We start from the raw sequence: 55,125 nt of genomic DNA on the forward strand, positions 1-55,125 counted from the left end.
GCTTTGGGGGGCATGCCGAACTGTTGGGTCTGACCCTCGGGAGGTGTCGAGAAGACCTCGGTGGCGGGCTCCGGGGTGGTGGCGATCACCGTGGTCTCTTTGGCGTCGAAACCGGGCGCGGTGAAGCGGCGTTCGCGCTGCTGGGCGTCCGCGTCGTCGCCGGAACCTTCCGGGCCGCCGCCCGAATCGGGCCGGATCACCACGGTCTCGGTCTCGGAGTCGCTCGGTACCAGCGGGACGCCCTCGGTCGCGTCTTCGCCTGATTGTGCGGCCCATTCGTGCCCAGGCGCGTTCGGCGTGCCGCCGCGGTCGGGCTCGGGTGGCTGGGGCATGAGTACGGCTGTCCTCCGCTATCGGGTGGGCTAGTTGGAGAGCTTAGCGACCCGCCCCCGTCGATGGGGTGATGGTCGAGGTCCGCCGCCCCGGCGAAATGCGGCAGCTGCAGAATGGGACCCATGACGCCGCCACGAGACCTCCTCGGACCCGACCCGACCCTGTTGCCGGGCGATCCCGACGCCGAGGCGGAACTGCTCGCCGGCGAGAAGCCCGCGATAGTCGCCGCCGCGCACCCGTCGGCGTCGGTGGCCTGGGCGGCGCTGGCCGAGCAGGCGCTGGCCGACGAGCAGGCCATCACGGCGTACGCGTATGCCCGCACCGGCTATCACCGGGGGCTGGACCAGCTGCGCCGGAACGGTTGGAAGGGCTTCGGCCCGGTGCCGTATGCGCACGAGCCCAACCGCGGGTTCCTGCGCTGCGTGGCGGCTCTGGCCCGGGCCGCCGACACGATCGGCGAAGCCGAGGAGTACCTGCGCTGCCTGGACCTGCTCGACGACTGCGACCCCGAGGCGCGGCCCGCGCTGGGGCTCTAGAAGCTTTCCGAACACTCCGCTTCGCCGGGCCCGTCGATCTGCACGGTCGCGTGCTCCAGCCCGCGCGCCGACAACACGGTCCGGGCGTCCTGCAGGACCCGCGCGGAGTCGCCAGTGCTGCGCAGATGCGCGGTGCACATATCCTTGCCGGGCGACAACGTCCACACGTGCAGGTCGTGCACCTCGGTCACGCCGTCGACGGCGCCCAGCGCCGAGCGCAACTCCTCCACGTCGATGTGGGTCGGCGACGATTCGGAGAGGATCCGCAGCGCGTCACGGGCCAGTGAGATCGCCCGCGGCAGTACCCACAGCGCGACCAGCACGGCCACCACCACGTCGGCGTAGGGCCACCGCGTCGTGACGGTGACGATGCCGGCGATCAGCACGCCCAGGCTGCCGACGCTGTCCGCGACCACCTCCATGTAGGCGCCCTTGACCGCCAGGCTCTGCCCGGAGTGCGACCGCAGCAGCAGCGCGACCACCAGGTTGGCGAGCAGCCCGGCCAGCGCGACCACGATCATCGGCACCCCGGGGATCGACGGCGTTTCCTGGAGCCGCTGGATCGCCTCCCACAGAATGAACAGGGCGACCCCCATCAGCAGCCCCGCGTTGGCGACCGCCGTGAACACCTCGGCGCGGTGCCAGCCGTAGGTCCGCGACGGGGACGAGCTGCCCCGGCGGGCCAGGGTGACGGCGGCCAGGCCCATGAAGACGGCGACGACGTCGGTCAGCATGTGGCCCGCGTCGGCGAGCAGCGCGATCGAGTTGATCAGCAACGAGGTGGTCAGCTCGACCACGAAGAACGCCGCCAGGATGGCGGCGGCGGCGATCATCCGCGGGATCAGCCGGGACCCATCGGCCTCGGCGGGACTGTGGTTGTGGCCGGCGCCCATGGCGAGCAATATATGCGGACCCACGCATATATAGCAAGGGTCAGAACCAGCGGCTCCAGAACCGCGTCAGCAGGTTGCCCGCCGACACCAGCCATGTCGGCACCCCGGAGAACTCGAACAGCCAGAGCACGGCCCCGAAGAACCAGTGGCCCGCCGGCAGCAGCAGGAACAGCAGGATGAACAGGCCCCACTGCTTGGCCGGCGCCACCGCGCGCTGGGTCTCGGGGCTCAGGTGCGGTTCGAGCGCGTCGTAGCCGTCCAGGCCCGGGATGGGCAGCACGTTCAGCACGACCGCGGTGAGCTGCAGGAAGCCCAGGAAGGCCACCCCGGCCCAGAGCACCTGGTGGAAGGGGTCGTAGAACAACCGAGTCAGCGTGAGCAGCAGCACCGCCAGCACCAGGTTGGCCGCCGGGCCCGCCAGGCTGACCATGGTGCGCCGCCTCGGCGTCATGAACCACGTCCGCAGGTATACGGCGGCGCCCGGCAGCCCGATGCCGCCTAAGGCGATCACCACCATCGGCAACAGCAGCGACAGCGCCGGATGGCTGTAGCGCCGCGGATCCAGCGTCAGGTAGCCGCGCATCGCGGCGTCGTGGTCGCCGAATCGCCAGGCGGTCACCGCGTGCCCGAATTCATGCAGGCACAGCGACACCAGCCAGCCGGCGATGACGAAGATGAACACCCCGACGTACGCCAGCGGCCGCACGGTGCTGCCGGCAAGCCAGGCCAGCGCACCACCGGCCGCCGTCACGGCTACCAGGGCCAGGAAGAAGGGGCTGGGTCGCACCGATTCGCGCCGGGCGGGCAGGTTCACCGGTCGAAACTATCGGACGGCCCGCCACCCTTCCGTCGACGGGGTTTGGCGCGCTACCGTGCGGCCGGCCGCGCGATGACCTGACTCGCGCGGTTCGCGGCGATCAACGCGCCGGCCGCCGCGGCGATCCGGACCAGATTGAGCCGGTACCAGGTTCGGATTCGAGCGTCCCGTTCCTCCGGTGGCGGCGGGGTGGCGGCAAACATCACCTCGAGGTTCACCGTCCGCACCAGGTAGCCGGTGATGGCCATGCCGGCGATCGAGCAGCACGCCGCCGCGGCTAACCAACGCCTGGCATCGTCGATTTCCCAGCCTTTGCCCACGGCGGCGGCGGTCGTTGCCAGCGTGATCGGCGCGCCTGGCGCGTAGTGGCGCAGCGGACTGCCCGGCCCCAGGAGTGGCGACCGAGGGCTGCTTGCCAGCCGGTCCGGGATCTTCACAACCGCTTCGTAGATGTTGCCGAACAACCAGTGGGCGTGGCCGAGCTGGGCCACGCCCAGCAGGCAGGCAAGTCGGTTGCGGCGCCGGATTGTTGCTGCCATTGGTGCTCCCTCCACGAGGAGTGGGTCTATAGATAACGACGCGTCGCACGCCCAGAATGTGACCGGGCTGCCGAGCGTCATCGGACCGCCAGCCACCCTTCGACGTTGCGGTAGAACGTCGACCGGCGCGCCGGGCGCGCCGCGGGCACGCCGTCGCGCACCACCGTGACGCCGGTGCTGCCCAGCTGGACCGCGCGGCCGGCCACCCAGCGGCGCCAGCCCGTCAGCGCGCGGGCGCGCAGGCCCGGCACGGACAGCGTCGGCTCGACGTCGACGGCGGGGGCGGCCCCGTCGAACAACACCGCGTCGTCGACGACCGCCTCGCCCCGGATGGCCGGCTCGCCATCGGGGGGCCTCCACCCGGCCCGGCCGACGACCACCACCCCGGTCTCGTCGCGAACCAGGATCACCCGCCGCGCGGAACCCCGCACGGCTCGTCGCGCCGCGCGCCGCCCGGCCGGCAGGCGGTAAATCCGGGTCGCGCGGGTGCGCCGGCGCGGCACGTAGGCCACCTCGATGTCGAGTCGGTCCGCACGCAGCAGCCGGGTCAGGACGGCGGCCAGGTCGGCGTCGGCGCCGACGACCACCAGCCGCCGGTACGGGCCGATCGCGGTGTCGAAATCGGCCGGGTAAACCGGGAGGCCGATCAGCGGGCGGGGAACGCGGCGATCGCCGAACGGCAACACCGCAACGTCGCGATCCTCTTGCCTCACCAATACCCTTGTCTTTCAACATCTTCCGTTTGCTCTGCGGCAGCAGCCACTGGGAGCCCGAAGATCTCGTCATCACGACACAGTCACAACATCATCTCGGACTGCGAAACTTGTTGCGCCACCGCGTGCTAACGGCCGGATACTTTACTCCTGCCACGGGGTCAACGGATGGGTGGCCAAGGGAACGGAGAACTGCCATTCGCCGACTCACCGCCTTCTCAACCGCGCGAACCGCGTCGCCCGCTTCCGGTGCCGGCCCCACGCGCCTCCAGTGCTGACGAGTCAGCTCCGCCGTGTTGGCGCCGTAACGGTTTCGGCTGTCCTGCTGTGCGTTGCGCAGGCGACGGCCTCGGCCGACGAATCGATCGTGATCGACTTGGTGCGGCACGGCCAGTCGGAGGGCAATGCCGCGCGCGTGATCGATACCGCCGTGCCCGGAACGGTGCTCACTGCGCTCGGCCAGCAACAGGCGCAGACCATCGCCAACGCGCTGGCCGCGCAGGGTCCGTTCGCCGGGATCTTCGCGTCGCAGCTGACCAGGACACAGCAGACCGCGGTGCCGTTGGCGGCCGCGTTGGGGACGAACGTGCAGGTGCTGCCCGGGCTCAACGAGATCGACGCCGGCGTCTTCAACGGGCAACCGCAGTTCAGTCTTGCGGGGCTGGCATACCTGCTAGGCCCGGTGGCGTGGTTGTTGGGACTGCGCATCGTGCCGATGCTGGCTCCGGGCTCCACCGACACCAACGGATTCGAATTCCACAAACGCTTCAACGGCGCGCTGCAGACGATGTACGGCAACGCGGCGACCGACGCGGGTCGGTTCAACGACTCCCTGCAAACGATCTACGGCGCCGCCATGGCCAACCCGGTCCGGGACGCGGGCGGCAAGATCACCGAAGTGGCGTTCTCCAGCGAGTTCGCCATCGGCGTCGGGACGATGATGAGCGTCAGAAACCCCGATCCGCTGCTCCTGCTTTTCGACCCGCTGCCCAACGCCGGCGTCGTGGTGATCCGTGGCAACCCGCACGATGGCTGGATGCTGGTCAGTTGGAACGGGAAACCGGTGTGGCCGGGCTGGGCGGCCAAGCGGCCCGATCGCGACCCCAAGCAGCCCCTCTGCCTGATGTTGGACGCACCGACCGCCGGCGGTGTATGCGCTGCCAAACCGCACGTGACGCCGTGAGCCGCGGCCGTGCGGGACACGAGTCGCGATCAAACGGCCCTTGGCGGGGGTGCGCCGCTCCCCGACGTTTAGGATCGCCACGTGAGCGCGTCAAGCAAAGATGCCTCCAGCTACGCCCACGGTCCCGGGGCGCTCAACCGAGACCCTGGTGCGGGCCGGCAGCTCGAGCCACCGGGTGATGCCGCAAGCCGTTGCAGCGCAGCAGGATACGGTGCGTTGCCAGTCGAACCACAGTAAGCAGGCGGGAGCGAGTCATGCCGGCAATCGTCCTCATCGGCGCCCAATGGGGCGACGAGGGCAAAGGTAAGGCCACTGACCTGCTCGGTGGGCGCGTGCAGTGGGTGGTGCGCTATCAGGGGGGCAACAACGCCGGGCACACCGTCGTTTTGCCCAGCGGCGAGAATTTCGCGCTGCACCTGATCCCCTCGGGGGTGCTGACCCCCGGCGTCACCAACGTCATCGGCAACGGTGTGGTGGTCGACCCCGGCGTGCTGCTCGACGAGCTCAAGGGCCTCGAGGACCGCGGCGTGGACACCACCAAGCTGTTGATCTCCGCCGATGCCCACCTGCTGTTGCCCTACCACGTCGCCATCGACAAGGTCACCGAGCGCTACATGGGCAACAAGAAGATCGGCACCACCGGCCGCGGCATCGGGCCGTGCTACCAGGACAAGATCGCGCGCCAGGGCATCCGCGTCGCCGACGTGCTCGACCCCGACCAGCTGACGCACAAGATCGAGGCCGCGCTGGAACTGAAGAACCAGATCCTGGTCAAGATCTACAACCGCAAGGCGCTGGACCCCCACCAGGTCGTCGACGCCCTGCTGCACCAGGCGGAGGGCTTCCGGCACCGCATCCGCGACACCCGGCGGCTGCTCAACACCGCGCTGGAGACGGGCGAGACGGTGCTGCTGGAGGGCTCCCAGGGCACCCTGCTCGACGTCGACCACGGCACGTATCCCTATGTGACGTCGTCGAATCCGACGGCCGGCGGCGCGGCCGTCGGGTCCGGTATCGGGCCCACCCGCATCACCACCGTGCTGGGGATCCTCAAGGCCTACACCACCCGCGTGGGCTCCGGGCCGTTCCCCACCGAGCTGTTCGACGAGAACGGCGAGTACCTGTCCAAGACGGGCGGCGAGTTCGGCGTCACCACCGGGCGGCGCCGACGCTGCGGCTGGTTCGACGCAGTCATCGCGCGCTACGCCACGCGGGTCAACGGCATCACCGACTTCTTCCTGACCAAGCTCGACGTGCTCTCCAGCCTGGAGACGGTGCCGATCTGCGTCGGTTACCGCATCGACGGCGACCGCACCAACGACATGCCGATGACGCAAAGCGACCTGGCTCGCGCCGAACCGATCTACGAGGAGCTGCCCGGCTGGTGGGAGGACATCTCCGCCGCACGCGAATTCGACGACCTGCCCGCCAAGGCGCGCGACTACGTGCTGCGGCTGGAAGAGCTTGCCGGGGCCCATGTTTCGTGCATCGGAGTCGGCCCGGGACGGGAACAGACGATCGTGCGCCGCGACGTCCTGGCGGCGCGCGCGTGACCGAACTCGACCCGAAAGAACTCGACCCCGACTACGAACACCACGGCGGCTTTCCCGAATACGGCCCGGCCAGTCCGGGCCCGGGGTTCGGCCGGTTCGTCGCGGCCATGCGCGCGCTGCTGGACCTGGCCGTGTCCGCCGACCCCGGCGACGACGTCTGGGACGACGCGGCCGACCGCGCGGCGGCCCTGGTGCAGTTGCTGGGCCCGTTCCAGGCCGACGAGGGCAAGCCGCCGGCCGGGCGCACGCCCGACCTGCCCGGCATGGGCAGCCTGTTGCTGCCGCCCTGGACGTTGACCAGGTACGCGCCGGACGGTGTCGAGATGACCGGCTACTTCAGCCGCTTCCACGTCGGCGGGAACCACGCCGTGCACGGCGGTGTGCTTCCGCTGCTGTTCGACCACATGTTCGGGATGGTGTCGCACGCTGCGGGCCGGCCGATCAGCCGCACCGCCTTCCTGCACGTCGACTACCGCAAGGTCACCCCGATCGATGCGCCGCTGGTGGTGCGCGGCCGCGTCACGAGTACTGAGGGCCGCAAGGCCTTCGTCGCTGCCGAACTCCTCGACGGTGACGACGCGGTGCTGGCCGAGGCCAACGGGCTGATGGTGCGGCTGCTTCCCGGTCAACCTTGAGTTTTCCGCCGCGCACCTATCCTTGAGCCGTGACCGACGGACCAGACGACAAGACGAGCGTGCTCGCCGTGCCCTCGCGACCGCCGACGGGGATGGCCGACGTCCGGCCGCGCGTGGCGTTGCTGGGTTCCGGTGAACTGGCGCGGGAACTGGCGGTCGCGCTGCGGCGTCTGGGCGCGCGGGTGATCGCCCTCGACGACCGCGCGGACGCGCCCGCCCACTCGGTCGCCGAGCAGGCGCTGGTGGTCCCGATGACCGACGCCGGCGAGCTGGCCAAGGCCATCCGCGGGGTGCAGCCGGACTTCGTGGTGACCACCACCGACGCGGTCGCGACCCGGGCCCTCGAGGGACTCGAGGGCCCGCAGCTGGTCCCCAGCGCACGCGCCGTCCGGCTCGCCGCCGACCGGGAGGGCCTGCGCCGGCTGGCCGCCGACGAGTTGGGCCTGCCCACCGCGCCGTTCTGGTTCGTCGGCACCGCCGCCGAACTCGAGGCGGTGGGCGCCTACGCCGGCTACCCGCTGCTGGTGAAGCCCGTGCTGGCGGGCGCCGGGCGGGGGCAGTCGGTGGCGTCGGGGCCCGACGACATCGGGCCGGCCTGGCAGCGCGCGACGGGGGGTCACGGCGACCAGCACCGGGTGCTGGCCGAGACCGTGGTGGAGGTCGAGTTCTACGTCACCCTGCTTGCGGTGCGTTCCGACGGTCCGCAGGGGCCACGGGTCGACTTCTGCTCGCCCGTCGGCCATAGCGAGCCCAGCCCCGACGTGCTGGAGTCCTGGCAACCCCAGCAGCTGAGCACCGCGGCGCTCGACGCCGCCAGATCGATCGCCGCGCGGATCGTCAAGGCGCTCGGCGGGCGCGGCGTCTTCGGCGTCGAGCTGATGATCAACGGCGACGAGGTCTACTTCGTCGACGTCACGCCGCTCCCCGCCGACAGCGCCTGGGCCACCGTGCGCAGCCAGCGGCTGTCGGCCTTCGAACTGCAGGCCCGCACCATCCTCGGCCTGCCGGTGGACACCATGATGATCTCGCCGGGGGCGGCCCACCGGGTGGAGCGCGCCGACGCGCCGCCTGCCGCGATCGCCGGGGCGCTGAGCGTGCCGGAGAGCGACCTTCGCGCCGTCGGACGGGGATTCCAGGCGCTGGCCACCGCGCCGGAGGTGTCGGCGGCGCGCGACCGCGCCCGCGAGGTCGCGGACCGACTGGCGGTACGCCACCTGGGCCCACACAGCTCGGTCACGCGAGAGGCGCGGCTATAACCTCGCTACCATCCGAGGTCACGTACCAGTGTGGGGGCGACTTCACAATGCTCACGGAGAACGAGGTCAGACAAGCATGAGCACAGAGCGCGGCTCATACGCCGGAGACATCACGCCGCTGGAGGCATGGAAGCTGCTCAGCGACAACCCCGACGCCGTACTGGTCGACGTGCGTACCGACGCCGAATGGCGGTTCGTCGGTGTGCCCGACCTGTCCAGCCTGGGCCGCGAGGTGGTTTTCATCGAGTGGAACACGTCCGACGGCACCTTCAACGCCAACTTCGCCGACGAACTGCGCGACCGGGTGCCCGAGACCGAGGCCGAACGGCCGGTGGTTTTCCTGTGTCGCTCGGGCAACCGCTCCATCGGTGCCGCCGAGGTCGCCACCCGGGCCGGCATCACCCCGGCCTACAACGTGCTGGACGGGTTCGAGGGCCAGCTGAACGCGCAGGGCCATCGCGGTGAGTCGGGTTGGCGCGCAATCGGATTGCCCTGGAAGCAGCTATGAGTTCCCCGCCGGGGGACTCCGTCCGGGTGCCCAAGGCGTTGCCCGACGGCGTCAGCCAGGCCACCATCGGCGTGCGCGGCGGCCTGCTGCGCTCCGGCTTCGACGAGACCGCCGAGGCGATGTTCTTGACGTCCGGCTACGTCTACGATTCCGCGGCCGTCGCCGAGAAGTCGTTCACCGGCGAGCTCGACCACTTCGTGTACTCGCGGTATGGCAACCCGACCGTGACGATGTTCGAGGAGCGGTTGCGCCTGATCGAGGGCGCGCCGGCGGCGTTCGCCACCGCGAGCGGCATGGCGGCGGTGTTCACCTCGCTGGGCGCGCTGCTGGCCGCCGGGGACCGGCTGGTCGCGTCGCGCAGCCTGTTCGGGTCGTGCTTCGTGGTGTGCAACGAGATCCTGCCGCGCTGGGGGGTGGAGACCGTCTTCGTCGACGGCGACGACCTGGCGCAGTGGGAGGAGGCGCTGTCGAAGCCGACGCAGGCGGTCTTCTTCGAGACACCGTCGAACCCGATGCAGTCGCTGGTGGACATCGCCGCGGTGGTCGAGCTCGCGCACGCCGCGGGCGCAAAAGTGGTGTTGGACAACGTCTTCGCCACCCCGCTGCTGCAGCAGGGCATTCCGCTGGGTGTCGACGTGGTGGTGTACTCGGGCACCAAACACATCGACGGTCAGGGCCGGGTGCTGGGCGGCGCGATCCTGGGCGACAAGGAATACATCGACGGCCCCGTGCAGAAGCTGATGCGGCACACCGGGCCGGCGCTGAGCGCGTTCAATGCCTGGGTGCTGGTGAAAGGCCTTGAGACACTGGCGGTCCGGGTGGAGCACAGCAATTCCTCGGCGCACCGGATCGCGGAGTTCCTCGAGACCCATCCGGCGGTGAGCTGGGTCCGCTACCCGTTCCTGCCGTCGCACCCGCAGCACGACCTGGCCAAGCGGCAGATGTCGGGCGGGGGGACGGTGATCACCTTCGCGCTGGACTGCCCCGACGAGAAGGCCAAGCAGCGGGCGTTCGAGGTGCTGGACAAGCTGCGGCTGATCGACATCTCCAACAACCTGGGCGACGCGAAATCCCTTGTCACACACCCGGCCACCACCACTCACCGGGCGATGGGCCCGGAGGGCCGCGCGGCGATCGGCCTCGGCGACGGCGTGGTGCGGATCTCCGTCGGGCTCGAGGGCACCGAGGACCTGATCGCCGATATCGACCAGGCTCTGAGCTAGTCGAAGAGCTAACCCGCCTGCTTCTCGGCCGCCTCGACGCGTTCGACCGCGGCCAGCGAGCCCTCCTGCGCCTGGCGCTCCACCCAGTCGACCACCGGCCGCGCGTACATCATCTGGCTGGTGATCGCCATCTGTCCGCGGGTGCGGCCCAGGAAGGAAATCCCCCAGGAGAACATGGCGGCTAGGCGGTTGCGGAACCCGACCAGGTACAACAGGTGCAGCAGCAGCCACGCCAACCAGGCGACGAAGCCGCCGAACTCCAGCTTGCCGACCTTCGCGACGGCGCTGTACCGCGAGATCAGCGCCATGCTGCCCTTGTCGAAGTACTTGAACGGCTTGCGGGTGGCCGGGTCGTCGTGGCCCTTCACCGCGTGCTTGATCAGCGTGGTGACGTAGTGCGCGCCCTGGATCGCGCCCTGGGCCATCCCGGGGACGCCGGGCACCGACATCAGGTCGCCGACGACGAACACGTACGGGTGGCCCTTGACGGTGAGGTCGGGCTCGACGATCACCCGCCCGGCGCGGTCGGTCTCGGTGCCGTCGGACTGCTCGGCGATCATCTTGCCCAGCTCGCTGGCTTGCACGCCGGCGGCCCACACCTTGCACGCGCACTCGATGCGGCGCTCGCCGCCGTCCTTTTCCTTGATGGTGATGCCCAGGTAGTCCACCGAGGTCACCATGGCGTTCAGCTGCACCTCGACGTCCATCTTCTGCAGCCGGCGCTGCGCCTTGAGGCCCAGCTTGGTGCCCATCGGCGGCAACACCGCGGGCGCGGCGTCGAGCAGGATGACCCGGCATTCGCTGGGTGTGATCGTCCGGAACGCCCCGGCCAGGGTCCGCTCGGCGAGCTGAACGATCTCCCCGGCCAGCTCCACGCCGGTCGGGCCCGCGCCCACCACCACGAACGTCAGGCGCCGCTGCCGCTCCGCCGGGTCGGTGGCGACTTCGGCCGCCTCGAACGCGCCGAGGATGCGGGCCCGCAGCTCGAGGGCGTCGTCGATGCTCTTCATGCCCGGCGCGAAGGCCGCGTACTCGTCGTGGCCGAAATAGGACTGCTGCGCTCCGGCGGCGACGATGAGGCTGTCGAAGGGCGTCACCGTCTCCATGCCCATCAGGTGGGACGTCACGGTCTTCGCCGTCAGGTCGATGGCGCCGACGTCGCCCCACAGCACCCGGACGTTCTTCTGCCGGCGCAGGATCAGCCGGGTGGTCGGGGCGATGTCGCCCTCGGACAGGATGCCGGTGGCCACCTGGTACAGCAACGGCTGGAACAGGTGGGTCGTGGTCTTCGAGATCAGGGTGACGTCGACGTCGGCCCGCTTGAGTGCCCTGGCCGCGTTCAGACCACCGAATCCGCTCCCGATGATGACGACGCGATGGCGCGACATGCTCACCCCCTTACCGTACGACGCCGCCGGGCCGCGCTAGAACGGCCACCCGTTGGAGTTGTCCTTGAATTTGCCGTTGACCGCGGTGCAGAAGTCGTCGGCGGTGCCGGCCAGCAGCACGTAGTAGGTCTCGCCGGCCCGGCGGCTCTCGTAGGTGTTGGGGGTGCTCCAGCCGCTGTTGCACAGCGTTGTCTGGGTGCCGGCCGTGGCCCGGCGCCAGTTCGTCTTGGCGCAGCCGGCCAGGCCGTCGACGTTGGGCGTGGCGCTCTTGGCGGCGACCACCATCGCGCCTCCCCATTGACCGTCGTTGCGCCGGAAGGCGCGCGCCCCGAATCCTGCGTTGTTCGTCTGGCACGCCAGCGCCCGTCGCATCAGCGAGAATGGCGCCGCCAGTTGGGAATTGGGGCTCGCGGCGGCGGCCGTGATGAACTGCGCCGCGTCCGAGCCGTCGACCTCCTGCACGTTGGGCGTGCCGAAGCTGAACAGCTGCTGGGCGATCCCGGCGTTGCTGCCGCCGCCGATGATCGGCCCGCCGCCGCTCGACGTCATCGGGGGCAGCGCGGCCGGGTCGGCGCCGGCCGGCGGGAGGCCGGCAGCGCCGGCCAGCGCCAGCGTCACGGCCAGGCTGCGGAGCGCGATGCCTTTCATGCCCTTCATTCCAGCACGTGTGCGTAGCCGGCGCGACGGCCATATCGCGGTCATTTACCGGAATGCGTCGCTGCCGGTGAACGCCTGGCCGAGCACCAGCTGGTGCATCTCGGGTGTGCCCTCGTAGGTCAGCACCGACTCCAGGTTGACCATGTGCCGGATCACCGGATACTCCAGCGATATGCCGTTGCCGCCCAGGATGGTTCGGGCGGTCCGGCAGATCTCGATGGCCTCCCGGGTGTTGTTCAGCTTGCCGAAGCTGACCTGCTCGGGACGCAACCCGACGCTGTCCTTGAGGCGGCCCAGGTGCAGCGACAGCAGCTGGCCCTTGTGCAGCTCGACCGCCATGTCGACGAGTTTCGCCTGGGTCAACTGGAATCCGGCGATCGGGCGGCCGAATTGGGTGCGCTGCGTGGCGTAGTCGAGCGCGGCCTGCCACGCCGAGCGCGCGGCGCCCATCGAACCCCAGATGATGCCGTAGCGCGCCTCGGACAAACACGACAGCGGCCCGCGCAGGCCGGTGGCCCCGGGCAGCATCGCGTCGGCGGGCAGCCGCACGTCGTCGAGCACCAGCTCGCTGGTGATCGAGGCCCGCAGCGACAGTTTGTGGTGGATGGTGTTGGCCGAAAAGCCCGGCGTCTTGGTGGGCACGACGAACCCCCGGACGCCTTCGTCGGTGGCGGCCCAGACCACCGCGACGTCGGCGACCGAACCGTTGGTGATCCACAGTTTGCGGCCGGTCAGCACCCAATCCGAGCCGTCGCGCCGGGCGCGGGTCTTCATCGCGGCGGGATCGGACCCCACGTCGGGCTCGGTCAGCCCGAAGCACCCCAGCAGTTCGCCCGAGGCCATCGCGGGCAGCCACTCCCGCTTCTGCTCCTCGGAGCCGAAGTTCCAGATCGCGAACATCGCCAGCGACCCCTGCACCGAGACCATCGACCGGATTCCGGAGTCGGCGGCCTCGAGTTCGGTACAGGCCAGCCCGTAGTGCACGGCCGAGGCCCCGCCACACCCGTAGCCCTCCAGGTGCATGCCGAGCAGGCCGAGCTGGCCGAACCCCTTGGCGAGTTCGCGCACCGGCAGGTCGCCGATCTCGAACCACTCCGCGATGTGGGGTAGGACGTGCTCGGCGCAGAACTCTCTGACGGTGTCGCGCACCGCGAGCTCGTCGCTGGACAGGGAGGCGTCCAGGCCCAGCGGGTCGTACCGGTCGAACGCGGGAGGTTTGTGCGTGCTCATGGTCTCAGCCTGCCATCGTTAGGCCGCCGCTGACGCTGATCACCTGTCCGGTGATGAACGACGCGGCGGGCGACGCGAAGAACAGCACCGGCGCGGCGACCTCCTCGGGGCGGGCCAGGCGGCGAAACGGGATGGCTTTGACCAGCGCCTCTTTCAGCTTCTCCGGCTGGGCGTGAAACAGCGGCGTGTCGGTCGGCCCTGGGCACACGCAGTTGACCGTGATCCGGTGGCGGGCCATCTCCCGGGCCAGCGACTTGGTCAGCGCGATCACCCCGCCCTTGGCGCCGGCGTAGATGGATTCCCCGGCGCTGCCGACGCGGCCGGCGTCGCTGGCCAGGTTGACGACACGGCCGCCGGGGTGCGTCTCGATCATGGCGGGCAGGAACGCGGCGCACACGTGCACCGGCCCGAGGTAGTTGATCGCCACCACCTTGGCCGCGAATTGCGGTGTGGCGTTGAGGAATTGGTCGGTGCGATCCCAGCCGGCGGCGTTCACCACGATGTCGGGCACCCCGGCCTCGGCGTGGGTCGCGTCCCGCAGCGCGTCGACCTGGTCCGGGTCGGCGACATCCACCGGCAGCGCGGTGATCAGCTCGGGGCGCTCCTTGGCGGTGGCGGCCGCTGCCGCCTCGTCGAGGTCGGCGGCGATCACGCGGTCGCCCTGCGCGGCGAACGCCAGCGCTATCGCTTTGCCGATGCCCGAGCCGGCGCCGGTCACCACCGCGAGGCGGCTCGCTGAATCCGCGTTCATTTGCGACGAACGTAGGTTCGCCGCGGCGGCACGGTCAAGGGCGACCGGCCCGCCCGGTAGTCTCGCGGCATGCGGCGGCTGGTGTGGCTGGGCCTGGACGTCATCGGTGTGCTGGTCTTCTGCGCCGTCGGGCGCCGCAGCCACGACGAGGGGCTCAACCTCACCGGCGTGGCCACCACCGCGTGGCCGTTCCTCACCGGAACCGTCTTCGGCTGGTTGGCGTCCCGCGCCTGGCGGCGCCCCACCGCGGTGGCGCCGACCGGCGTGGTGGTCTGGCTGTCCACCGTCGTCGTCGGGATGCTGTTGCGGAAGGCCAGTTCCGCCGGCGTGGCGGCCAGTTTCGTCGTGGTGGCGGCGTCGGTCACGGCGGTGTTGTTGCTCGGCTGGCGGGCGGTCGTCGCGCTGATGCTGCGGCGCCGGGCCCGCGCGTAGCACCATGGCGACGACGGCGGGCGTGGCGGTGACCGCGGCCATCGGCGCCGCCGCCCGGGCGGTCGGCACCGACGCGGGGCTGCTGAACGATCCGTTCGCCGCGCCGTTGGTGCGCGCCGCCGGGGTCGACCACCTCGCCCGCGTCGTCGACGACGCCCGGTTCGCCGCGGACGGCGCCGGTCACCCCCGGTTCTTGGAGCTCTGCGCGGCGAACACCCGATTCGTCGACGAGTTTCTCGCCGCGGCCGGACGGGCGGGCCTGCGCCAGGTGGTGATCCTGGCGTCCGGACTGGACACCCGGCCGTACCGGCTGTGGTGGCCGCCCGGCACAACGGTTTTCGAGATCGATCGGCCCGAGGTGCTCGACCTCAAGGCCGACGTGCTGCGCGAACTGGGCGCCGACCTGCGGGCCAGCCGGCGCGCCGTCGGCGCCGACCTGCAGCAGGATTGGCCGGCCGCGCTGCGGCGGGTCGGTTTCGACGCCGCCGCCCCCACGGTGTGGATCGCCGAGCAGTTGCTGATCGGGTACCTGACGCCCGCGGCGCAGGACCGCTTGCTGCGCGCGGTGACCGCGATGAGCGCGGTCGACAGCCGGCTCGCCGCCGATCACCTGCCTACCTGGACCCCGTTGCAGCTGGAGGCGGAGCGGTCGTTCGTCGACGGCTGGCGCCGGCACGGCCTGGACGTGGACCTGGCCAGCCTGACCCATGCGGGCCAATACCACTACGTCCCCGAGTACCTGGCCGGCGCCGGCTGGGAAACGGTGCAGCGGAACGTCACCGACCTGCTGGGTGCGGTGGGGCTGCCCGATCGGCCACGGGGCGAGAGCGAGTTCGTCCCGGAATACCTGACCGCGACGCGGGTTTGAAGTCGTCATGTCCCAGCCGGTCCCAGACGAGCAGCTGACATTCGTGTCGGCCACGCACGACGACCCGCTGGCGCGGCCGCTGCTGGCCGAGCTCGCCGAGGAGTACGCGCAGCGCTACGGCGGCACGCCCAGCACGCACCTGTCCTGGTTGCCGGTGCCGCGGGACGAGTTGGCGCCGCCGGACGGCGGCCTGCTGATCGGCGTGCTGGACGGGGTGCCCGTCACCGGCGGCGCGTTCCGGCGTTACGACGCCGAGACGGCCGAGCTCAAGCGGATCTGGACCGACCGCGCCCACCGGCGTCGCGGGTACGCCCGGATCCTGCTCGCGGCCCTGGAGGCCGAGACCGCCGCGCGCGGGTACCGGCGGCTCTACCTGATCACCGGCAACCGGCAACCCGAGGCCGAGGCGCTCTATGACGCGACCGGGTATATCCGGGTGCCCGCCGACCCGCTGCCGTCGTGGGGTCCGTTCGTGCCGATCGCGTTCGAGAAGTGGCTGGTGCCCGACCGCCCGTGAACTGACCAAGGCCGCAACGGTTCCCGCGCGCCGGACGACGACTGTGGGGCCTACGGACGAATTCCGGGCGGTTTGCGTGCCTAGGGCCCACACTCGGCGCTCGAAGACCGGCCTAGCTTTCGGCGAGCGCGAGGGCCGCCTCGGTCGCCTCCCGAATCGGTCCGCGCCACACGTCGCCGTGCCCCGGCAGCAGCACCTCGGTGTCGAGCAGGGCGAGCGCGGACAGGGTGCGGATGCAGTCCTGTTGGCTGTAGCTGAAGATCGCGGGCAGCAGCTGCGGCCCGCTCCGGCGCAGCAGCGGATGCCCGGTGATCAGCGCGTCGCCGCTGACCAGCACGCCGTCCACCAGATACGAGCAGTGCCCGTTGGTGTGGCCGGGACTGAAAACCGGCACCGGTTGGCCGGGCAGGCTCGCGGCCAGCTCGGCGGTCAGCGGCTGGGCCGTCGGGATGCCGTCGCGGATCAGGCCGCCGCTGCGGACCACGTGGGCCGTCCACTTGGCCCACCCGGGCCGCCAAATCCGCAGCGCGACATCGACGATGGACACCTGCTCGAGGTATTCGCGCTTCGCGTGCCCCACCTCGTCGGCATGGCAGTACACCGGGATGCCGTGGGCGTCGGCGAACCAGATCGCGGTGCCGAGGTGGTCGATGTGCGCGTGCGTCAACAGGATGGCGCGCACGTCGTCGGGGCCGTACCCCAGCGCGGACAGCGAGGCCAGCACATGCTGGCGGTCCCCGGGATAGCCGGCGTCGATCAACATCACGCCGGTGTCGTCGGTGACCAGAGTCCAGTTGACCGCGTCGCCCTGGGCGAGGTGCACCCTGTCGGTGACCTGAACTAGCTCCGCCATGCCCGCGAGTGTATGCGGGGAGTAGAAATGACCCGTGGCTGAACTGAAACTTGGATACAAGGCATCCGCCGAACAATTCGCACCGCGCGAGCTCGTCGAACTCGCTGTCGCCGCAGAAGGTCACGGCATGGACAGCGCAACCGTCAGTGACCATTTCCAGCCGTGGCGGCACGAGGGCGGGCATGCCCCCTTCTCGCTGGCCTGGATGACCGCCGTCGGCGAACGCACCAAGCGGATCGTGCTGGGCACCTCGGTGCTCACCCCGACCTTCCGCTACAACCCCGCGGTCATCGCCCAGGCCTTCGCCACCATGGCCTGCCTGTACCCGGACCGCATCTTCCTCGGTGTGGGCACCGGCGAGGCGCTGAACGAGATCGCCACCGGATACGAGGGCGAATGGCCGGAGTTCAAGGAGCGGTTCGCCCGGCTGCGCGAATCGGTGCGCCTGATGCGCGAGCTGTGGCGCGGCGACCGCGTCGATTTCGACGGCGAGTACTACCGGCTCAAGGGCGCCTCGATCTACGACGTGCCCGAGGGCGGCGTCCCGATCTACGTCGCCGCCGGCGGTCCGGCGGTGGCGAAATACGCCGGGCGGGCCGGGGACGGCTTCATCTGCACCTCCGGCAAGGGCGAGGAGCTCTACAAGGACAAGCTGATCCCGGCCGTCAAGGAGGGCGCGGCGGCCGCCGACCGCAACGTCGACGAGATCGACAAGATGATCGAGATCAAGATCTCCTACGACCCGGACCCCGACCTGGCGCTGGAAAACACCCGGTTCTGGGCGCCGCTGTCGCTGACCGCCGAGCAGAAGCACAGCATCGACGACCCGATCGAGATGGAGAAGGCCGCCGACGCGCTGCCGATCGAGCAGGTCGCCAAGCGCTGGATCGTCGCGTCCGACCCCGACGAGGCCGTCGCGAAGGTCAAGGACTACGTCGACTGGGGGCTCAACCACTTGGTGTTCCACGCCCCGGGCCACGACCAGCGCCGGTTCCTCGAGCTCTTCGAGAAGGACCTGGCTCCCAGGCTGCGGCGACTTGGCTGAACCCGCCGTTCCTGCTTCGGGGATTTACATCGCCGCTCCGGAACCGGAGACGGGCAAGTCGACGCTCGCCCTCGGGCTGCTGCACCGGCTGACCGCGACCGTCGCCAAGGTCGGCGTGTTCCGGCCCATCACCCGGGTTCCCGACGGCAAGGACCGCGACTACATCCTCGACCTGTTGTTGCGGCACACCACCGCGGGCGTGCCCTACGAGCAGTGCGTCGGCGTCACGTACCAGCAGCTGCACGCCGACACCGACGCCGCGATCGCCACCATCGTCGACGCCTATCACGCGATGGCCGACGACTGCGACGCGGTGGTGATCGTGGGCAGCGACTACACCGACGTCGCGCGGCCGGCCGAGCTCTCGGTCAACGCCCGGATCGCCGTCAACCTCGGCGCGCCGGTGCTGCTCACGGTCAGCGGCCGCGGCCGCACTCCCGACGAGGTGGCCCGCGTCGTCGAGGTGTGCCTGGCCGAGCTGGCCACCCAGCGCGCCCACGCCGCCGCGGTGGTCGCCAACCGGTGCGATCCCGCGCAGCTGGGCGAGGTCGCCGAGGCGCTGGAGGCCTTCGCTCAGCGCAGCTACGTGCTGCCCGAGGAGCCGCTGCTGTGCGCGCCGACGGTGGCCGAACTCGAAAAGGCGGTCGGCGGGACGCCGGTCAGCGGCGAGGCGTCGCTGCGCGAACGCGAGGTCACCGACATCCTGGTCGCCGGCATGACCGCCGACCACGTGCTGGAACGCCTGAGCGACGGCATGGCGGTGATCACCCCCGGCGACCGATCCGACGTGGTGCTGGCCGTGGCGAGCGCCCATGGGGCCGAGGGCTTTCCGTCGCTGTCCTGCATCGTCCTCAACGGCGGCTTCCAGCTGCACCCGTCCATCGCGGCCCTGGTCGCCGGGCTGCGGCTGCGGCTGCCGATCGTCGCCACCACGCTGGGCACCTACGACGCCGCCAGCGCGGCCGCCGCCGCCCGCGGGCGCGTGACGGCGAACTCCCAGCGCAAGATCGACACCGCGCTGGAGCTGATGGACCGCTACGTCGACGTCCCGGATCTGCTTGAGCAGCTTGCGATTCCGATACCCACCGTGACCACGCCGCAGATGTTCATCCACCGGCTCACGCTGCAGGCGCGGGCGGACCGCAAGCACATCGTCCTGCCCGAGGGGGACGACGACCGCATCCTCAAATCGGCCGGGCGGGTGCTGCAGCGCCGCGTCGCCGACCTCACGGTGCTGGGCGACGAGGCGCAGATCCGGCAGCGCGCGGGGGAGCTCGGGGTGGACCTGGACGGCGCGCAGGTGATCGACCCGCGCACCAGCGACCTGCGTTCCCGGTTCGCCGACCAGTACGCCGAACTGCGCAAAGCGAAGGGCGTCACCGCCGAGCACGCCCGCGAGATCATGCGCGACGCCACGTATTTCGGCACGATGATGGTTTACAACGGCATGGTCGACGGCATGGTGTCGGGTGCCGCCCACACCACGGCGCACACCGTTCGTCCGGCCTTCGAGATCATCAAGACCGTGCCCGACGTCTCCACGGTGTCCAGCATTTTTCTGATGTGCCTGCCCGACCGGGTGCTGGCCTACGGCGACTGCGCGATCATCCCGAACCCGACGCCGGAGCAGCTGGCCGACATCGCGATCTCCTCCGCGCGCACCGCGGGGCAGTTCGGCATCGAACCGCGGGTGGCGATGCTGTCCTACTCGACCGGCGAATCCGGCACCGGCGCCGACGTCGACAAGGTCAGGACCGCAACGGAATTGGTGCGGCAGCGGGCGCCGCAGCTGCCGGTCGAGGGGCCCATCCAGTACGACGCCGCGATCGAGCCGTCCGTCGCGGCCACCAAGCTGCGCGGCTCGCCGGTGGCCGGCCGCGCCACCGTGCTGGTGTTCCCCGACCTGAACACCGGCAACAACACCTACAAGGCCGTGCAGCGCAGCGCCGGGGCGATCGCGATCGGGCCGGTGTTGCAGGGTCTGCGCAAGCCGGTCAACGACCTGTCCCGCGGTGCGCTGGTCGAGGACATCGTGAACACCGTTGCCATCACGGCGATCCAGGCGCAGGATACCGGTGACTAGCGCGAACCGGACCGTGCTGGTGATCAACTCCGGCTCGTCGTCGCTCAAATACCAACTGGTCGACCCGGATTCGGGCGTGGCTCGCGCCACCGGCAACGTCGAACGGATCGGGGAGGAGTCGTCGCCGGTTCGCGACCACGACGCGGCGCTGCGCCGCGCGTTCGACGCGCTGTCCGATGAGGGCATCGACCTGCGGGACTGCGGCCTGGTGGCGGTGGGCCACCGAGTCGTGCACGGCGGCAACACGTTCTACCGCCCCACCCCGGTGGACGACGCGGTGATCCGCAAGCTCGAGGAACTCTCGGAACTGGCGCCGCTGCACAATCCGCCCGCGATCAAGGGGATCGAGGTGGCGCGCAAGCTGCTGCCGGACCTTCCGCACATCGCGGTCTTCGACACGGCGTTCTTCCACGACATGCCGCCCGCGGCGGCGACATACGCGATCGACCGGGGCTTGGCCGAACGCTGGAAGATCCGCCGTTACGGGTTCCACGGCACGTCGCACCGGTACGTGAGCCAGCAGGCGGCCGCCTTCCTGGGCCGGCCGCTGGGCGGCCTGAAACAGATTGTGCTGCACCTGGGTAACGGCTGCTCGGCGTCGGCGATCGCCGGCAACAGGCCGCTCGACACGTCGATGGGCCTGACGCCGCTGGAGGGCCTGGTGATGGGCACCCGCAGCGGCGACATCGATCCCAGCATCGTCAGCTACCTCTGCCACACCGCGAAGATGGGCGTCGACGAGGTGGAGGCCATGCTCAACCAGCGGTCCGGGATGGTCGGGCTGTCGGGCGAGCGCGACTTCCGGCGGCTGCGCACCATGATCGAATCCGGTGACACCGCAGCGCAATTGGCCTACAGCGTGTTCACCCATCGGCTGCGCAAGTACATCGGCGCCTACCTGGCGGTGCTGGGGCACACCGACGTCATCAGCTTCACCGCCGGCATCGGGGAGAACGACGCGGCGGTGCGCCGCGACGCGCTGGCCGGTCTGGAGGAGTTGGGCATCGTGCTCGACGAGCGCCGCAACCTCGGTGGCGGCAAGGGCGCCCGGCAGATCTCCGCGGAGGAATCCCCGATCGCCGTGCTGGTGATCCCCACCAACGAGGAACTGGCCATCGCCCGCGAGTGCGTGGGTGCGCTAAGCGGTTAGGAAGCCCAGGCTCTTTCGCCCGGCGCCCACCGCCGGCGCGGGATCCGTCGCGACGGTTCGCGCGAGCAGCTCGTGGTACACGTCGCGAAAGTCGGTGGTGTACTTCAAGTCCCCGGTGTCGAGGTCGGTGAGGCTGGGCTCGTCGCCGTAGAAACCGCCCCGAACGGGCGCGCCCGCGACGAAGACGGGGCCGGCCGTGCCGTGATCGGTGCCCTGCGACGCGTTGGCGCGCACTCGGCGGCCGAACTCCGAATACGCCATGACGACAACATTGCGGCCGGCGACCTGCTGCAGGAACGAGGTCAGCGCCTCGTCGAACGTCGCGAGCAGGCGTTGCTGCGTGGCCCGTTCCCCGGCGTGCGTGTCGAAACCCCCCAATTGCGCGGTGTACACCCGCGTCGGCACGCGGGCCCGCACCGCCTGGGCCACCATGCTCAGCTGGGCGGATAGCGAATTGGGTTGATTGGCTGCGGGTTTCACCGATTCAAACGCCTTGCCGGTCGTGCGGGCGGCCCGGTAGGCCTTGCGCACCGCGGCCATCGCCGGAGTGTCGTCGGGGTCGTCGGCGCCGAGGGCACCCATCAGTGCGTCGAGGCCCTGTCCGGTCGGCTCGGGAGCCAGGGAAAGTGCGGCGGCGGTGTGCTTTTCGCCCACCGCAAGTGGCGGAAGCACGGGACCGATGTTGACCGCCCGCAGCGGGTCGTCGCCGGTGGCGTCCAGCCAGCGGCCGATCCAGCCTGTCGACACTGGCTCGGCGGGAGACGCCGTTTGCCAGATATCCATGGACCGGAAGTGGCTGTGGTCCGGCCGCGGATAGCCCACGCCGCGCACGATGGCGAGTTGCCGCCGGACCCACAACTGCGCCAGGCCCTTCAGTGCGGGGTTGAGACCCAGCGCCTCGTCGAGGTGCAGCACGTCGCCCGGGGCGTAGGCCAGTTCCGGCCGGGCGTCGTGATACGCGTTGTCCGCGTAGGGAATCAGCGTGTTGATCCCGTCGTTGCCGCCGTAGAGCGTGACCAGCACCAGCACGCCCGCCCCGTCGGCCAGCGGCCGGTCCTGGGCCGCGCGCATCAGGTCGGGCCAGCCGACCGCCACCGCGGTCGACAGCAGGCCGGCCGCGCCCACGCCCGCGCTGGCGACCAGGAATCTGCGGCGGTTCATCTCGGACATCGTGTTCTCGCTAGGAGGTCAGGTATTCGGGGGTGTTGACCGCAGCCGCGACCAGTTGCGGCGGGTTGCGCACCAGGGGCCGCAGGGCGTCGGCGGTCCGGTCCGACCAGTCGCCGACGCCGATCAGGTAGCCGACCGCCTCGATGCGGTCACCGGGCGCGGTGCTCTCGACGCCGGACAGGTCGCCGGCGTGAGCGAGCCGGTTGGCGCCCCGCAGCCGCGCCTCGGCGCTGGCGGTGGACAGCCACACCTGGCCCTGCGGCCAGCCGCCGACGCTCGGCGGATAGAACGGCCGCTGTCCGAGCGCGTGCAACGTCGTGTCGGCAACCTTCCGGGTGGACGGGTCGATGGGTACCCGCAGCGCCCGCATGACGCCGACGAGCCATTCGACCGGCGGGTTGACGACAGTGGCACGCCCGCGGACGAATTCGTCGTCGGTGAGGATCGCCCGGGTCAGGGCACGCAGGTCCCGGCCGGGGCCGTACGCGGAGACCAGCCTGTCGAGCACGGGGCGCGACGGCGGATCGTCGGACGCGAGCTGCCGCCACAGCCGCCCCGCGACGTACTCCGCCGACTTCGGCTGGGCCAGGACGGCATCGCAGAACCCGGCCGCGTCGAAGTCGCGGGTCCGCCCGAACAGCGTCTTCGCCGCGCCGTCATGGCGTTTGGGGGCCAGCGACGTGTCGCCGTCGGCCCCGATCACCCAGCCCGTCAGCGCGCGGGCGCCGTTGCGCACGTCGTCCTCCGTGTAGCCGTTGCCGTGGCCGAGGGCGAACAGCTCCATGAACTCGCGCGCCAGGTTCTCATTCGGCGCCTTGGCGGTGCTGGCCTGCCCGTCCAGCCAGCGCAGCATGGCGGCGTCGGTCAGCATCGCGTAGGCCAGGGCGCGGAAGTCGCCCAGCGACAGGGTGCGCAGCTTCTGGTTCTGTGCGGCCATGTACGCCGCGACCCGGACCTTCTGAGCGGAGGTGGCAAAGTGGTTGTGCCACAGCAGTGTCAGCTTCTCCCCGAGCGGCTGCCGCACGCCGACCATGCGGCGCAGCCACCAGTCGGACAGCGTCTTCCGCTGCTCGGAGAGCTGCTGGTTGTATTGCTTGCGGGCCGCGGGCACGGCGCCCTTTCCGGGCGGTCGGGGCGGCTGCAACGTCGGCATCGGGCTGGCGACCGCTCCCGGGTCGGCGTCGGGATTCGCGGCCAGCATGGCGTCGACATAGCCGGGCCAGTCGCGGGTGACCGCGGCGTCGACCTCCGGGCCGGTCACGCCGAACCCGGCCCGGCGCAGCGCGCGGGCCGTGGTGATCCACGCCGTCGACTGACCGGGCATGCGTCAACTGTGCGGCATGGACCTATGTTTTCCCTGTGGATGGCCGCACACGCGCGCGGCACCCGCGGTGCGAACCTGCCCGACATGGAACAACCCTTCATCGGCACCGAGGCGCTGGCGTCCGGGGCGGTGACGCGCCATCAACTGCGGACCCACTACCGCGGCGTGCTTCCGAAGGTCTACCTGGCCAACGACGCCGAGCCGTCACTGGAGCTGCGCATCCGGGCGGCCTGGCTGTGGTCGGGGCGCCGGGCGACCGTGGTCGGGGCCGCCGCCGCCAGACTGCATGGCGCCGAATGGATTCCCGACGATGTGCCCGTCGAGCTGGCACACACCAACGGCCGCGCGCCGCGTGGGGTGTTGACGCGCCGCGGCGCGCTGCTGGACGGCGAGACGCAGATCGTGGGCGGCTACCCGGTGAGCACGCCCGAGCGCACCGCCTTCGACATCGGCCGGCGCGGGGCCGTGCGCTCGGCCGTGGCGCGGCTGGACGCGCTGGCCCGGGCGACGGGCTTCAAGGCCGACGACGTGCTGCGCGTCGCGCGGTGTCATCCCGGCTCACCCGGCCTGCGGCGGCTGGAGACCGCGCTGGGCTTGGTCGATCCGGGCGCCCAGTCGCCCAGGGAGAGCTACCTGCGGCTGCTCCTGATCGACGCGGGCCTGCCGCGGCCGCGGACCCGGATACCGGTGCTGGGCGAAGACGGGATCCCGGTCGCGTTCCTGGATTTGGGCTGGGAGGAGTCCATGGTCGCCGTCGAATACGACGGCGACCAACACCGCACCGACCGGCGGCAGTACGTCAAGGACATTCGCCGCATGAAAACGCTGGAGCGGATGGGGTGGATCGTCGTCCGGGTCGTCGCCGAGGACCGGCCCGCCGCCATCGTGCGGCGGGTCCGGGCCGCGCTGGCCGCATCGAGCGTGCGCGCACGGCTTTGAGTGTGCGCTCAGGGCGGGGCCCGTACGGCGTGTCGCCGCCCTGGACGCACACGCGATCGGGCAAGAGCGCAAGGGGCGCAACCTAGAACGTGCTCGTCGGCCGCACCCTGTTCGCCATGTCCACCAACTCATAGCGGTGGCGTTGGGTGGGCGCGACCCGGGCCAGGTTGCGCAGCGCGGCCTCGACGCCCAGCCGCAACCCGTGCTCGGTGAACGGGAAGCCCAGGATGTGATTGGTGCTGGCCTTGTTGCCCTCCAGCCAGTCCATCGCGCAGCCCAGCACCAGCGCGCGGATCTGCAGCACGCGCGGCTCGGTCGGCGGCAGCGCCTCCACGCGCCGGGCGGCGTCACGGATGTCCTCCTCGGTGATCTCGCTCTTCGACCGCCCGGACAGCAGGGTCACCGCACTCGTCAGCCGCGCGGTGGTGAAATGCCTCGAGGTGGGCGGCACCTCGTCCAGCGTGCGCACCGCGCCGGCGCGATCGCCCTCGGCGGACAGCCATCTGGCCAATCCGAAAGCCGCCGAGATCACCCCGTCGTTGGTCTTCCACACCGTCTGGTAGTACTTCTGCTCGTCGACGTTGCCGGCCAGCTCGGCGGTGGCGGCCAGCGCCAGCTTGGGCGCCAGCTCGCCGGGGAAGGTGTCCAGCACCTCGGTGAAATGCGTTGTGGCGGACTCGTAGTCGCCGGTGAGCAGCTCGGCGACGGCCTTGTACCAGACCAGCCGCCACTGCCAGCCCACCCGCTCGGCCAGGTCGTCCAGCTTCCTGGTGGCCTTGGCCACGTCGCCCAGGTCCAGCAGCGCGCGAACCTCCATCAGCGGCAGCTCGGTCGACTCGGACACCTCGACGCCGTCCGCGTCCAGCGTGCCGTGGCGGGCCGCGCGCAACGAGTCCAGGGTCTGCACCGGCTGGGATAGCACCGTCGCCTGCAGCACGGGCGCGGCGACGTCGGCCGGATCCACCAGCGGCACCTGTAGCGCCGTGACGATCTCGCGGGCCGTCAGCCGTTCCGAGTGGACCTGGCCGTCGAGGTAGACGTCGGTGTGCGCGACCAGCAGGTCCACCCCGAACGTCGAGCGGCTCGGGCTGAAGATGGTCGACAGACCGGGCCGCGGCACGCCGGTGTCCTGGGCGACGACCTCCCGCAGCACACCCATCAGCTGGGCCGACAGCTCGTCGGTACTGGAGAACCGGCGCCGCGGGTCGGGATCGGTGGCGCGGCGCAGCAACCGGCGGTACGAGTCGTAGGTGGTCAGCACGGGGTCGTCTTCGGGCAGGCCGTCGACGTAGCGCCCGTTGCGGGTGGGCAGGTTCACCGTCAGCGCCGCGAGGGTGCGCCCCACGGTGTAGATGTCGGTCGCGACCGTCGGGCCGGTCCGCACGATCTCCGGCGCCTGGAACCCCGGCGTGCCGTAGAGGTAGCCGAACGAGTTGACCCGCGACACCGCGCCCAGGTCGATCAGCTTCAGCTGCTCCTCGGTCAGCATGATGTTCTCCGGCTTGAGGTCGTTGTACACCAAGCCGATCGAGTGCAGATAGGTCAGCGCCGGCAGGATCTCCAGCAGGTAGGCGATGGCCTCGGCGACGGGCAACTTCTTGTCCTTGCCGTGCTTGAGCGGCTGCCCACCGATGTACTCCATGACGATGTAGCCGACCGGGTTGCCGGCGCGGTCCTTGTGCTCGACGAAGTTGAAGATCTGCACGATCTGCGGGTGAACCACCTCGGCGAGAAACTGCCGTTCGGCCATCGCGATCGCCTGCGCCTCGGCGTCACCGGAATGCACCAAGCCCTTGAGCACCACCGGGCGGTCGTTGACGTTGTGGTCGACCGCCAGGTACACCCAGCCCAGGCCGCCGTGCGCGATGCAACCCTTCACCTCGTACTGGTTGGCGACGATGTCGCCCGGATTCAGCTGTGGCAGAAACGAATACGCGCTGCCGCAGGCGGGGCACCAGCCCTCCGACTTGCCCTTGCCCTCCTTGCCGGACCGGCCGACCGGCTTTCCGCAGTTCCAGCAGAACCGCTTGCTCTCCGGCACCACGGGGTTGGTCATCAGGGCCTCGAGCGGGTCGATGTCCCGCACCCGCGGGATCTCGACCAGGCCGCCGCCGAGGTGTCTGACCGGTGGCAGCACCCGGGTTCCCACCGTCACCCGGTCTTGCGCATCGCTGTCCAGCGTGCCGAGCGAGATGTGCGGAAAGTCGTCGTCGTCATCGTCGAAGTCCGGCCGGAACAGCGCCTGGGTGGCCTGGATGCGCCCCGTCGTCGCGCCACCGCCCTGCGTGTCGGGCGGCTGGGTGCCCGGGCTTTCGTCGCCGCCGGTTTCGGGGCGCTCCATCTTCTCCGACTCGGCCATCAGTCCAGATACCTCGGCGTGGGCGGGGCGGGCGCGGGCCCCAGCACCGTCAACCACTTGCGGTACAACGTGTTCCACGTGCCGTCCCGGCGGATCCGCTCCAGGGTGCCGTTGACGAACCGGACCAGCGCAGTGTTGGTGAGGTTGACCCCGATGCCGTAGGGCTGGGTCGCCATGTTCGGCCCGACGATGTGCAGGTACGGGTCCTCCTCGACCAGCCCGGCCAAAATCGAGTCGTCGGTGCTGACGGCGTCGATCTCGCGCTGCTGCATCGCCACCAGGCAGTCGGCCCAGTTGACCACCGACACCACGACGGGCGGCGGGTCGATCTGGCGGATCCGGTGCAGCGACGTCGTACCCTTGGCCACGCAGACCCGCTTGCCGGACAGGTCGCTCACCTTCGCGATCGTCGAATCCCGCGGAGCCAGGATGCGCTGGTTGGCGTCGAGGTAGACGGTCGAGAAGTTGACCTCCTTGCGCCGCTCGCAGGTGATCGTCATGGTCTTGACCACCACGTCGACCTCGGAGTGCTGCAGGGCGGTGACGCGCTCGTCCGACGACAGGATGCGGTATTCGACGTGCGAGGGGGCGCCGAAGATGTCGCGGGCGATCTCCCCCGCGATGTCGACGTCGAAACCGGTGATCTCGCCGGTGATCGGGTCGCGGAAGCTGAACAGGTTGCTGCCGATGTCGAGCCCGACGATCAGCCGGCCGCGCGCGCGGATGTCGGCGACCGCGGCGTCGGCCTCGGCCTTGGTCGGGAAGGGCCGCAGGCTCGCGGTCAGGTCGCAGCTCTGGCTGGCGTCGTCGGCCGGCAACGGCGGCTCCGGCGGCAGCTGCTGCATGCCGACCGGGGTGGGCGGCGGCAGCGTCGGCACGTTGGGCACCGACAGGGATTCCGTGTGCGAGCACCCCGCCACCGCGGCCACCGCGGCGAGCGCCGCGCCCGCCCGCCGCAACCGGCCCGGCCGCGTCGTCATCGATACTCTCTCAGCCGGGGCCACAGGCCCAGGGCCACCGCGATGGCCGCGCCGAGGGACAGCACCACGCCGCCCACCTGGGCGCCGGACAGCCCGCTGCGCGCGCTCAGGACGTCGTTGCGCAGGTGGTTGCGGCTCTGTTCGATGGCCTTGACCAATTGGTCCTCGAGCTTGTCGAACGCCGGGGTCGAGTCGTCCTCGCTGCTGCCGAGGGCCACCTGCGTGGCCGCCCGGTAATTGCCGACCGAGATGTAGGAGGTGATCCGGTCGTTGGCCTGCCGCCAGCGCAGCAGCAGCTGGTCGGCGCCCTCCAGGTCGGGTTTGTCGACGGCGTCGCTGCGGACCATGTACTGGTCGAGCTGGGAGTGCATGGAGTCGATGCGTTGATAGAACGACTGCTTGCGCTTCTCCTCGTCCCCGCGACGGATCAGCGACAGCGTCTCGTCGGCGCGCGCCTGCTGGGCGGTGATCGCGACGTTGGTGACGATCCGCAGCGAGTCCGCTGCGGTGTTCTTGGCGCTACGGCTGGCGGCCGTGGAGATCGTTAGCGCAGTTCCGACCCATACCACCATGACGAGAATAGCGAGGCCGCCCACGACCAGGCCCGGGTTGATCCGGCGCCGGGTGCGCCGGGCCAGCCACCGATGGGAGAAGGCGCCGAAGACCGCGGTGGCGGTGACCACCAGGATGACCGGCGCAGGAATCTGTGTGGACGCGGTGGTTTCCGCGTCCACCCGTTCCGACGTGGCCTGATAGAGCTGGGCCGCGTCGGGCAGGATCGTCGATTGCATCAGCCCCGAGGCCTCCGACAGGTACGACGACCCGACCGGGTTGCCCTCCCGGTTGTTGGTGCGCGCGATTTCGATCAGGCCGGTGTAGACGGCCAGTTCGGCGTTGATCCGGCCCAGCAGCTGCACCAGCGGCTCGTCGGTGAGCCCGCTGGACGCCCGGGTCACGGCGACGGCCGCGTCGGTGATGGCCTGCTCGTAGCGCTGCCGGACCGGCGGCGGCTCGGCCTCCGCGATGAACGCGGTGGCCGCCGCGGCGTCGGCCACCGACAGGGTGGTGTACAGCCGTCCGGCGGCGAACGACAGCGGCTCGGTGTGGTTGAGCACCGTGGTCAGCACCTGCTGCCGGTGGTTGATGGTGGTGGAGGTGGCGAAGGCGCAGATGCCGCCGAGCACCGCCAGCACGATTCCGATGCTCAGGATGCGGCCCGGTGTGGTGGAGATGAACCACCAGCGCGGGTGGGCTGGTTCGGCCGGCGACCGCGACCCCTGCGGTTCCGTCGACGGGTGCGCCAGCTCAACCGTCACGTCGAATCAGCCCTCATCTTTCGCGGCCCCTGGAACGCTGCACCAAACTCTATAAGCGAATTCTAAGAGAATGTTGCGACGGATGGGTGGAGGCAGACCAATTGACCAGCGGATCACGTGCCTATCCTGAACGCGTGCAGGGCGACGGCGACGGCTGGGTGGTTTCCGACAGCGGCGCCCACTATTGGGGCCGTTTCGGCGCGGCGGGTCTGCTGCTGCGGGCCCCCCGGCCGGACGGCACGCCGGCGGTGCTGCTGCAGCACCGCGCGGTCTGGAGCCACCAGGGCGGGACCTGGGGCCTGCCGGGCGGGGCGCGCGACAGCCACGAGAGCCCGGAGGAGACGGCCGTCCGGGAGGCGCACGAGGAGGCCGGCCTGTCGGGCGAGCTGCTGACCGTGCGGTCGACGGTGGTCACCGCCGAGGTCGCCGGGCACGGCGGCGCGCGCTGGACCTACACCACGGTCGTCGCCGACGCCGCCGAGCAGCTGCACACCGTGCCCAACCGGGAGAGCGCCGAGATGCGCTGGGTCGCCGAGGACGAGGTGGCCGAGCTGCCGCTGCATCCCGGCTTCGCGGCGAGCTGGCAACGGCTGCGCACCGCCACGGCGCTGGTGCCGCTGGGCCAGGCCGACGAGCGACGGCGGCACCTGCCGCGCACGATCGAGATCGAGGACGGCGTCTTCGTCTGGTGCATGCCGGGCCCCCCGCTTCAGGCCGATACGGCACCGCTGCATCCGCGCATCAACTCGCTGCTGCAAGCGCTGAGCTGAGCCGCTGCGCCGCCGCCCGCGGGTCGGAGGCCGCGGTGATCGCCCGCACCACCACGATCCGCCGGGCGCCGGCGGCGAGCACCTCGGGCAGCCGCCGCTGGTCGATACCGCCGATCGCGAACCACGGCTTGTCCCCGCCGAACTCGGCCGCCGCCCGCACCAGCCGCAGGCCCGGGGCCTCCCGCCCCGGCTTGGTGGGGGTGGGCCAGCACGGGCCGACGCAGAAGTAGTCGGCCTCGCCGGCGTTGGCCGCGGCGGCCTGGTCGGCGTCGTGGCTGGACAGGCCGAGCAGGGTGTCGGGACCGACGAATCCCCGGGCCACGTCCAGCGGCAGGTCGCCCTGCCCCAGGTGCAGCACATCGGCGCCGGCGGCGCGGGCGATATCGGCCCGGTCGTTGACCGCGAACAGCGCGCCATGGCGGCGGGCCGCGTCGGCCAGGACCTCGCACGCGGCGAGCTCGTCGCGCGCCTCGAGGGGCCCGAACCGCTGCTCGCCGGGCGATCCCTTGTCGCGCAGCTGGATGATGTCGACCCCGCCGGCCAGGGCGGCGTCGGCGAACTCGGCCAAATCGCCGCGCTCGCGGCGCGCGTCGGTGCACAGATATAGCCGCGCGGCCGCCAGGCGGGTAACTCGCTGATGCACACCGCGACGCTAGCGCGCTAGCGTGGAGGCCGAAGAACCTACAGACACGGGAGTCCCGGGAACGGGGTCTGAGAGTGGGCGCGCCCGCCCTTACCGTCACACCTGATCCGGGTCATGCCGGCGAAGGGAGGCCAGGATGCCAGCAGACCGTGGGTCGTTGGCGGTCATCGGCGGCGGCGTGATCGGGCTGGCCGTGGCGCGCCGCGCCGCGCAGGACGGGTGGTCGGTGCGGGTGCACCGCACCGCCGACCAGGGCGCCTCCTGGGTCGCCGGCGGCATGCTGGCCCCGCACAGCGAAGGCTGGCCCGGCGAGGAACGGTTGCTGCGGCTGGGCCTCGAGTCGCTGCGGCTGTGGCGCGAGGGCGGCTTCCTCGACGGGCTGCCGCCACAGGTGGTGACCGCCCGCGAGTCGCTGGTGGTGGCGGTCGACCGGGCCGACGTCGCGGACCTGCGCACCGTCGCCGACTGGTTGTCCGCTCAGGGGCACCCGGTGGTCTGGGAGGCGGCCGCCCGGGACGTGGAACCCCTGCTGGCGCAGGGCATCCGGCACGGCTTCCGGGCGCCCACCGAGCTGGCCGTGGACAACCGCGCGGTGCTGGACGGCCTGTCCGCGCAGTGCGAGCGCCTCGGGGTGCGCTGGGCGCCGCCGGCGCGCGACCTGTCGGTCGAGGGCGACGCGGTGGTGATCGCCAACGGCATCGACGCGCCCGCGCTGTGGCCGGGCCTGCCGGTGCGCCCGGTCAAGGGTGAGGTGCTGCGGCTGCGCTGGCGGCGGGGGTGTATGCCGGTGCCGCAGCGCGTCATTCGCGCCCGCGTCCACGGGCGCCAGGTATACCTGGTGCCGCGCGCCGACGGGGTGGTCGTCGGCGCCACCCAGTACGAACACGGGCGCGACACCGCCCCGGTGGTCTCGGGGGTGCGGGACCTGCTCGAGGACGCCTGCGCGGTGTTGCCGGCGCTGGGCGAATACGAGTTGGCCGAGTGCGCCGCCGGGCTGCGCCCGATGACGCCCGACAACCTGCCCCTGGTCCGGCGCCTGGACGAGCGCATATTGGTGGCCGGCGGCCACGGCCGGTCGGGCTTCCTGCTGGCGCCGTGGACGGCGGAACAGATCGTGTCCGAACTGGCCCCGGTCGGAGCCCGGTCATGATCGTCGTGGTCAACGAGCGGAAGGTCGAGGTCGACGAACGGACCACGGTGGCCGCGCTGCTGGAGACGCTGGGCTACCCGAACCGCGGCGTCGCGGTGGCGATGGACGACGCCCTGCTGCCCCGATCACGTTGGGACGCAACGCTTTCCGACGGTGCTCGGCTCGAGGTGCTGACGGCGGTGCAGGGTGGCTGAAACCAAGCTCACCATCGGCGATCGCAGCTTCGCCTCGCGGCTGATCATGGGCACCGGGGGAGCGACCAGCCTGGCAGCGTTGGAAGAGGCGCTGGTGGCGTCGGGCACCGAGCTGACCACCGTCGCGATGCGGCGGGTCGACGCCGAGGGTGGGACCGGGCTGCTCGACCTGCTCAACCGGCTCGGCATCACGCCGCTGCCCAACACCGCGGGGTGCCGCAGCGCGGCGGAGGCGGTGCTCACCGCGCAGCTGGCCCGCGAGGCGTTGAACACCAATTGGGTCAAGCTGGAGGTGATCGCCGACGAGCGCACACTGTTGCCCGACGCGGTCGAATTGGTGCGGGCCGCAGAGCAGTTGGTGGACGACGGGTTCGTCGTGCTGCCGTACACGAACGACGACCCGGTGTTGGCCCGTCGGCTCGAGGACGCCGGCTGCGCGGCGGTCATGCCACTGGGGTCGCCGATCGGCACCGGCCTGGGCATCATCAACCCGCACAACATCGAGATGATCGTCGCCCGGGCAGGCGTTCCGGTGGTGCTCGACGCCGGCATCGGGACCGCGAGCGACGCCGCGCTGGCGATGGAGTTGGGTTGCGACGCGGTGCTTTTGGCCACCGCGGTGACCCGGGCCACCGATCCGGCGACGATGGCGGCCGCGATGGCCGCCGCCGTCACCGCCGGCTATCTGGCCCGCCGTGCGGGGCGGATTCCCAAGCGCTTCTGGGCGCAGGCGTCCAGCCCTCAGCGATGAAAAGATATGTGGCGCTGGGCAGTTCGATGGCCGCCGGTCCGGGCATCCGGCCGCGCGCCGCGGGCGCTCCCTGGGGCTCGGGCCGGTCGGCGCGCAACTACCCGCACCTGGTCGCGCGACGGTGCGACCTCGACCTGGTAGACGTCACGTTCTCCGGTGCGACCACCGCCCACGTGCTCGCCGATCACCAGCGCGGCACGCCACCGCAGATCACCGCCCTGAACGGCTCGGAAAGCCTGGTGACCATAACGATCGGCGGCAACGACGTCGGCTACATTCCGCTGCTGATGGCCGCCTCGGTGCCGCGCCCCGTCCGGCGGCTGCCACTGCTCGGTGCGCGCATTGCCGACCTGCTGGACCGCGACGCGCGGGTCGAGGCGCTCGACGCGGTGTTCGAATCGTTGTGCGCGGTCGGTCGCGCGGTGCGCGAGCGCGCGCCGCGGGCCCGGATCTTCTTCGTCGACTACCTCACCGTCCTGCCCCCCGCGGGCACACCGGCCGCCCCGCTTTCGCAAGCCGATGCCGACCTCGGCCGCCACGTGGCCGCGACGCTGGAGCGACTCACGGCTGACGCGGCGATGGCGACCGGCTGCGAGATCGTCGGGGCGGCAGCGGCCAGCCGCGAACATCACGCGTGGTCGGGCGACCCGTGGACCACGAGACCCGGTGTGCCGCTGCCGGGCCGGGCGGCGCCGTTGCACCCGAACGCGGCGGGGATGCGCGCCGTGGCCGAACTGGTGTCCGGGCTGTGGTGACGGGTCAGCCGTTCGTACGCCACCACTGGTAGAGGGCGTTGACGTCGGAGTTGGCCGCGGTGAGGTGGCCCAACACGTTCTTGGCGTCGGTGGTCCAGGTCAACGTCGCGTAGTTCTTGTAGGTGCCGCAGGCGATCTGGCCGCCGGTCTGGCCGTTCTGCTTCCAGGTTCCCGGTGACTGCCCGGCGTCCCCGCACGCGGCCAGTGACACATCCTTGATGGTGGAACTGAACGCGGCGCTCAAGTTCGTGCCGTTGGAGAACAGGGCGTAGACGCCGGAGCCCGGTCCGCTGGGGTCGGGGCTCTGCCCGCACAGGAGCTCGGCCAGTTCGCCGGATTCGGTCAGCTCCTGCGGCTTGCAGTTGTTGAGGCCGTAGCCTTTCGACAGGTTGGCGGCCAGCGTGTTCATGTCGGCAGCGCTGCCGGTGTTGGGTTCCGCCACCGCGATGGCGCTACCCGCGAAGGCCAAACATCCGGTGAAAGCTGCGGCCGATACGGCTCGCAGCGCGGTGGTGAGATGTGACATTTTCGTTGCCTCCCTGCGGTTGTTGGATGGGTGATGCGGAAAACTGTTGCCCCCCAACAGAAATTCAGCCGTTGGCTCGCCACCACTGATACAGCGCCGCGGCGTCGTTGTTCGGCCCACGGATATAGCTCAAGGTGTTCTTGGCATCGGTGGTCCAGATGATCTCGGCAGCGTTCTGATACGTCCCGCAGGCCACCTGACCGGCATTGCCGTCGCTGCCCTGGTGCCAGCTGGTGGGCGACTGGCCGCTGTCGCCGCAGGTGCTCAGCACGTCGTCTTTGATGCTGGCCTTGAACGAGCCGACGAGGTTTTCGCCGTTGTTGAACAGGATGTACTTGGCTTGGACGGGGCCGCTCGGGTCGGGACTCTGCCCGCAGGCCAGCGACGCCAGTTCGCCGGTGGTGACGCTCTGGGCCGTGCAGTTGTTCAGGCCATAGCCCTTTGACAGGGATGCCGCGAGCGCGTTGAGGTCCGACGCGTTGCCGGTGTTCGTGGGATCCGCGGTAGCGGTGGCCGTGCCGGCGAAGGCGGAGCCGCCCGCGAGCGCCGCGGCCGCGACGGCTCGCAGCGCATTGCTGAGATAGGACATCCCACGACTCCTCGGCGGTTGTCGTACCGGCGGCACTCACCGGAAAAACATGCTTCCGCTAAGTAGGGATCGTAGGGCTATGTCGTGACAAAGCAACACATTCCGCTGGCAATTGTCTGTCTGGGCATCCTTTTCGGAGACGCAGGTCAGGCGCCCGCTGGCCGGCCAATCCGAAAAGCGCTGCCACTCAATCGGTTTCAGTTGGCCAGGCGTCATCAGCGCCGGGTGGCGGAACGGGCGGACAGGAGAACGGAGGCTGAACGCCGCGCGACCGGCGCCCCGCACGTCAGCGGGCCAAAAGCGGATTTTCAAATTGCTGGTGCCGCCGCGACTGTGCTCGGGTATGGTTAGCACCGTTTCACGCCAGCTAACTTCTCGGGACTGGAGAATCCATGACACAGCCACCGGCACCGCCCCCTCCGCCGCCTGGTTACCCGCCGCAGCAGCCCGCCGGGCAGCCGCCGAATAACTATTTGGTGTGGTCCATCCTGGTGACCCTGTTCTGTTGTCTCCCCTTCGGGATCGTGGCGATCGTCAAATCCAGCCAGGTCAACGGGCTCTGGGCGCAGGGCCGTTATGCCGAGGCGCAGGCGTCCGCCGAGAGCGCCAAGAAATGGGTGATCTGGTCGGCGGTCATCGGTGTCGTCGTGGGCATCATCTACGGCATCCTGATGGCGGTCGGCGCGCTGAACACGAACACCAATGCGGCGCTTGCCGCGATGTTCTAAGCCCGGTTCGCGATCATGGTGACCCGTCAAGGGTCGGCGTCGTCGAGTCTGGGTGCGCCACTGCTGGTGGCCGCGTCTACGACGCTGATGTGCGCCGCCATCTGGGCGGGTGACCCCACCACTCCCAACGGTCCGCTGCCGGTGTGCCCGACCAAGGCGCTGTTGGGTATCGACTGTCCGGGATGCGGCAGCTTGCGCATGCTGTATTCCCTGATGCACGGCAACATCACGGCGGCCGCCAGGTACAACGCATTGGGCCTGGCGGCTGTCGTGCTCTTGGTGTGGGCGTACCTCGCCTGGACCTACGGACTGCTCGCGGGCAGGCGGATCCGCAGCTGGCAACACACTCGTTGGTCCGCCGTGGTGGCCATGGTATTGGTCGGGGCGTGGTTTGCGGTGCGCAACATCCCCTTTGCACCGTTCAGCGCCCTGTACGTCTGATACTGCCGTGTCCTGATCACGGCCGGTCGCGCCGCGGTCTAACCTGGGGCGCGATGGTGAACAAATTCACGACGGTCCCCGCGGCGCTCATCGTGGTCGCCCTGTCCGCATTCTCGGCCGGCTGCTTGCACAAGTCGGCCGACTCGCAACGGGCAACGGGAGACCCCGCCGCGGCGGCCCGGTTCGCCAGCGCCTTGCACGACAAGGTCACGAGCGACGCGATGATGGCGCACCTGGCAAAGCTCCAGGACATTGCCAACGCCAACAACGGCACCCGGGCGGTCGGCACCCCGGGTTACGAAGCCAGCGTCGACTACGTGGTAAACACATTGCGCGGCAGCGGTTTCGACGTACAAACGCCCGAATTCTCGGCGCGCGTGTTCCACGGAGACAAGCCGGAGGTGACCGTCGGCGGTAAGCCGGTGGAGGCGCACGCCCTGGACTTCAGTCTCGGCACCCCGCCGGACGGCGTGAGCGGGCCGTTGGTGGCCGTTCCCGCCAGCACCGGCCCCGGCTGTGCCGCCGCGGATTACGGCAACCTTTCGGTGCAGGGGGTCGTGGTCCTGGTGGACCGCGGCGGTTGCCCCTTCGCGAAAAAGGAGGACGCCGCGGTGCAGCGCGGGGCGGTCGCGATGATCGTCGCCGACAACGTCGACGAGCAACAGATGGGCGGCACGTTGGGGCCGGACACCAACGTCAAGATCCCGGTCGTGAGCGTGACCAAGTCGGTCGGCGTGCAATTGCGTACCCAGCCGGGGGCTACCACCATCAAGCTGAACGCGAGCGTCCAGAGCTTCAAGGCCCGCAACGTGATCGCGCAGACCAAGACGGGCTCGACTACCAACGTCGTGATGGCCGGCGCGCATCTGGACAGCGTGCCCGAAGGCCCGGGCATCAACGACAACGGTTCGGGCGTGGCCGCGATATTGGAAACCGCGCTGCGGCTGGGTAATTCGCCCCCGGTGCGCAACGCGGTGCGGTTCGGGTTCTGGGGTGCGGAGGAACTCGGGCTGATCGGATCGCGCAACTACGTCGAGTCGCTGGACTTGACCGGGCTCAAAAGCATTGCGCTATACCTGAACTTCGACATGCTCGCGTCGCCGAACCCCGGTTACTTCACCTATGACGGCGACCAGTCGCTGGCGGCGGACGTTCGCGGCCAGCCGGTGGTGCCGGAGGGGTCGGCCGGCATCGAGCGCACGCTCGTCGCCTACCTGAAATCCGCCGGAAAGACCGCCCAGGACACCTCATTCGACGGCCGCTCCGACTACGACGGATTCACCCTGGCGGGCGTCCCCGCCGGCGGCCTGTTCTCCGGCGCCGAGGCGAAGATGTCGGCGGATCAGGCCAAGCTGTGGGGCGGGGCCGCGGACCAGCCCTTCGACCCCAACTATCACCAGAAGACGGACACCCTCGACCACATCGACCGGACCGCACTGGGCATCAACGGCGGTGGAGTCGCCTACGCGGTGGGCCTGTACGCGCAGGATCTCGGCGGCCACAACGGGGTGCCCACGATGGAAGACCGCACGCGTCACGTGCTAACCAAGCCATGACCCGCCGGCTGGGCGCGGCAATGCTGCTGGCGACCGTGCTGGCGTCCTGCACGTCTGCGCGGCCGGGATCGCCGACCGCCGCACCGGATCTGGCGCACAGCCTGGCCGGCAAGGTGAGCGCCGACGGGATGCTGACCCACCTGCGCGCGCTGCAGAACATCGCCAACACCAACAAGGGAAATCGGGCCGACGGCACGCCGGGCTACGACGCCAGCGTCGACTACGTGGCTAAAGCCCTGCGTGACAAGGGTTTCGAGGTACTGACGCCGCAGTTCGACCGGCTCTACACCGTGGCCCCGGGCAAGCCGTCGGTCACGGTCGCCGGCCGCAGCTACACCGTCGACCAGGCTTCGCTGTTGGTCCAGACACCGCCCGGCGGCCTGACCGGGCAACCGGTCCGGCCCACCCAACCGTCGGGCTGCGCGGCCGGCGATTATCCGGGCGTGCTGCCCAAGGGTTCGATCGCCGTCGTCGACGACACGCGTTGTTCGGTGGTCGACAAGCAGAACAGCGCGGTGGCCAAGGGCGCGGCCGCGCTCGTCGTGCTCAGCGCGCCCGCCGGCCAGGGCGCCCCGCCCACGCTGTTCACTCCCGGCTACTTCAAGCAGCTGACCGTCCCCGTCGCGGTCGCCAACCCCTCCGCCGTGACCGCGCTCGCCGGGGCAACCGCGCCCATCCGCCTGGTGCTGGACGCCCAAAACGTCAAGATCACCTCGCGAAACGTCGTGGCGCAGACCAAGACCGGCTCGCCGCACGACGTGATCGTGGTGGGCGCGCACCTCGACAGCCCCCGCGGCGGCCCGGGCATCAACGACGACGGAACCGGGGTGGCCGCGGTGCTGGAGACGGCGCTGCAACTGGGTCCCCTGGCACCGGTGAACAACGCGGTGCGGTTCGCGTTCTGGGGCGCCGACGAGGACGGGCTCAACGGCGTCATGGATTACGTGTTCGGCATGGACAGCGATCAGCTCAACGACATGGCGATGTACCTCAACTTCACCACGCTGGGTTCGCCCAACGCCGGCTTCTTCACCGACGACGGCGATCAGTCCGGTCCGCCGTCGCCCGGGGTGACCTACGCGGACGTCCCCAACGGCTCGGCCGGTATCGAGCGCACCCTGGCGGCCTACCTGAACCTTGCCGGGAAGCGACCCGCGGACATGCCGCTGAACACGCTCGCCGACTACCACCCCTTCATGGTCGCGGGTGTGCCGGTCGGGGGCATGACGGCCGGGGCCTCGCAACCGAAGACCACGGTTCAGGCCCGGCTGTGGGGCGGGCAAGCCGGCGCCCCCTTCGACCCCAACTATCAAGGCCCCCGCGAGACCGTCGACGCCATCAACCGAGACGCGTTGGCCGTCATGGGTTCTGGCGTCGGATACGCCGTCGGGAGCTATGCGGAGTCCATCGGCGGCGTCAACGGAGTGCCGCCGCACGACAAACGGCATCGGACCCGGGTGCCCTAGCGGAATCGAACGCCGCCGGGTTCAGTGTGCCCGCTGTGCCGTGGCACATCCGTGCGAGCACCTTCCGGGTGTTGTCCCGGCCGGCTGGCTTGCGGATTGCCCTCCTCGACCGCGCAGGTCAGTGCCGGATTTCCCGGGCGGGTCTGCTGAGGCGGCCGCCGCGGCCCGGGGGACTCGTAAATCGCCTCCACAACTGAAAGGGTGGGGGGATGACATCCGCTGCTGCGTGCCCGTTCGGCTGAATGTGGCAATTCACGAGCAACTGCGCGCCGCGGTCGACGGCCGGCGCGGGGCGGAGGCGGCGGACCGGCTGTGCGAGGCCTGCGTGGTCCTGCTCGACGTCGATGCGGCCGCGATCTCGCTCGTGTTCGACGGCTTGAGCAGCGGAACCCTGGGCGCCAGCGGTGAACCCGCCCGCAGGTACGACGAACTTCAGTTCATCCTCGGGGAGGGTCCCTGCCTGGATTCCGTCGCCCAGCGGATTCCCGTTCTGGTCGTCGACCTCGCCGACCCCGAGGAGGCGCGTTGGCCCGTCTATGGGCCCGCCATGCTTGCCAACCAGATCAGGGGCGTCTACGCCCTGCCGGTGGTCGTGGCCGGCGAATTCGTCGGCGCGCTCGACCTCTTCCGCGCCCAGCCCGGCCCGCTGCCGGGCGACGGACTGAGCAACGCCGTCACCGCCGCGGAGCTCGCGGGCATCCCGCTGCTGGACCTGCTGGACGCCGACCTGCAGGCGGCCGTCGCGGACCCGCACAGCAACGCGTGGGCCGAACTCAACGCATTGAGCCGCGCCGAGGTCAGCCAGGCCACCGGCATGCTCGTCGCGCAGCTGGAGGTGGAGCCGGCCGAGGCTCTGATCCGGCTGCGCGCCCACGCGTATGCCACCGGCCGGAGCGCCACCGACGTGGCCCGCGACATCCTCGATCGCCGGTTGCGGCTCGAGGCCGACTGATGTGCCTGCGCGGACCCGACAGCCGGGAAGGAGGACAGCGTGACTGAGGTGCCTCGTGAGACCCTCGTGTTGAACGCCGTCGTGTCGATCGTCGACAGCCTGCTCGACGACTTCGACATAGTCGACCTGTTGACCGGGCTCACAGAGCGATGTACAGAGTTGCTAGACATTGCGGCCGCGGGATTCCTGCTGGCCGACCCGTTGCACCAGCTCCGCCTGCTGGCTGCCACCTCCGAGCAGGCCCGTGAGCTGGAACTTTTCCAGCTGCAAACCGACGAGGGCCCGTGCGTGGATTGCTATGCCACCGGCCGGCCGGTCTCGGTCGCTGACATCGAAGGCGCGCGCGAGCGGTGGCCGCGCTTCGTCCCGGCCGCGGTCGATGCGGGGTTCGCGTCGGTACACGCCGTGCCCATGCGGGCCGCCGGTCTGGTGTTGGGCGCGCTCGGCTTGTTCGGTTCCCAACGCGGCGAGCTCACCGACGCCGATCTGCTCGTCGGCCAGACCCTGACGCACATCGCGAGCGTGGCGATCCTCCAAGAAAACCCACCCACACCGTCGACCGTGATGCCGAGGCTGCGTTCGGCGCTGGCCGGCCGCGTCGTTGTTGAGCAGGCCAAGGGGTTGCTCCGGCAGATGCTCGACATCCCCGTCGAGGACGCGTTCCGGCTGCTCCGGACCTACGCGAAAGCCAACGGTCAACACCTCACGGACGTCGCACGCAGACTGATGACGGACCGGTATTCCCGGATGCTGATCGTCGCAGAGATAGCCGAATTGCAGGCTGGCACAACCGAATAGCGGTCTCAGCTGCGCCGCGCGCGAGCCCGCCGTGCGGCCTCCTCGACCAGCCGCTCGGCGACGACGTTCAGCTTGACGTTCTCGGTTTGGCTGATCTGGGCGAGCCGTTGAAAGGCCTGACTCGCGTCGCTGCCCGACCGGCCGCGGATGATGCCGATCGCCTGGTCGATCACCGACCGGCTGTCCAACGCGCGCTGTAAGCGCAGTGTCCGTTCGTGAGCGTTGGCGAGCAACTGGGCGTTGTAGACCGAGACCGCGGCGGGCTTGGCGAATTGCGATCCCAACTGCACGGCGTGATCGGCGAACGCGTCGCGGCTCGTGGCGTAGGCGTTGATCGCGCCGACCAGTTGATCGCCCACGATCAGCGGCAACGCGAGCGCCGAGTGCATCTGCATGCGGGCCACGCGGCCGCCGAAGTGTGGCCAACGGCTGTCGCTGCCCAGCGACCCGCTCACCGTGGGACGGCGCGACTCCATACAGGTGATGCTCGGACCCTCGCGCAGTTCGCTGTACTGCACGGTGTCGATCTCGTGGACCAGCAGCGCCGTCGCCGCCCAGGTCTGGACACTGGAAATGCCGCGCTGCGGATCGACCAGAGCGACGCCGACGTCGTCGGCGCCGGGAATCGCCTGCTCCGCGAACTCCGCCACGTCCCCGAGCAGATCGATCACGCCGCGTCCGCCGGCCACGATGCCGGCCACCCCGCGAAGCCCCGCGTAGAGTTCGGCCTCGTCTGCCTCGCGCTGAGTGGGGGAGAGGTCGGGCAGGGCCGGCATTACCCGATTGGGCTGGGCGTCGAAGTCGGCCAACGTCCCCTCCTTGCGTGCAACGGTAACCCCAAAGCTACTCTCCCTGCAGCGTGGGCATTTTCAGCCGACGAGTGCCGACGTGTGGGCGCGCCGCAGCTTGCCCGATGGCGTCTTCGGGATCGTTCCCGGCTCGACCACCACGACATTCCGCGGCCGGACGTCGACCTCGGCAACCACCTCGTGCGCCACCTGTTGCTCGATGCGCCGCACCTCGGTCGCGTTCTGCCAGTCGTTGGATTCCACGGCGATCGCGAACGTTTCGCGGGCGCGCCCGGCCTCCAGGCGCACCGCGACGGCCGCACCGGGGCGGACGCCGGAGACGCGTGCGGCGGCGCGCTCGATATCGGTCGGGTAGATGTTTCGCCCGGCCATGATGATCACGTCTTTGGCTCGGCCGCAGACGACGACGTGACCGGCCTCGGTCAGATAACCGAGATCGCCTGTGTCATACCATCCTTGGTCGTCTTGGGCCGTGACGAAACCGGCCATCGTCTCGTAACCCTGCGTCACCGACTCGCCCCGCACCTCAATGACGCCGACCGCCCGGGCGGGCAGCAGGTTGCCGTCTTCGTCGACGATGCGCGCTTCAAGCCCGTGTAGCAACCGTCCGAGGGTGGCCAGTCGCCGGGTTTTGCCCTTCGTGGCGGGGACGGCCCGGTGCAGCACGGCGAGCAAGTCCGCGTCGACCTCGTCGATCAACAGGCCCGCACCGCACTCGGAGAACGAGACCGCCACGGTCGTCTCGGCCATACCGTAGGCCGGCAGGATCGCCTCCGGACGTAACCCGAACGGCTTGCCCGCCTCGCACAATGCTTCGACGTCTGCGGGCTCAACCTGCTCGGCGCCCGACAGCGCCCACCGCAGGGTGGACAGGTCGAACTGGCCGGGCCGCGCCAGCCTGCTCAGGCGTTTGGCAAACAGCGTGTAGGCGAAGTTCGGCGCCGCGGTCATGGTGCCCTTGTACTTGTCGATGAGCTTGGCCCACAGCAGGGTGTCATGTAGGAAGTCCATCGGCGTGACCTTGACCAGTTCCGCACCGAAATACATTGGCACGGTCAAGAACCCGGTCATCCCCATGTCATGGAACAAGGGCAGCCAGCTCACGATCACGTCGGTTTCGATGTCGACCTGCGCGCCGATGAACATCGCCTCGGCGTTCGACACGACATTGCGGTGCGAGATCCTGACCGCCTTCGGTGACCCGGTGGAACCCGACGTCAGCTGGAGCAGCGCGATGTCGTCGTCGTCGGTCTCGACCGGATCGATCGGATGACTGCCGAGCAGCTGCTCGACGGTCAGCACTCGCATGCCCAGCTCCGCCAGCAAGCTGGCCGCGGCGATGAACGGATCTGAGATGACAACGGTCTTGGCGCCGATCATATCGATGACGGCGGTGGTCTCCTCGGCCCAACGCGCAAGGTCGGTGCGGGGGGTGGGCTGGTGGAGCATTGTGAGGCTGGCCCCGCGCATCCAGATGCCCTGGCCGGTCGGCGCGATCTCGGCCGGGGCGCCGGCCAGCACCGGGACGGCATCGCCATGGCCGACGCCGGCCCTGGCTAGCCCACCGGCGATCCGACGGGCCCGTTCGTGCACCTCGCCCCAGGTGTGCCTGACCGGGCAGTCGGGCTCCCCGGTGACCAGACCCTTGGAACTGGACTGGGCGGTGCCGTACATGGTGTCGGTGAATTTACTCAAGATCTTCCCCCTTGATCCGGCGCTGACGGTTGGTCATCGACGGCGGGCGCTTACCACGAGGAAAAGTGCCGAACGCGTTGGTGTCGGCCGCGAAACTCGCATCGGACTGCTGGCAAGCCGGCGTCAGTGGCGCCGATGCGCCGTGACTGCGGCGGGAGCGCCTGCCCCTCTTCAAGCACGAAGCGGATGAACCGTCACTTGGGATGAAGCGAGGGGTCGAGCGGATCGGACGCTTAAAGGCTACGTAGTTCTCGGCAATCGGGTGGCTAGGCGCGCCGAAATCGCCGCCGGCTGAGGCGGTGAACTGTGAGGCCCCGGGCAACGCGACTCCGTCTATCGGTCCAACGGCACGACGCTTGAGAGCTGTCGGCTATGGCGGGTAGTGCAGTCACGTTGCAGGTGGGGACCTCGACGGGTCGCCACCGGGCGTTTCCGGGAGGCTGGGGAATCAACCGCATCACACGATACCGGACAGGGCACGCCCAGAAAACAAAACGCCGAAGGCGTAAGTGTCCGCGCCTTGAGACAGGCGGGATCCAAGCGACTGGGGCCCGCGCCGGGCCGCACGCTTGCGGTCAGCGATGTGCTTCGTGCGCGGATGCGCCGCGCCGCCGAGCTCGCCGGCGGGGCTGGCGATGCCGAGTCCGTGTTGGATTTTGCACGGCGCAGCGAAACATGTTGCCGCCGTTGGTTACCGCGACAGTGCGGCTAGTTGTTGCTCAACGGATCTTTTCGGGTATCGAGTTCAGTGCGAAAAGTACTTCTACCGCAAGTTCGCGGGCGGCAGCGCCGTCAAGCGACGTATGCGCCCTTAGCGTGTCTTGGACGAGATCTATTCTGATCTCGTAAGGCGTGCGGAGTGCTGGTTTGGTCGCCATCGTATTCCCATTTCCATCGAGTGCCGTGACCCCAGAGGGAGTCACTCGCACGGTTGCTCGAATACCTTGTACGCCTGGGTAGTTTGAAGCGCGGCGCGTGCGGCGACGTAGTCGCCCTTGACAGCAGCAGGATTCAGACCCGGCCCGTCCCGCTTGATTCTCGCGCGGTGTGCAAGGCTCAGGTCGGGGTGTCCGCCTCGGCGGCACTGGTCATGAGTAGGCCCTCGACGGTCGAGGCATTGCTGGGCCCCGCCGCGGTCATCATCACGGCATGCGCCTGGGCTGGGTCGGCTCCGGGCGAAACGACCAGCAAGGCCACTCTGGTGGAGTTGAGGCCGAGCACCTCGACGGTACTTACCGGCTGACGGCGATAGCCGTCAAGTCGTACCTTCCGTCCCCCGCTCACGAATTTCGCAGGCGCCGTGTCCCATTCGTTCACGTTGTACAACACGCGGTTGATCGGCCCGAGTCGAACGGACAGGACCGACAGTAGATCCGGCAGCTCCGCCGTGAGGTCGGCGGTATGCGGCCACCAAGCACCATCGACATACCCGCTCTGGGGTGCCTTGGGCTTTAGCCGCAACCGCGGTGTCTGCGCGGGTGGGGTGTGTGAGCCACCCCCGTCCACGTACTCAGTTTTCGGCGTCATCGCGACGCTCCCGTCTTGACCGCGAAACGGCCAGTTACTTCGAATCGGCGACGACGTGGCTGTGAATAGTCAGGTACGAGATATCACCGATAGTCAGACACTACTCCGCTGCGGCGAAACCGTAGAAATTGTCGGCCCGGAACCAGAAAATTGGGGGTGGCTGAACTTTGCGGGCGAGTGCGAATCTTTTTCTCTTTGCCTTCAGATGGCCTACGCTGGGCGACAGTGGCGGGTCGAACAGGTTGCGTTCCTAGTCTGCCGCGAGATGGCCGTTGGTGCGCAACTGTGGTGTTAAGCAGTCAGCGCCAGGCCGGCCGCCGTCGAAACTCGCTGTGTGAACAAGCGCAGCACGGCTCTCCAAGACAGTCGGTAACGCGGGGGCCGACCGTGCGACCTTGACGCCCCGTGCGACAGCGACCAACGAGAGGGCGGCGCACGAGTCGGCGGCTTCTCGTTGACGGATCTGGCGGCTCATCCGAGATTCCGTTCGTATCAAGGGCTTACGAACGCTCGCCGAGAGCTCTCGATGAAGGGAAGGCCCGATGGTCACGCGATTGTCGAGGACCGACGCGCTGTCACTACACGCACAAACGTCGAAGACGCCCGCGCACACACTTGCGGTGGTGATCCTCGATGCGTCTGATCAGCTCAGCCACCAGCGGCTACACCGCCTGGTGGCCACGTCCCTGCCCCGCCTGGCGCGCTTTCGCAGCCGGCTGGTCGGCAAGCCGCTGGGTATGGGCCAGCCAGTATGGGCCGAGATCGCCGGCTACGACCCCACGCCGCAGATTCATTGCGCAACGGTTCGTCCTCCGGGCGGACGGCGTGAACTTGCGGACCTGGTCGCGGATCTGACCAGCCGGTCGCCGCAGTGCCCCAAGTGGTTGTGGGAAGCGTGGAGTATCGACGGACTGACCGGCCGCAGGTGGGCGCTGGCGGTGAAGATGTCGCCGGCGCTCAATGACGGGGCCGCTGGGGCCGCGTCCTTGTGGCCGCGGCTGTTGACCGCGTCGCCCCACACCGACCCCGCCAACAATCTGGCGAGCGAACCGAGTCTGGGCTCGGCTCCGTCCGCCGGCGAACTTGTCACCGATGCGGTGACCGAGATCGTCGAGAACCACATCACCGGAATGTGGCTGATGGTCGAGACCATGTTTGGCGTGCTGCACGCCGCGGGCGCTCGGCTGGGGCCTGGGCGCGAACACCCGCTGGTGGACGCCGCGGGACCGTCGATGAGCGGCGCGGTGCCGCACACGGTGTTCAACGCGTCGCCTACCAAGAGGCGCGCGGTGGCCTTCACCTCCGTCCCGCTGGCCGACCTCAAGGCGGTCAGCACCGCGTTCGGGGGCAGCATCACCAACGTGGTTCTCGCTGCCTGCACGCTCTCGTTGCGCGCCTGGCTGCAACGACACGACAAGGTGCCCGACGGCCCCCTGCTGATGCGGATGCCGATCGAGTTACCGGCCACGTCCGCGCCTCCGACCGGGACGGCGTTGAGGGTCGGGCGGCTTCGCATCCCCGTACACCTCGACGACCCGGTGCAGGTCCTTGCCAACCTCCACACCGCGACCGAGAGGCTGAACGGAATCCGGAGCGACAGCGTCGAAAAGCGTTATCCCACAATCGAGTCCGCCACCGTGGCCTCGATGGTCCCGCCGGCGGTGGCTCGGCTGGGTATGCAGCTCTACACTCGATCCGGCCTGCGGCGACAGCTCAAGCCAATCTGTCATGGCAGCGTCTCCTCTACGGCCCTCGACGCGACTCTGGCGTTCTGCGCGGGCGCACGTGTGGTGGGCGTGCATACCTTTCCGCCACCGTCGGAGGAAAGTGGTTTCAAGATCGCTCTGAGCTCCCGTGGTGAGGAGTTGGATGTGAGCGTGTGTGCGTGTCCGGACAACGTGCCCGCGGTCGGCGACATCGCGACCGGGATCGCGGACGCGGTCGACGTTTTGGTCGCCGCCGCCCAGAAATCTCCTCGCGGGCAAGGCCGTTCGGTCGTCACGGAGATGACGTCACACCCGGCGAACCGTTCACGCGGCAGCATCATGAATGTCAGCCGGCGCCGGTAGCCGCCGGCACGACGGAAAAGCGCCGGCAGGGTCTGGCGCATGCACTCGATTTCGCCGCCGTGGTCCAGGTGGGCGTACATGCTTGAGACGTGCTCCTGAAGTTGCCGCCGGCACCCAGCGCGCCGAATGCCGCAAGCGCCGCGTCAAACCAGCCATCGCCACGTTCCTTCGGGAGGCGTCCCCGAACGAGACGAGCCGACCAGACCCGCGACTCGCATTCTAGGGCCAATGGTCCCTACCCCCGGTGGGTATATGTGTGACATCGTTTGGGGCATGACGGAAACTCCTGAATCCAGCGTCGGACCCGTGACCGGCCACCACCACGGGGACGGGCCGTACGCGCGCAGTCGGCTGGGCCACGTGGCCGCGTGGGTGATCATCGTCGCCGGTGTCGTGTTCGTCGTCGCGGTCGTCTTCTTCACCGGGCTGTTCTTGGGGTGGTCCTCGGGTGACCACTACGGCTGGCACCACGGCTATGGCGGCGGGCGTGCCGGTACCTGCCCGATGATGCAGCCCGGCGGAACGATGGGGCCGGGCATGATGGGCCCCGGCGGAATGATGGGACCCGGCGGGATGGGCCCGGGGGGCCCGGTCGGGCCCCAGCAGACGCCGGCACCGACGGCGCCGCGCCCCTAGCGGACCGCGCGCCGTGGATGGTGTCGCAGAGTTCGCTATTGCCGTAGGACAACCCGTCAGTCGGGTCTCGTTCGGCGATCGGTTAAGCCGCGCGCAACCGCGCAACCGCGCACCCGCGCGGCCGGCGCGGGCGTTTCGACCGGGTTTTCATTCGGGCTGTCATAGTTAGCCGACCGCTCTAGAATGAGACGCTTTGGTCTGCCTGTAGCCGGTCGGGATGAGGTTGGTATGAAGAGCCGTGCGCGCAATCGACGTCAGCAGGCCGGTGGCCGTCCGCGCGGGGCGGCCACCTTGCTGAGGGCGGCGTTGAGCTGCGCGGCGGCCGCAATCGTGGTGGCGGGGTGCACATCCTTCGTCGGCGGGCGGGCGCTCTCGATGCTCAACGATCCGTTCCGGGTGGGCGGCTTGCCCGCGACCGACGGCCCCAGCGGCATTCGCTCGAACGCACCGGCCGCGACCGGCACGGTGGTCAACACGGACGACGGCGCGATCGACAAGCTGTCGTTGCTGTCGGTCAACGACATCGAGGACTATTGGAAGTCGGTGTACGGGCAATCCTTGAAGGGAAGCTTCGTCCCCGTCGGCAAGATGGTGTCGTACAACTCCAAGGATCCGTCCAGCCCGATCGTTTGCCACAACGATACGTACAAGCTCGTCAACGCCTTTTACACGTCGCGCTGCAACCTGATCGCCTGGGACCGCGGGGTGTTCATGCCGGTCGCGCAACGGTACTTCGGCGACATGTCCGTCAACGGCGTGCTGGCCCACGAATTCGGCCACGCCCTGCAGAACATGGCGCATCTGGTGACCAAACGCGACCCCACGATCGTGCACGAGCAGCAGGCCGACTGCTTCGCGGGCGTCTACCTGTTCTGGGTCGCCGACGGCAAGTCGCCGCGGTTCACTCTCAGCACCGCCGACGGGCTCGACCATGTGCTGGCCGGGATCATCACCACCCGCGACCCCGTGATCGACAGCGAGAGCGAGAACGACGACGAACACGGGTCGGCTCTGGACCGGATCAGCGCCTTCCAAATGGGTTTCATCGACGGGGCCTCGGCCTGCGCGGGGATCGACAAGAAGGAGATCGAGCAGCGCCGCGGCGATCTGCCGAACGCCCTGCGCGTCGACAGCAGCACCGGAAACCCCGAGACCGGTGAGGTCCCGATAGACCAGGACACCCTGTCGACGTTGATGGAGCTCCTGGGCAAGATCTTCACCCCGAAGAGTCCGCCGGCGTTGTCCTATCAGCCGGCCAATTGCCCTGACGCCAAGCCAAGTCCGCCGGCGTCCTACTGCCCATCCACCAACACGATCGTGATCGACCTGCCCAAGCTCGCGGCGATGGGCAAGGTCGCCGACGAGAACGAACAAACCCTGCCGCAGGGCGACGACACCGCCCTGTCGGTCGTGATGTCGCGGTACGCGCTGGCCGTGCAACACGAACGCGGGCTGGCCATGCAGAGCCCGTGGACCGCGCTGCGCACGGCCTGCCTGACGGGCGTGGTGCACCGCAAGATGGCCGAACCCATCGAGCTGTCGTCGCAGAAGCAGCTGCTGCTGACGGCCGGTGATCTCGACGAGGCGGTGGCCGGGTTGCTCACCAACCACCTCGTCGCCAGCGACGCCGACGGCACCAGCGTGCCGGCCGGTTTCACCCGGATAGCGGCGTTCCGCGGCGGCGTGGGCGGCAACATGGACGCCTGCTACTCCCGCTATCCGGGCTGACCAAGGCCGCCGGCTCAACCGACTTCGGTCTTTTATGGCGTCGCCCCAAAGGTTCGAATCACGCCGCGGATCACCCCAAAGGGGGACGAACGATCGAGTAGTCGCAACTAGCTTCGTCTCAGCTCTAGCGAGGAGGAGCCGTGGGTGACACAGAAGATCCGACCGATCATTTCCGCACGACGTATCCGCATGCCGGCGAATTCTTCATCGACCGACTGTGCTGGCCCGGACTGATGGCGATTGTGCTGGGCGTGGCCGCACTGGTTGGTGGTGTGGCCGCGGCGGCGTACCGGCAACAGGACTGGACGCTGACGCTGGTCGTCATCGGAATACCGGCGATCGTTGCCGGTTTGGTTTGGCTTGCGCTCGAGCATCGCCGCGTGATGGGAACGGAAAGGCACTGGCTTTCCATGTACTCCACGCGCCGCCCCGTGTTGTAGTCCACGCTGTCGGTCGTTGCGCGCTACTGATTCGCCGCCGCGTGGCCTTCCGCAATGGGGGTGGCGGCATCGCCGGGCATGGAGAACTGGCGCAGCCAGTCAAACCATTGCGACATGCCTTCACCGGTGCGCGCGCTAAGCGGCAGAATCGTGGCCGTCGAATTGACCTGTCGGACATGGTCGATGTAGGTGTCGATGTCGGTGTCGAGATGCGGTACCAGGTCGATCTTGTTGAGTAGCACGATGTCGACGGAGCGGAACATGACGGGATATTTCAGTGGCTTGTCTTCGCCCTCCGTGACCGAGTAGACCATCGCCTTGGCGTGCTCGCCGACGTCGAATTCGGCCGGGCAGACCAGATTGCCTACGTTCTCGATGATGACGAGGTCCAGGCCGGGCAGGTCGAGTCCCTGCAGCGCCCGATTGACCATTGGGGCGTCCAAGTGGCACTCGCCGCCAAACCCGTTGCTGGTGTTCAGCAGTGACACCTGGGCGCCGCGCCCGGCGAGTTTGGCGGCGTCGAGGTCGGTGGCGATGTCGCCCTCGACCACGCCAACGGCCAGTTCGCCGGCCAGCGCGTCCAGCGTCGCCGCCAGGATGGTGGTCTTGCCGGATCCCGGTGAACTCATCAAGTTGAGGGCGCGCACACCGTGACGATCGAATGCCTGCCGGTTGATGTCGGCGCGGGAGTCGTTCTCGGCGAAGATCGACTCGAGCACCTCGATCCGCTGTGAACCGGTGGCATAGCCGCTGTGGTCGCCATGCTGGTCGTGGTCGTGGTCGTGGTCGTGGTCGTGGTCGTGGTCGTGGTCGCGGTCTTGGTCTTGGTCGTGGTCGTGCACCGTGCCGTCATCGTGGCGGTGAAATCGTCCCATTTACTTGACCTTTCGAGACTCGGTCACGCTCTCGGACACCTGACCGACGTGACTAGAAATTCGTTGCCGCGCAATACCTCAACGTCGCCGCTCGCGCACGCCGGGCAGCACACCGACCACCGGGACACGATCTTCGACCGCTGCCCGCAGGCGCGGCAGCACACCTCGGCGGGCACGAGTTCGAGTTCCAGCGCGGTGTCGACCACGTTCTCATCCAGATGCTGGCACACCAGGGACCAGCAGAACTCCAGCGAGTCGGGTACCACCTGGCGCAGCGCGCCGACCTGCACTCGGACGACGTCGACATGGCGCCCCGCCGCGTGGGGCTTCACCACGCCGGCGATGGCATGGCACAGCGACAACTCGTGCACTACTCCATGCTGCCTCGCGGGGAGCAACGGTGTCGCGAAAACTAAGTGCGAAAAAACGCAGACTTTGTGTGCGAAATTGTGATTGTCGACATATCGGGACGGGTTTAACCTGAGCGTGACCGCCCGTGCCGCCAGCCCACTGGGCACGGGCGTCAATTGCTGCTCAGGAGGTTCGTGGATGGGCAGTCGGGTAGTGCGGTGACCAGCGTTCGGTTGCGGCTCGACATCGAGGGCGTCGTCCAGGGCGTTGGATTCCGCCCCGCTGTCGCGCGCATCGCCGCACGTCACGGCCTATCCGGCTGCGTCTACAACGACTCCGGTGCGGTGCACTGCGAGTTCGAAGGCGCACCCGAAGCCGTCCAAGCCGCGGTATCGGCGCTCAGCGCTGACCATCCGCCGATGGCCCGCATCGACTCGATCGAAGCCCGCCAGCTGCGGCCCAACGGCGAATCCGGGTTCCGGATCGTCGCCAGTCGAACGGACGACAGCCGCCGCACGCTGGTGCCGCCGGACATCGCCACCTGTGCCGACTGCCTGCGCGAGATGCGCGACCCCGGCGACCGCCGCCACGGGCACCCGTTCATCACGTGCACCAACTGCGGCCCGCGCTACACGGTGATCACCGACCTGCCCTATGACCGTCCGTCGACCACCATGGCGCAGTTCGGCATGTGCGCGGCGTGCACAGCCGAGTACCACGACCCCACCGACCGCCGCTTCCACGCCCAGACCATTGCGTGCGCCGACTGCGGACCGACACTGTCCTGGCGCGGCCCGGGCGATGCGCACGACCCGCTGGGGGCCGCGGCACAAGCGCTGCAGGACGGACTGGTGGTCGCGATCAAGGGCATCGGCGGCTTCCATCTCGCCTGCCTCGCCGACAACGCGGCGACGGTCACCGACCTGCGGTGCCGAAAGGGCAGGCCCGCCAAGCCTTTCGCCGTGATGGTCGCCGATCTCCCCGCGGCACAACGACTCTGCGACGTCGACGGCGCCGGGGCGCAACTGCTGCAATCACCGGCGGCTCCGATCGTGTTGCTGCCCGCCCGTGCGGACGCGGCGCTGCCAGGCGTGGCGCCCGGCCTGTCCGAAACCGGTCTCATGCTGGCCTATTCCCCGGTGCACCACCTGCTGTTCGACCGGTTGGGGCCGGTGCCGCTGGTGATGACCTCGGCCAACAGCGGTGGCTCCCCGATCGTGTTCCGGGATTCCGACCTGAACTGGATCGACGGGTTGGCGGACGCGGTGCTCACCCACGACCGCCCGATCCACGTGCCGTGCGAGGACTCGGTGCTCGGTGTGGACGCAGAGGGCGCCGTGGTGCCGGTCCGGCGCTCCCGCGGCTACGCCCCGCTTCCGGTGTCGACTCCGGCCGCCGGCGCCGGGGTGATCCTGGCGACCGGTGGGGATCTCAAGACCACGTTCTGCGTGCTGTCTTCCGACGGGCACGCACACATGTCGTCGCACCTGGGTGACATGGCCGACCCGCGCACCCAGGGTTGCTTCGAATCGGCCGAACGACACCTGGCCGTCATGACCGATTGCCGACCGCGGCTGATCGCCTGCGATCTGCATCCGGCCTACGCCACGACCGGCTGGGCCAAGCGACAGGATCTGCCGGTGCAGCAGGTGCAACACCACCACGCCCACGCGGTATCGCTGATGACCGAGCACGGCCGGCTCGACGAGCCGATGCTGGCGGTCGCCTTCGACGGCACCGGCTACGGCACCGACGGCACCATCTGGGGCGGCGAACTCCTGATGCTCACCGAGCCCGCCGCCTTCACCCGGGCGGGGCACCTCAAGGCATTCGCCCTGCCCGGCGGCGAGGGCGCGGTGCGCCACCCCGCGCGGATCGCCCTGGACCTGCTGCACCGCGCCGGGATCGACTGGGCGCCGGACCTGCCCGCGGTGCAAAGTCTCGGCGCCCAGGCGAGACACATTCTGGGACAACAGATTCCGCGCGGCATCGGTTGCGTCGAGACCACCAGCATGGGCCGCTTGTTCGACGCGATCGCCAGCCTGCTCGGCGTCTGCCAAGAAGTCACCTACGAAGGTCAGGCCGCCGTCGAACTCGAGCACCTGGCCCGCGGCGGCGACCCGGCGCCGATGGACTTCGACGTAATTGCGGGCGTCCTGGACCCGACGCCGTTGATCACCGAGGTGGTGCGGGGTCTGCGGGCCGGCACGCCGACGGCCGATCTGGCCGCGGGCTTTCACGCCGCCGTCGTCAGGGCCACCGCGCGGGCGGTCTACGGAGTCGCGGCGGGCGTGGGCACTATCGGGTTGACCGGCGGCGTCTTCGTCAACCGACTGCTGCGCGATGGGCTCCGTAAAGAATTGGTGGGCAACGGTTTCGAGGTGCTCACCCACGCGGTATTGCCGTGCAACGATGGCGGTCTGGCGCTGGGCCAGGCCGTGATCGCGGCATGCCGGCACGGAAGGGGGGCATAGCGGATGTGTCTCGGAATTCCCGGCAAGGTTGTCGACACCTGGGATGAGGCGGGGACGCGGATGTGCACCGTCGACTTCGGCGGCACCACCAAGACCGTGTGCCTGGCTTACCTACCGGACATGCAGGTCGGCGAATACACCATCGTGCATGCCGGTTTCGCGATCACCCGGCTGGACGAGGCGTCGGCACAGGAGACGTTGCGGATGTTCAACGACCTCGGCGTGCTGGAGGAAGAATTGGCCGGCGACGAGGGCCAGGGCAGGAGGGAACCGGCATGAAGTACCTGGACGAGTTCCGCGATCCGGTGGCCGCCCACGCCTTGGTGAGCGACATCAAGCGACGCGTTACCAAGACGTGGACCATCATGGAAGTTTGTGGCGGGCAGACGCATTCGATCATCCGCAACGGTATCGACCAATTGCTGGACGGTGCGGTGGAATTCATCCACGGCCCGGGCTGCCCGGTCTGTGTGACACCGCTGGAGATGATCGACCGGGCGCTGGAGATCGCGGCGCGCGACGATGTGATCTTCTGCTCCTTCGGCGACATGCTGCGGGTGCCGGGCAGCAGCCAGGATCTGTTCAGCGTGCGCGCCCGGGGCGGCGACGTCCGGATCGTCTACTCGCCGTTGGACGCCACGCGGGTGGCCGCCGACAACCCCGACAAGCAGGTGGTGTTCTTCGCGGTCGGCTTCGAGACCACGGCGCCGGCCAACGCGATGGCCGTCGTGCACGCGCAGCGGCTCGGGCTCACCAACTTCTCCATGCTCGTCTCGCACGTGCTGGTGCCCCCGGCCATGACGGCGATCCTGAGCTCGCCGACCAACCGGGTCGAGGCGTTCCTGGCCGCCGGACACGTCTGCACGGTGATGGGCACCGGCGAATACGGGCCGCTGGTAGACGAATTCCACGTTCCGATCGTGGTCACCGGTTTCGAACCACTGGACCTGCTCGAGGGCGTCCGGCAGGCCGTCGACCTCCTGGAGGCGGGCACACCGCAGCTGCGCAACGCCTATCCGCGCGCGGTCACCGCCGCGGGCAACGCGGTCGCGCAACAGACCCTCGCGGACGTGTTCGTGGTGACCGACCGGCAATGGCGCGGCATCGGCATGATCCCCAAGTCGGGATGGACACTGTCGCCGCGGTACGCAGAGTTCGATGCCGAACTGAAGTTCGGGGTGGGGCAGCTGCGGGTGTCCGAGTCGGCGGAATGTCACAGTGGGGAAGTGCTGAAGGGACTGTTGAAACCCAACGAGTGCCCGGCGTTCGGCAAATCCTGCACGCCGCGCACGCCGCTGGGGGCGACCATGGTGTCCAGCGAGGGCGCCTGCGCGGCGTACTACCAATTCCGCCGGTTGGAAGCCGCCGCAAATGCCTGAGTTGCCGGTCGCGATCGACCCGGCCGACTGGGTGTGTCCGCTGCCGCTGCGCGAGACGAAGCGCATCGTGCTGGGCCACGGCGGCGGCGGGGTGCTCTCCGAGGAATTGATCGAGAACCTGTTCCTGCCCGCGTTCGGCGGCGCGGCCGGCGCACCGCGCGATTCCGCGTTGGTCGACATCGCGGGCGGGCGCATCGCGCTGACCACCGATTCCTATGTGGTGCAACCGCTGTTCTTTCCCGGCGGAAACATCGGCGACCTCGCGGTCAACGGCACGATCAACGATCTGGCGTGCAGCGGAGCCCAGCCGGTCGCGCTGACCGCCGGGTTCATCCTGGAGGAAGGGCTCGAGCTCGAGGTGCTGGGCGCGGTCGCCGAAACCATGGGCAAGGCGGCCGCCAACGCCGGCGTCGGCATCGTCACCGGCGACACGAAGGTGGTCGCGCGCGGCGGAGCCGACCAGCTTTTCGTGAACACCGCCGGGGTGGGGGTGGTGCCCCCGGGCGTGCACATCGGGCCCGAGCGGGTGCGCGCCGGAGACCACATCATCGTGTCGGGCAACCTGGGCGAGC

Annotated in this window: 57 protein-coding genes and 1 riboswitch (2 of these 58 running past the window's edge); of the genes, 33 read left to right on the forward strand and 24 right to left on the reverse strand. The window is 69.5% G+C overall.

The window, feature by feature from the left end; all coding sequences use genetic code 11:
* Positions 1-332: the start of a hypothetical protein gene (locus tag BRW65_RS11060; RefSeq protein WP_073874453.1), read on the reverse strand. 499 nt of this gene lie to the left of the window's left edge; 332 of the gene's 831 nt are visible here — the first part of the coding sequence; its start codon is at positions 330-332; its stop codon lies off the left edge, out of view.
* Positions 333-455: 123 nt separating this feature from the next.
* Between BRW65_RS11060 and BRW65_RS11065 the strand changes: the two genes are divergently transcribed.
* Positions 456-869, forward strand: coding sequence for a DUF3151 domain-containing protein (locus tag BRW65_RS11065; RefSeq protein WP_073874733.1), 414 nt, complete (start codon positions 456-458; stop codon positions 867-869).
* Here BRW65_RS11065 and BRW65_RS11070 read toward each other — a convergent pair.
* The 4 genes from BRW65_RS11070 to BRW65_RS11085 all read right to left on the reverse strand — a co-directional run bounded on the left by BRW65_RS11070 (position 866) and on the right by BRW65_RS11085 (position 3,831).
* Positions 866-1,762, reverse strand: a complete 897-nt coding sequence (locus BRW65_RS11070; protein ID WP_073874456.1) for a cation diffusion facilitator family transporter — start codon at positions 1,760-1,762, stop codon at positions 866-868. The genes BRW65_RS11065 and BRW65_RS11070 overlap by 4 nt on opposite strands.
* 40 nt (positions 1,763-1,802) lie before the next feature.
* Positions 1,803-2,576, reverse strand: a complete 774-nt coding sequence (locus tag BRW65_RS11075; protein ID WP_073874458.1) for a site-2 protease family protein — start codon at positions 2,574-2,576, stop codon at positions 1,803-1,805.
* 53 nt (positions 2,577-2,629) lie between these two features.
* Positions 2,630-3,118 carry an anthrone oxygenase family protein gene (locus BRW65_RS11080; protein ID WP_073874460.1) on the reverse strand — a complete coding sequence of 163 codons (489 nt, stop codon included), beginning with the start codon at positions 3,116-3,118 and terminating at the stop codon, positions 2,630-2,632.
* A 77-nt stretch (positions 3,119-3,195) separates the two neighbouring features.
* Positions 3,196-3,831 carry a peptidase M50 gene (locus BRW65_RS11085; RefSeq protein ID WP_073874462.1) on the reverse strand — a complete coding sequence of 212 codons (636 nt, stop codon included), beginning with the start codon at positions 3,829-3,831 and terminating at the stop codon, positions 3,196-3,198.
* A gap of 271 nt (positions 3,832-4,102) precedes the next feature.
* On the opposite strand from BRW65_RS11085, the gene BRW65_RS11090 reads away from it, so the two are divergent.
* The 6 genes from BRW65_RS11090 (at position 4,103) to BRW65_RS11115 (ending at position 10,189) form a co-directional block, all read left to right on the forward strand.
* Entirely contained in the window at positions 4,103-5,014 is a 912-nt protein-coding gene (locus BRW65_RS11090; protein ID WP_073874464.1) for a histidine phosphatase family protein, read from the forward strand.
* A gap of 254 nt (positions 5,015-5,268) precedes the next feature.
* Positions 5,269-6,567: an adenylosuccinate synthase gene (locus BRW65_RS11095; RefSeq protein WP_073874466.1), complete on the forward strand. Its 1,299-nt coding sequence runs from the start codon at positions 5,269-5,271 to the stop codon at positions 6,565-6,567.
* The gene (locus tag BRW65_RS11100; RefSeq protein WP_073874468.1) at positions 6,564-7,202 is read left to right on the forward strand and encodes a PaaI family thioesterase; all 639 of its coding nucleotides are present in this window, start codon (positions 6,564-6,566) and stop codon (positions 7,200-7,202) included. Before BRW65_RS11095 ends, BRW65_RS11100 begins: the two co-directional genes overlap by 4 nt.
* A gap of 29 nt (positions 7,203-7,231) precedes the next feature.
* Positions 7,232-8,458, forward strand: coding sequence for a formate-dependent phosphoribosylglycinamide formyltransferase (gene purT / locus BRW65_RS11105; protein WP_073874470.1), 1,227 nt, complete (start codon positions 7,232-7,234; stop codon positions 8,456-8,458).
* Between the two features lie 76 nt (positions 8,459-8,534).
* Positions 8,535-8,966: a rhodanese-like domain-containing protein gene (locus BRW65_RS11110; RefSeq protein WP_073874472.1), complete on the forward strand. Its 432-nt coding sequence runs from the start codon at positions 8,535-8,537 to the stop codon at positions 8,964-8,966.
* Positions 8,963-10,189 (forward strand): O-succinylhomoserine sulfhydrylase, encoded by a 1,227-nt coding sequence (locus tag BRW65_RS11115; RefSeq protein ID WP_073874474.1) that lies wholly within the window; start codon positions 8,963-8,965, stop codon positions 10,187-10,189. Before BRW65_RS11110 ends, BRW65_RS11115 begins: the two co-directional genes overlap by 4 nt.
* Before the next feature lie 8 nt (positions 10,190-10,197).
* On the opposite strand, the gene BRW65_RS11120 is transcribed toward BRW65_RS11115, so the two are convergent.
* The 4 genes from BRW65_RS11120 to BRW65_RS11135 are packed head-to-tail and all read right to left on the reverse strand — an operon-like array spanning position 10,198 to position 14,215.
* Entirely contained in the window at positions 10,198-11,577 is a 1,380-nt protein-coding gene (locus tag BRW65_RS11120; RefSeq protein WP_073874476.1) for an NAD(P)/FAD-dependent oxidoreductase, read from the reverse strand.
* A gap of 36 nt (positions 11,578-11,613) precedes the next feature.
* On the reverse strand, positions 11,614-12,225 hold the full coding sequence (locus tag BRW65_RS11125) for a hypothetical protein (protein ID WP_073874735.1): 612 nt from the start codon (positions 12,223-12,225) through the stop codon (positions 11,614-11,616).
* Positions 12,226-12,279: 54 nt separating this feature from the next.
* Entirely contained in the window at positions 12,280-13,464 is a 1,185-nt protein-coding gene (locus tag BRW65_RS11130; protein ID WP_073874478.1) for an acyl-CoA dehydrogenase family protein, read from the reverse strand.
* Between the two features lie 4 nt (positions 13,465-13,468).
* Complete coding sequence (locus BRW65_RS11135; protein ID WP_073874480.1) at positions 13,469-14,215, reverse strand: SDR family NAD(P)-dependent oxidoreductase; 747 nt, start codon at positions 14,213-14,215, stop codon at positions 13,469-13,471.
* A gap of 69 nt (positions 14,216-14,284) precedes the next feature.
* Here BRW65_RS11135 and BRW65_RS11140 point away from each other — a divergent pair, with 69 nt between their 5' ends.
* Genes BRW65_RS11140 through BRW65_RS11150 form a run of 3 tightly spaced genes read left to right on the forward strand, consistent with a single transcriptional unit; the run spans position 14,285 to position 16,032 of the window.
* Positions 14,285-14,647 (forward strand): DUF3054 domain-containing protein, encoded by a 363-nt coding sequence (locus BRW65_RS11140; RefSeq protein ID WP_073874482.1) that lies wholly within the window; start codon positions 14,285-14,287, stop codon positions 14,645-14,647.
* A gap of 4 nt (positions 14,648-14,651) precedes the next feature.
* A complete protein-coding gene (locus tag BRW65_RS11145) occupies positions 14,652-15,515 on the forward strand; it encodes an SAM-dependent methyltransferase (protein ID WP_073874484.1) in 864 nt (287 codons plus the stop codon).
* 7 nt (positions 15,516-15,522) lie between these two features.
* The gene (locus BRW65_RS11150; protein ID WP_073874486.1) at positions 15,523-16,032 is read left to right on the forward strand and encodes a GNAT family N-acetyltransferase; all 510 of its coding nucleotides are present in this window, start codon (positions 15,523-15,525) and stop codon (positions 16,030-16,032) included.
* Positions 16,033-16,144: 112 nt separating this feature from the next.
* Here BRW65_RS11150 and BRW65_RS11155 read toward each other — a convergent pair whose 3' ends face one another.
* Complete coding sequence (locus BRW65_RS11155) at positions 16,145-16,885, reverse strand: MBL fold metallo-hydrolase (RefSeq protein ID WP_073874488.1); 741 nt, start codon at positions 16,883-16,885, stop codon at positions 16,145-16,147.
* A gap of 34 nt (positions 16,886-16,919) precedes the next feature.
* On the opposite strand from BRW65_RS11155, the gene fgd reads away from it, so the two are divergent.
* From fgd to BRW65_RS11170, 3 genes are read left to right on the forward strand one after another with little or no spacing between them, the layout of a single operon-like run.
* On the forward strand, positions 16,920-17,930 hold the full coding sequence (gene fgd, locus BRW65_RS11160) for a glucose-6-phosphate dehydrogenase (coenzyme-F420) (protein WP_073874490.1): 1,011 nt from the start codon (positions 16,920-16,922) through the stop codon (positions 17,928-17,930).
* Entirely contained in the window at positions 17,923-20,013 is a 2,091-nt protein-coding gene (gene pta / locus BRW65_RS11165) for a phosphate acetyltransferase (RefSeq protein ID WP_073874492.1), read from the forward strand. The genes fgd and pta overlap by 8 nt, the downstream gene beginning before the upstream one ends.
* Positions 20,006-21,163 (forward strand): acetate kinase, encoded by a 1,158-nt coding sequence (locus BRW65_RS11170; RefSeq protein ID WP_139272997.1) that lies wholly within the window; start codon positions 20,006-20,008, stop codon positions 21,161-21,163. Before pta ends, BRW65_RS11170 begins: the two co-directional genes overlap by 8 nt.
* Here the strand turns inward: BRW65_RS11170 and BRW65_RS11175 are convergent.
* Together BRW65_RS11175 and BRW65_RS11180 are read right to left on the reverse strand one after the other, a co-directional pair.
* Positions 21,152-22,333, reverse strand: coding sequence for a DUF1501 domain-containing protein (locus BRW65_RS11175; protein ID WP_073874494.1), 1,182 nt, complete (start codon positions 22,331-22,333; stop codon positions 21,152-21,154). The genes BRW65_RS11170 and BRW65_RS11175 overlap by 12 nt on opposite strands.
* 10 nt (positions 22,334-22,343) lie before the next feature.
* Positions 22,344-23,657: a DUF1800 domain-containing protein gene (locus BRW65_RS11180; RefSeq protein WP_073874496.1), complete on the reverse strand. Its 1,314-nt coding sequence runs from the start codon at positions 23,655-23,657 to the stop codon at positions 22,344-22,346.
* 84 nt (positions 23,658-23,741) lie between these two features.
* On the opposite strand from BRW65_RS11180, the gene BRW65_RS11185 reads away from it, so the two are divergent.
* Positions 23,742-24,596, forward strand: a complete 855-nt coding sequence (locus BRW65_RS11185; protein ID WP_073874739.1) for a DUF559 domain-containing protein — start codon at positions 23,742-23,744, stop codon at positions 24,594-24,596.
* A gap of 82 nt (positions 24,597-24,678) precedes the next feature.
* Here the strand turns inward: BRW65_RS11185 and BRW65_RS11190 are convergent, their stop codons facing one another.
* From BRW65_RS11190 to glnX, 3 genes are read right to left on the reverse strand one after another with little or no spacing between them, the layout of a single operon-like run.
* Positions 24,679-26,937 (reverse strand): serine/threonine-protein kinase PknG, encoded by a 2,259-nt coding sequence (locus BRW65_RS11190; RefSeq protein WP_432206419.1) that lies wholly within the window; start codon positions 26,935-26,937, stop codon positions 24,679-24,681.
* A 17-nt stretch (positions 26,938-26,954) separates the two neighbouring features.
* Complete coding sequence (locus BRW65_RS11195) at positions 26,955-27,935, reverse strand: glutamate ABC transporter substrate-binding protein (RefSeq protein ID WP_073874500.1); 981 nt, start codon at positions 27,933-27,935, stop codon at positions 26,955-26,957.
* Positions 27,932-29,251 (reverse strand): protein kinase G-activating protein GlnX, encoded by a 1,320-nt coding sequence (glnX, locus tag BRW65_RS11200; RefSeq protein WP_073874502.1) that lies wholly within the window; start codon positions 29,249-29,251, stop codon positions 27,932-27,934. Before glnX ends, BRW65_RS11195 begins: the two co-directional genes overlap by 4 nt.
* Positions 29,252-29,385: 134 nt before the next feature.
* On the opposite strand from glnX, the gene BRW65_RS11205 reads away from it, so the two are divergent.
* Positions 29,386-30,021, forward strand: coding sequence for an NUDIX hydrolase (locus BRW65_RS11205; RefSeq protein ID WP_073874504.1), 636 nt, complete (start codon positions 29,386-29,388; stop codon positions 30,019-30,021).
* Here BRW65_RS11205 and thiE read toward each other — a convergent pair.
* Positions 29,993-30,664: a thiamine phosphate synthase gene (thiE, locus tag BRW65_RS11210; RefSeq protein ID WP_073874506.1), complete on the reverse strand. Its 672-nt coding sequence runs from the start codon at positions 30,662-30,664 to the stop codon at positions 29,993-29,995. The genes BRW65_RS11205 and thiE overlap by 29 nt on opposite strands.
* Before the next feature lie 36 nt (positions 30,665-30,700).
* A riboswitch (TPP riboswitch) is annotated at positions 30,701-30,811 on the forward strand.
* Here thiE and thiO point away from each other — a divergent pair.
* The 4 genes from thiO (at position 30,801) to BRW65_RS11230 (ending at position 33,514) form a co-directional block, all read left to right on the forward strand.
* Positions 30,801-31,814 (forward strand): glycine oxidase ThiO, encoded by a 1,014-nt coding sequence (thiO, locus tag BRW65_RS11215; protein ID WP_073874508.1) that lies wholly within the window; start codon positions 30,801-30,803, stop codon positions 31,812-31,814. Its footprint overlaps the riboswitch before it by 11 nt.
* Positions 31,811-32,008 (forward strand): sulfur carrier protein ThiS, encoded by a 198-nt coding sequence (gene thiS / locus BRW65_RS11220; RefSeq protein ID WP_073874510.1) that lies wholly within the window; start codon positions 31,811-31,813, stop codon positions 32,006-32,008. Before thiO ends, thiS begins: the two co-directional genes overlap by 4 nt.
* Positions 32,001-32,759, forward strand: coding sequence for a thiazole synthase (locus tag BRW65_RS11225; protein WP_073874512.1), 759 nt, complete (start codon positions 32,001-32,003; stop codon positions 32,757-32,759). The genes thiS and BRW65_RS11225 overlap by 8 nt, the downstream gene beginning before the upstream one ends.
* On the forward strand, positions 32,756-33,514 hold the full coding sequence (locus BRW65_RS11230) for an SGNH/GDSL hydrolase family protein (protein WP_073874514.1): 759 nt from the start codon (positions 32,756-32,758) through the stop codon (positions 33,512-33,514). Before BRW65_RS11225 ends, BRW65_RS11230 begins: the two co-directional genes overlap by 4 nt.
* Before the next feature lie 4 nt (positions 33,515-33,518).
* On the opposite strand, the gene BRW65_RS11235 is transcribed toward BRW65_RS11230, so the two are convergent.
* A complete protein-coding gene (locus BRW65_RS11235) occupies positions 33,519-34,040 on the reverse strand; it encodes a serine/threonine protein kinase (RefSeq protein WP_073874516.1) in 522 nt (173 codons plus the stop codon).
* A 64-nt stretch (positions 34,041-34,104) separates the two neighbouring features.
* Complete coding sequence (locus BRW65_RS11240; protein WP_073874518.1) at positions 34,105-34,629, reverse strand: serine/threonine protein kinase; 525 nt, start codon at positions 34,627-34,629, stop codon at positions 34,105-34,107.
* Between the two features lie 392 nt (positions 34,630-35,021).
* Between BRW65_RS11240 and BRW65_RS11245 the strand changes: the two genes are divergently transcribed.
* The 6 genes from BRW65_RS11245 to BRW65_RS11270 all read left to right on the forward strand — a co-directional run bounded on the left by BRW65_RS11245 (position 35,022) and on the right by BRW65_RS11270 (position 40,570).
* Entirely contained in the window at positions 35,022-35,357 is a 336-nt protein-coding gene (locus BRW65_RS11245) for a CD225/dispanin family protein (RefSeq protein ID WP_067268761.1), read from the forward strand.
* A gap of 15 nt (positions 35,358-35,372) precedes the next feature.
* Positions 35,373-35,798 (forward strand): DUF2752 domain-containing protein, encoded by a 426-nt coding sequence (locus BRW65_RS11250; RefSeq protein WP_073874521.1) that lies wholly within the window; start codon positions 35,373-35,375, stop codon positions 35,796-35,798.
* A 53-nt stretch (positions 35,799-35,851) separates the two neighbouring features.
* On the forward strand, positions 35,852-37,354 hold the full coding sequence (locus BRW65_RS11255) for a M28 family metallopeptidase (RefSeq protein WP_073874523.1): 1,503 nt from the start codon (positions 35,852-35,854) through the stop codon (positions 37,352-37,354).
* Complete coding sequence (locus tag BRW65_RS11260) at positions 37,351-38,820, forward strand: M28 family peptidase (RefSeq protein ID WP_073874525.1); 1,470 nt, start codon at positions 37,351-37,353, stop codon at positions 38,818-38,820. Before BRW65_RS11255 ends, BRW65_RS11260 begins: the two co-directional genes overlap by 4 nt.
* A 244-nt stretch (positions 38,821-39,064) precedes the next feature.
* Entirely contained in the window at positions 39,065-39,772 is a 708-nt protein-coding gene (locus BRW65_RS11265) for a GAF and ANTAR domain-containing protein (RefSeq protein WP_073874527.1), read from the forward strand.
* A gap of 39 nt (positions 39,773-39,811) precedes the next feature.
* Entirely contained in the window at positions 39,812-40,570 is a 759-nt protein-coding gene (locus tag BRW65_RS11270) for a GAF and ANTAR domain-containing protein (RefSeq protein WP_073874529.1), read from the forward strand.
* A gap of 5 nt (positions 40,571-40,575) precedes the next feature.
* Here the strand turns inward: BRW65_RS11270 and BRW65_RS11275 are convergent, their stop codons facing one another.
* The 4 genes from BRW65_RS11275 to BRW65_RS11285 form a co-directional block, all read right to left on the reverse strand.
* Positions 40,576-41,379, reverse strand: coding sequence for a GAF and ANTAR domain-containing protein (locus BRW65_RS11275; RefSeq protein ID WP_073874531.1), 804 nt, complete (start codon positions 41,377-41,379; stop codon positions 40,576-40,578).
* A gap of 60 nt (positions 41,380-41,439) precedes the next feature.
* On the reverse strand, positions 41,440-43,074 hold the full coding sequence (locus BRW65_RS11280) for a fatty acyl-AMP ligase (protein ID WP_073874533.1): 1,635 nt from the start codon (positions 43,072-43,074) through the stop codon (positions 41,440-41,442).
* A gap of 719 nt (positions 43,075-43,793) precedes the next feature.
* On the reverse strand, positions 43,794-43,952 hold the full coding sequence (locus BRW65_RS32255; protein ID WP_244168065.1) for a DUF6307 family protein: 159 nt from the start codon (positions 43,950-43,952) through the stop codon (positions 43,794-43,796).
* Positions 43,953-44,130: 178 nt separating this feature from the next.
* The gene (locus tag BRW65_RS11285) at positions 44,131-44,601 is read right to left on the reverse strand and encodes a DUF5994 family protein (RefSeq protein ID WP_073874535.1); all 471 of its coding nucleotides are present in this window, start codon (positions 44,599-44,601) and stop codon (positions 44,131-44,133) included.
* A 542-nt stretch (positions 44,602-45,143) separates the two neighbouring features.
* Between BRW65_RS11285 and BRW65_RS11290 the strand changes: the two genes are divergently transcribed.
* The 4 genes from BRW65_RS11290 (at position 45,144) to usfY (ending at position 49,474) form a co-directional block, all read left to right on the forward strand.
* Positions 45,144-46,670, forward strand: a complete 1,527-nt coding sequence (locus tag BRW65_RS11290; RefSeq protein WP_073874537.1) for a wax ester/triacylglycerol synthase domain-containing protein — start codon at positions 45,144-45,146, stop codon at positions 46,668-46,670.
* A gap of 273 nt (positions 46,671-46,943) precedes the next feature.
* Positions 46,944-47,306 carry a hypothetical protein gene (locus BRW65_RS11295; RefSeq protein WP_073874539.1) on the forward strand — a complete coding sequence of 121 codons (363 nt, stop codon included), beginning with the start codon at positions 46,944-46,946 and terminating at the stop codon, positions 47,304-47,306.
* 228 nt (positions 47,307-47,534) lie between these two features.
* A complete protein-coding gene (locus BRW65_RS11300) occupies positions 47,535-49,034 on the forward strand; it encodes a peptidase (protein ID WP_139272999.1) in 1,500 nt (499 codons plus the stop codon).
* Between the two features lie 140 nt (positions 49,035-49,174).
* Positions 49,175-49,474, forward strand: a complete 300-nt coding sequence (gene usfY, locus BRW65_RS11305) for a protein UsfY (protein ID WP_073874541.1) — start codon at positions 49,175-49,177, stop codon at positions 49,472-49,474.
* A gap of 23 nt (positions 49,475-49,497) precedes the next feature.
* On the opposite strand, the gene hypB is transcribed toward usfY, so the two are convergent.
* A complete protein-coding gene (hypB, locus tag BRW65_RS11310; protein WP_073874543.1) occupies positions 49,498-50,349 on the reverse strand; it encodes a hydrogenase nickel incorporation protein HypB in 852 nt (283 codons plus the stop codon).
* A 23-nt stretch (positions 50,350-50,372) separates the two neighbouring features.
* On the reverse strand, positions 50,373-50,720 hold the full coding sequence (locus tag BRW65_RS11315) for a hydrogenase maturation nickel metallochaperone HypA (protein ID WP_073874545.1): 348 nt from the start codon (positions 50,718-50,720) through the stop codon (positions 50,373-50,375).
* Between the two features lie 198 nt (positions 50,721-50,918).
* On the opposite strand from BRW65_RS11315, the gene hypF reads away from it, so the two are divergent.
* The 4 genes in view from hypF to hypE are tightly spaced (at most 3 nt apart) and all read left to right on the forward strand, a layout consistent with a single transcriptional unit that may run on beyond the window.
* On the forward strand, positions 50,919-53,174 hold the full coding sequence (gene hypF, locus BRW65_RS11320) for a carbamoyltransferase HypF (protein ID WP_347876618.1): 2,256 nt from the start codon (positions 50,919-50,921) through the stop codon (positions 53,172-53,174).
* 3 nt (positions 53,175-53,177) lie between these two features.
* Positions 53,178-53,453 (forward strand): HypC/HybG/HupF family hydrogenase formation chaperone, encoded by a 276-nt coding sequence (locus tag BRW65_RS11325; protein WP_073874547.1) that lies wholly within the window; start codon positions 53,178-53,180, stop codon positions 53,451-53,453.
* Positions 53,450-54,553: a hydrogenase formation protein HypD gene (hypD, locus tag BRW65_RS11330; protein WP_073874549.1), complete on the forward strand. Its 1,104-nt coding sequence runs from the start codon at positions 53,450-53,452 to the stop codon at positions 54,551-54,553. Before BRW65_RS11325 ends, hypD begins: the two co-directional genes overlap by 4 nt.
* A protein-coding gene (gene hypE / locus BRW65_RS11335) for a hydrogenase expression/formation protein HypE (RefSeq protein WP_073874551.1) crosses the window boundary here: on the forward strand, positions 54,546-55,125 show its 5' portion. It continues 488 nt past the right edge of the window; only the first 580 of its 1,068 coding nucleotides appear in the window; it begins with the start codon at positions 54,546-54,548; its stop codon lies off the right edge, out of view. The genes hypD and hypE overlap by 8 nt, the downstream gene beginning before the upstream one ends.

Source organism: Mycobacterium paraffinicum (genome assembly GCF_001907675.1).
GTDB classification, from domain to species: domain Bacteria; phylum Actinomycetota; class Actinomycetes; order Mycobacteriales; family Mycobacteriaceae; genus Mycobacterium; species Mycobacterium paraffinicum_A.

What these genes read in the sequence shown, in the direction of transcription:
- BRW65_RS11065 (WP_073874733.1), top strand. Translation starts at nt 456, where the DNA reads ATGACGCCGCCACGAGACCTCCTCGGACCCGACCCGACCCTGTTGCCG.
- BRW65_RS11070 (WP_073874456.1), bottom strand. Translation starts at nt 1,762, where the DNA reads ATGGGCGCCGGCCACAACCACAGTCCCGCCGAGGCCGATGGGTCCCGG.
- BRW65_RS11080 (WP_073874460.1), bottom strand. Translation starts at nt 3,118, where the DNA reads ATGGCAGCAACAATCCGGCGCCGCAACCGACTTGCCTGCCTGCTGGGC.
- BRW65_RS11095 (WP_073874466.1), top strand. Translation starts at nt 5,269, where the DNA reads ATGCCGGCAATCGTCCTCATCGGCGCCCAATGGGGCGACGAGGGCAAA.
- BRW65_RS11110 (WP_073874472.1), top strand. Translation starts at nt 8,535, where the DNA reads ATGAGCACAGAGCGCGGCTCATACGCCGGAGACATCACGCCGCTGGAG.
- BRW65_RS11115 (WP_073874474.1), top strand. Translation starts at nt 8,963, where the DNA reads ATGAGTTCCCCGCCGGGGGACTCCGTCCGGGTGCCCAAGGCGTTGCCC.
- BRW65_RS11120 (WP_073874476.1), bottom strand. Translation starts at nt 11,577, where the DNA reads ATGTCGCGCCATCGCGTCGTCATCATCGGGAGCGGATTCGGTGGTCTG.
- BRW65_RS11125 (WP_073874735.1), bottom strand. Translation starts at nt 12,225, where the DNA reads ATGAAAGGCATCGCGCTCCGCAGCCTGGCCGTGACGCTGGCGCTGGCC.
- BRW65_RS11130 (WP_073874478.1), bottom strand. Translation starts at nt 13,464, where the DNA reads ATGAGCACGCACAAACCTCCCGCGTTCGACCGGTACGACCCGCTGGGC.
- BRW65_RS11135 (WP_073874480.1), bottom strand. Translation starts at nt 14,215, where the DNA reads ATGAACGCGGATTCAGCGAGCCGCCTCGCGGTGGTGACCGGCGCCGGC.
- BRW65_RS11140 (WP_073874482.1), top strand. Translation starts at nt 14,285, where the DNA reads ATGCGGCGGCTGGTGTGGCTGGGCCTGGACGTCATCGGTGTGCTGGTC.
- BRW65_RS11145 (WP_073874484.1), top strand. Translation starts at nt 14,652, where the DNA reads ATGGCGACGACGGCGGGCGTGGCGGTGACCGCGGCCATCGGCGCCGCC.
- BRW65_RS11150 (WP_073874486.1), top strand. Translation starts at nt 15,523, where the DNA reads ATGTCCCAGCCGGTCCCAGACGAGCAGCTGACATTCGTGTCGGCCACG.
- BRW65_RS11155 (WP_073874488.1), bottom strand. Translation starts at nt 16,885, where the DNA reads ATGGCGGAGCTAGTTCAGGTCACCGACAGGGTGCACCTCGCCCAGGGC.
- BRW65_RS11175 (WP_073874494.1), bottom strand. Translation starts at nt 22,333, where the DNA reads ATGTCCGAGATGAACCGCCGCAGATTCCTGGTCGCCAGCGCGGGCGTG.
- BRW65_RS11180 (WP_073874496.1), bottom strand. Translation starts at nt 23,657, where the DNA reads ATGCCCGGTCAGTCGACGGCGTGGATCACCACGGCCCGCGCGCTGCGC.
- BRW65_RS11185 (WP_073874739.1), top strand. Translation starts at nt 23,742, where the DNA reads ATGGAACAACCCTTCATCGGCACCGAGGCGCTGGCGTCCGGGGCGGTG.
- BRW65_RS11190 (WP_432206419.1), bottom strand. Translation starts at nt 26,937, where the DNA reads ATGGAGCGCCCCGAAACCGGCGGCGACGAAAGCCCGGGCACCCAGCCG.
- BRW65_RS11195 (WP_073874500.1), bottom strand. Translation starts at nt 27,935, where the DNA reads ATGACGACGCGGCCGGGCCGGTTGCGGCGGGCGGGCGCGGCGCTCGCC.
- thiO (WP_073874508.1), top strand. Translation starts at nt 30,801, where the DNA reads ATGCCAGCAGACCGTGGGTCGTTGGCGGTCATCGGCGGCGGCGTGATC.
- thiS (WP_073874510.1), top strand. Translation starts at nt 31,811, where the DNA reads ATGATCGTCGTGGTCAACGAGCGGAAGGTCGAGGTCGACGAACGGACC.
- BRW65_RS11230 (WP_073874514.1), top strand. Translation starts at nt 32,756, where the DNA reads ATGAAAAGATATGTGGCGCTGGGCAGTTCGATGGCCGCCGGTCCGGGC.
- BRW65_RS11235 (WP_073874516.1), bottom strand. Translation starts at nt 34,040, where the DNA reads ATGTCACATCTCACCACCGCGCTGCGAGCCGTATCGGCCGCAGCTTTC.
- BRW65_RS11240 (WP_073874518.1), bottom strand. Translation starts at nt 34,629, where the DNA reads ATGTCCTATCTCAGCAATGCGCTGCGAGCCGTCGCGGCCGCGGCGCTC.
- BRW65_RS11245 (WP_067268761.1), top strand. Translation starts at nt 35,022, where the DNA reads ATGACACAGCCACCGGCACCGCCCCCTCCGCCGCCTGGTTACCCGCCG.
- BRW65_RS11250 (WP_073874521.1), top strand. Translation starts at nt 35,373, where the DNA reads ATGGTGACCCGTCAAGGGTCGGCGTCGTCGAGTCTGGGTGCGCCACTG.
- BRW65_RS11255 (WP_073874523.1), top strand. Translation starts at nt 35,852, where the DNA reads ATGGTGAACAAATTCACGACGGTCCCCGCGGCGCTCATCGTGGTCGCC.
- BRW65_RS11260 (WP_073874525.1), top strand. Translation starts at nt 37,351, where the DNA reads ATGACCCGCCGGCTGGGCGCGGCAATGCTGCTGGCGACCGTGCTGGCG.
- BRW65_RS32255 (WP_244168065.1), bottom strand. Translation starts at nt 43,952, where the DNA reads ATGGCGACCAAACCAGCACTCCGCACGCCTTACGAGATCAGAATAGAT.
- BRW65_RS11285 (WP_073874535.1), bottom strand. Translation starts at nt 44,601, where the DNA reads ATGACGCCGAAAACTGAGTACGTGGACGGGGGTGGCTCACACACCCCA.
- BRW65_RS11290 (WP_073874537.1), top strand. Translation starts at nt 45,144, where the DNA reads ATGGTCACGCGATTGTCGAGGACCGACGCGCTGTCACTACACGCACAA.
- BRW65_RS11295 (WP_073874539.1), top strand. Translation starts at nt 46,944, where the DNA reads ATGACGGAAACTCCTGAATCCAGCGTCGGACCCGTGACCGGCCACCAC.
- BRW65_RS11300 (WP_139272999.1), top strand. Translation starts at nt 47,535, where the DNA reads ATGAAGAGCCGTGCGCGCAATCGACGTCAGCAGGCCGGTGGCCGTCCG.
- hypB (WP_073874543.1), bottom strand. Translation starts at nt 50,349, where the DNA reads ATGGGACGATTTCACCGCCACGATGACGGCACGGTGCACGACCACGAC.
- BRW65_RS11325 (WP_073874547.1), top strand. Translation starts at nt 53,178, where the DNA reads ATGTGTCTCGGAATTCCCGGCAAGGTTGTCGACACCTGGGATGAGGCG.
- hypD (WP_073874549.1), top strand. Translation starts at nt 53,450, where the DNA reads ATGAAGTACCTGGACGAGTTCCGCGATCCGGTGGCCGCCCACGCCTTG.